Origin of the sequence: Sinorhizobium sp. BJ1 (genome assembly GCF_002531555.1) — a bacterium.
GTDB classification, from domain to species: Bacteria; Pseudomonadota; Alphaproteobacteria; order Rhizobiales; family Rhizobiaceae; genus Sinorhizobium; species Sinorhizobium fredii_B.
The window spans coordinates 56,378-114,048 of record NZ_NWTH01000017.1 but is presented as its reverse complement, the minus strand read 5'-3'; the positions used below and the strand labels follow the sequence as shown (position 1 = coordinate 114,048).

The 57,671-nt window shown below is 58.8% G+C and carries 48 protein-coding genes and 3 pseudogenes (2 of these 51 running past the window's edge); 27 read left to right on the top strand and 24 right to left on the bottom strand.

Annotated features, from left to right (window positions below):
- The 6 genes and pseudogenes from CO676_RS20865 to CO676_RS20840 all read right to left on the bottom strand — a co-directional run.
- Positions 1-2,666, bottom strand: partial view of a lipopolysaccharide-processing protein gene (locus CO676_RS20865; RefSeq protein ID WP_245424379.1) — the 5' portion only. Its footprint begins 1,411 nt before the window's first position; the window shows 2,666 of its 4,077 coding nt (coding positions 1-2,666); it begins with the start codon at positions 2,664-2,666; its stop codon lies beyond the left edge, outside the window.
- Between the two features lie 131 nt (positions 2,667-2,797).
- Positions 2,798-3,574, bottom strand: a complete 777-nt coding sequence (locus CO676_RS20860; RefSeq protein ID WP_097522462.1) for an ABC transporter permease — start codon at positions 3,572-3,574, stop codon at positions 2,798-2,800.
- A gap of 259 nt (positions 3,575-3,833) precedes the next feature.
- Positions 3,834-4,360: pseudogene (locus CO676_RS20855) on the bottom strand (transglutaminase-like cysteine peptidase); the annotation flags it as partial.
- 246 nt (positions 4,361-4,606) lie between these two features.
- A complete protein-coding gene (locus CO676_RS20850) occupies positions 4,607-7,072 on the bottom strand; it encodes an ImcF-related family protein (RefSeq protein ID WP_097522461.1) in 2,466 nt (821 codons plus the stop codon).
- A gap of 32 nt (positions 7,073-7,104) precedes the next feature.
- Entirely contained in the window at positions 7,105-7,989 is an 885-nt protein-coding gene (locus CO676_RS20845) for a M15 family metallopeptidase (RefSeq protein WP_245424378.1), read from the bottom strand.
- Positions 7,986-8,756, bottom strand: a complete 771-nt coding sequence (locus CO676_RS20840) for a protein phosphatase 2C domain-containing protein (protein ID WP_014763600.1) — start codon at positions 8,754-8,756, stop codon at positions 7,986-7,988. The genes CO676_RS20845 and CO676_RS20840 overlap by 4 nt, the downstream gene beginning before the upstream one ends.
- A 118-nt stretch (positions 8,757-8,874) precedes the next feature.
- On the opposite strand from CO676_RS20840, the gene CO676_RS20835 reads away from it, so the two are divergent.
- Positions 8,875-9,621, top strand: a complete 747-nt coding sequence (locus tag CO676_RS20835; RefSeq protein ID WP_014763599.1) for an OmpA family protein — start codon at positions 8,875-8,877, stop codon at positions 9,619-9,621.
- Between the two features lie 32 nt (positions 9,622-9,653).
- Here CO676_RS20835 and tssH read toward each other — a convergent pair whose 3' ends face one another.
- Positions 9,654-12,386 carry a type VI secretion system ATPase TssH gene (gene tssH, locus CO676_RS20830; protein WP_097522459.1) on the bottom strand — a complete coding sequence of 911 codons (2,733 nt, stop codon included), beginning with the start codon at positions 12,384-12,386 and terminating at the stop codon, positions 9,654-9,656.
- A gap of 162 nt (positions 12,387-12,548) precedes the next feature.
- On the opposite strand from tssH, the gene CO676_RS20825 reads away from it, so the two are divergent.
- From CO676_RS20825 to CO676_RS20740, 18 genes are all read left to right on the top strand, one after another.
- On the top strand, positions 12,549-14,642 hold the full coding sequence (locus CO676_RS20825) for a serine/threonine-protein kinase (protein WP_097522458.1): 2,094 nt from the start codon (positions 12,549-12,551) through the stop codon (positions 14,640-14,642).
- 102 nt (positions 14,643-14,744) lie between these two features.
- Positions 14,745-15,893 (top strand): type VI secretion system ImpA family N-terminal domain-containing protein, encoded by a 1,149-nt coding sequence (locus tag CO676_RS20820; RefSeq protein ID WP_097522457.1) that lies wholly within the window; start codon positions 14,745-14,747, stop codon positions 15,891-15,893.
- A gap of 3 nt (positions 15,894-15,896) precedes the next feature.
- A complete protein-coding gene (gene tssB, locus CO676_RS20815) occupies positions 15,897-16,433 on the top strand; it encodes a type VI secretion system contractile sheath small subunit (RefSeq protein WP_014763595.1) in 537 nt (178 codons plus the stop codon).
- 3 nt (positions 16,434-16,436) lie between these two features.
- A complete protein-coding gene (gene tssC / locus CO676_RS20810; RefSeq protein ID WP_097522456.1) occupies positions 16,437-17,945 on the top strand; it encodes a type VI secretion system contractile sheath large subunit in 1,509 nt (502 codons plus the stop codon).
- Between the two features lie 29 nt (positions 17,946-17,974).
- The gene (gene tssD / locus CO676_RS20805) at positions 17,975-18,424 is read left to right on the top strand and encodes a type VI secretion system tube protein TssD (protein WP_014763593.1); all 450 of its coding nucleotides are present in this window, start codon (positions 17,975-17,977) and stop codon (positions 18,422-18,424) included.
- The gene (gene tssE, locus CO676_RS20800) at positions 18,411-19,172 is read left to right on the top strand and encodes a type VI secretion system baseplate subunit TssE (RefSeq protein ID WP_041414209.1); all 762 of its coding nucleotides are present in this window, start codon (positions 18,411-18,413) and stop codon (positions 19,170-19,172) included. The genes tssD and tssE overlap by 14 nt, the downstream gene beginning before the upstream one ends.
- A 1-nt stretch (position 19,173) precedes the next feature.
- Positions 19,174-21,048 (top strand): type VI secretion system baseplate subunit TssF, encoded by a 1,875-nt coding sequence (tssF, locus tag CO676_RS20795; protein ID WP_097522455.1) that lies wholly within the window; start codon positions 19,174-19,176, stop codon positions 21,046-21,048.
- Positions 21,012-22,079, top strand: coding sequence for a type VI secretion system baseplate subunit TssG (tssG, locus tag CO676_RS20790; RefSeq protein WP_014763590.1), 1,068 nt, complete (start codon positions 21,012-21,014; stop codon positions 22,077-22,079). The genes tssF and tssG overlap by 37 nt, the downstream gene beginning before the upstream one ends.
- The gene (gene tagH, locus CO676_RS20785) at positions 22,073-23,320 is read left to right on the top strand and encodes a type VI secretion system-associated FHA domain protein TagH (protein ID WP_014763589.1); all 1,248 of its coding nucleotides are present in this window, start codon (positions 22,073-22,075) and stop codon (positions 23,318-23,320) included. The genes tssG and tagH overlap by 7 nt, the downstream gene beginning before the upstream one ends.
- On the top strand, positions 23,320-23,778 hold the full coding sequence (gene tssJ, locus CO676_RS20780) for a type VI secretion system lipoprotein TssJ (protein WP_097522454.1): 459 nt from the start codon (positions 23,320-23,322) through the stop codon (positions 23,776-23,778). The genes tagH and tssJ overlap by 1 nt, the downstream gene beginning before the upstream one ends.
- A 16-nt stretch (positions 23,779-23,794) precedes the next feature.
- Complete coding sequence (gene tssK, locus CO676_RS20775) at positions 23,795-25,129, top strand: type VI secretion system baseplate subunit TssK (RefSeq protein WP_014763587.1); 1,335 nt, start codon at positions 23,795-23,797, stop codon at positions 25,127-25,129.
- A 4-nt stretch (positions 25,130-25,133) separates the two neighbouring features.
- Positions 25,134-26,453 carry a type IVB secretion system protein IcmH/DotU gene (icmH, locus tag CO676_RS20770; RefSeq protein WP_097522453.1) on the top strand — a complete coding sequence of 440 codons (1,320 nt, stop codon included), beginning with the start codon at positions 25,134-25,136 and terminating at the stop codon, positions 26,451-26,453.
- A 1-nt stretch (position 26,454) separates the two neighbouring features.
- On the top strand, positions 26,455-29,985 hold the full coding sequence (gene tssM, locus CO676_RS20765; RefSeq protein WP_097522452.1) for a type VI secretion system membrane subunit TssM: 3,531 nt from the start codon (positions 26,455-26,457) through the stop codon (positions 29,983-29,985).
- A complete protein-coding gene (tagF, locus tag CO676_RS20760) occupies positions 29,967-30,512 on the top strand; it encodes a type VI secretion system-associated protein TagF (protein WP_014763584.1) in 546 nt (181 codons plus the stop codon). The genes tssM and tagF overlap by 19 nt, the downstream gene beginning before the upstream one ends.
- Positions 30,512-31,612: a DUF2169 domain-containing protein gene (locus CO676_RS20755; RefSeq protein WP_097522451.1), complete on the top strand. Its 1,101-nt coding sequence runs from the start codon at positions 30,512-30,514 to the stop codon at positions 31,610-31,612. The genes tagF and CO676_RS20755 overlap by 1 nt, the downstream gene beginning before the upstream one ends.
- A complete protein-coding gene (locus tag CO676_RS20750; protein WP_097522450.1) occupies positions 31,609-32,646 on the top strand; it encodes a 3-oxoacyl-ACP synthase in 1,038 nt (345 codons plus the stop codon). The genes CO676_RS20755 and CO676_RS20750 overlap by 4 nt, the downstream gene beginning before the upstream one ends.
- Positions 32,643-33,617, top strand: a complete 975-nt coding sequence (locus tag CO676_RS20745; RefSeq protein WP_014763581.1) for a PAAR-like domain-containing protein — start codon at positions 32,643-32,645, stop codon at positions 33,615-33,617. The genes CO676_RS20750 and CO676_RS20745 overlap by 4 nt, the downstream gene beginning before the upstream one ends.
- Before the next feature lie 15 nt (positions 33,618-33,632).
- Positions 33,633-34,688 (top strand): hypothetical protein, encoded by a 1,056-nt coding sequence (locus tag CO676_RS20740; RefSeq protein WP_097522449.1) that lies wholly within the window; start codon positions 33,633-33,635, stop codon positions 34,686-34,688.
- Positions 34,689-34,696: 8 nt separating this feature from the next.
- Here the strand turns inward: CO676_RS20740 and CO676_RS20735 are convergent, their stop codons facing one another.
- From CO676_RS20735 to tssI, 3 genes are read right to left on the bottom strand one after another with little or no spacing between them, the layout of a single operon-like run.
- A complete protein-coding gene (locus CO676_RS20735) occupies positions 34,697-35,044 on the bottom strand; it encodes a hypothetical protein (protein ID WP_097522448.1) in 348 nt (115 codons plus the stop codon).
- Positions 35,044-35,469, bottom strand: coding sequence for a DUF6484 domain-containing protein (locus CO676_RS20730; RefSeq protein ID WP_014763578.1), 426 nt, complete (start codon positions 35,467-35,469; stop codon positions 35,044-35,046). The genes CO676_RS20735 and CO676_RS20730 overlap by 1 nt, the downstream gene beginning before the upstream one ends.
- Before the next feature lie 12 nt (positions 35,470-35,481).
- Positions 35,482-37,788, bottom strand: a complete 2,307-nt coding sequence (gene tssI / locus CO676_RS20725; protein ID WP_014763577.1) for a type VI secretion system tip protein VgrG — start codon at positions 37,786-37,788, stop codon at positions 35,482-35,484.
- A 387-nt stretch (positions 37,789-38,175) separates the two neighbouring features.
- Here tssI and CO676_RS20715 point away from each other — a divergent pair, with 387 nt between their 5' ends.
- Positions 38,176-40,317, top strand: a complete 2,142-nt coding sequence (locus CO676_RS20715; protein ID WP_014763576.1) for a caspase family protein — start codon at positions 38,176-38,178, stop codon at positions 40,315-40,317.
- 33 nt (positions 40,318-40,350) lie between these two features.
- Positions 40,351-40,869, top strand: a complete 519-nt coding sequence (locus tag CO676_RS20710; protein WP_097522447.1) for a hypothetical protein — start codon at positions 40,351-40,353, stop codon at positions 40,867-40,869.
- On the opposite strand, the gene CO676_RS20705 is transcribed toward CO676_RS20710, so the two are convergent.
- From CO676_RS20705 to CO676_RS20685, 5 genes are all read right to left on the bottom strand, one after another.
- Complete coding sequence (locus tag CO676_RS20705) at positions 40,820-43,081, bottom strand: glycosyltransferase (RefSeq protein ID WP_097522446.1); 2,262 nt, start codon at positions 43,079-43,081, stop codon at positions 40,820-40,822. The two genes, CO676_RS20710 and CO676_RS20705, sit on opposite strands and share 50 nt — an antisense overlap.
- Positions 43,082-43,810: 729 nt before the next feature.
- Positions 43,811-44,374 (bottom strand): UPF0149 family protein, encoded by a 564-nt coding sequence (locus CO676_RS20700; protein WP_097522445.1) that lies wholly within the window; start codon positions 44,372-44,374, stop codon positions 43,811-43,813.
- A 274-nt stretch (positions 44,375-44,648) separates the two neighbouring features.
- Positions 44,649-45,440, bottom strand: a complete 792-nt coding sequence (locus CO676_RS20695) for a hypothetical protein (RefSeq protein ID WP_041414205.1) — start codon at positions 45,438-45,440, stop codon at positions 44,649-44,651.
- Between the two features lie 11 nt (positions 45,441-45,451).
- Positions 45,452-46,048, bottom strand: coding sequence for an adenylate/guanylate cyclase domain-containing protein (locus CO676_RS20690; RefSeq protein ID WP_097522444.1), 597 nt, complete (start codon positions 46,046-46,048; stop codon positions 45,452-45,454).
- Positions 45,957-47,285, bottom strand: coding sequence for a CHASE2 domain-containing protein (locus CO676_RS20685; protein WP_144340170.1), 1,329 nt, complete (start codon positions 47,283-47,285; stop codon positions 45,957-45,959). The genes CO676_RS20690 and CO676_RS20685 overlap by 92 nt, the downstream gene beginning before the upstream one ends.
- A gap of 245 nt (positions 47,286-47,530) precedes the next feature.
- Between CO676_RS20685 and CO676_RS20680 the strand changes: the two genes are divergently transcribed.
- Positions 47,531-49,375: a caspase family protein gene (locus CO676_RS20680; protein WP_014763570.1), complete on the top strand. Its 1,845-nt coding sequence runs from the start codon at positions 47,531-47,533 to the stop codon at positions 49,373-49,375.
- 299 nt (positions 49,376-49,674) lie between these two features.
- On the opposite strand, the gene CO676_RS20675 is transcribed toward CO676_RS20680, so the two are convergent.
- The 8 genes and pseudogenes from CO676_RS20675 to CO676_RS20640 all read right to left on the bottom strand — a co-directional run bounded on the left by CO676_RS20675 (position 49,675) and on the right by CO676_RS20640 (position 54,702).
- Positions 49,675-50,112 carry a type II toxin-antitoxin system VapC family toxin gene (locus CO676_RS20675; RefSeq protein ID WP_097522442.1) on the bottom strand — a complete coding sequence of 146 codons (438 nt, stop codon included), beginning with the start codon at positions 50,110-50,112 and terminating at the stop codon, positions 49,675-49,677.
- Complete coding sequence (locus CO676_RS20670; RefSeq protein ID WP_014763568.1) at positions 50,109-50,378, bottom strand: AbrB/MazE/SpoVT family DNA-binding domain-containing protein; 270 nt, start codon at positions 50,376-50,378, stop codon at positions 50,109-50,111. The genes CO676_RS20675 and CO676_RS20670 overlap by 4 nt, the downstream gene beginning before the upstream one ends.
- A gap of 457 nt (positions 50,379-50,835) precedes the next feature.
- Positions 50,836-51,354, bottom strand: a complete 519-nt coding sequence (locus tag CO676_RS20665) for an RES family NAD+ phosphorylase (RefSeq protein ID WP_097522441.1) — start codon at positions 51,352-51,354, stop codon at positions 50,836-50,838.
- The gene (locus CO676_RS20660) at positions 51,351-51,740 is read right to left on the bottom strand and encodes an MbcA/ParS/Xre antitoxin family protein (protein WP_097522440.1); all 390 of its coding nucleotides are present in this window, start codon (positions 51,738-51,740) and stop codon (positions 51,351-51,353) included. Before CO676_RS20660 ends, CO676_RS20665 begins: the two co-directional genes overlap by 4 nt.
- An 82-nt stretch (positions 51,741-51,822) precedes the next feature.
- Positions 51,823-52,311 (bottom strand): annotated as a pseudogene (locus CO676_RS20655) (HipA domain-containing protein); the annotation flags it as partial.
- Between the two features lie 552 nt (positions 52,312-52,863).
- Positions 52,864-53,064, bottom strand: coding sequence for a hypothetical protein (locus CO676_RS36160; RefSeq protein WP_144340169.1), 201 nt, complete (start codon positions 53,062-53,064; stop codon positions 52,864-52,866).
- A 142-nt stretch (positions 53,065-53,206) separates the two neighbouring features.
- On the bottom strand, positions 53,207-54,475 hold the full coding sequence (locus CO676_RS20645; protein ID WP_097522439.1) for a type II toxin-antitoxin system HipA family toxin: 1,269 nt from the start codon (positions 54,473-54,475) through the stop codon (positions 53,207-53,209).
- Complete coding sequence (locus tag CO676_RS20640) at positions 54,472-54,702, bottom strand: type II toxin-antitoxin system Y4mF family antitoxin (RefSeq protein WP_097522438.1); 231 nt, start codon at positions 54,700-54,702, stop codon at positions 54,472-54,474. Before CO676_RS20640 ends, CO676_RS20645 begins: the two co-directional genes overlap by 4 nt.
- A 279-nt stretch (positions 54,703-54,981) precedes the next feature.
- Here CO676_RS20640 and CO676_RS20635 point away from each other — a divergent pair, with 279 nt between their 5' ends.
- Positions 54,982-55,209 carry a CopG family transcriptional regulator gene (locus CO676_RS20635; RefSeq protein ID WP_097522490.1) on the top strand — a complete coding sequence of 76 codons (228 nt, stop codon included), beginning with the start codon at positions 54,982-54,984 and terminating at the stop codon, positions 55,207-55,209.
- A pseudogene (locus CO676_RS20630) lies at positions 55,206-55,635 on the top strand (TA system VapC family ribonuclease toxin). The gene CO676_RS20635 and the pseudogene CO676_RS20630 overlap by 4 nt, the downstream one beginning before the upstream one ends.
- 71 nt (positions 55,636-55,706) lie before the next feature.
- Here the strand turns inward: CO676_RS20630 and CO676_RS20625 are convergent.
- Positions 55,707-56,051: a hypothetical protein gene (locus CO676_RS20625; protein WP_097522437.1), complete on the bottom strand. Its 345-nt coding sequence runs from the start codon at positions 56,049-56,051 to the stop codon at positions 55,707-55,709.
- A 457-nt stretch (positions 56,052-56,508) separates the two neighbouring features.
- On the opposite strand from CO676_RS20625, the gene CO676_RS20615 reads away from it, so the two are divergent.
- The 3 genes from CO676_RS20615 to CO676_RS20600 all read left to right on the top strand — a co-directional run.
- The gene (locus CO676_RS20615) at positions 56,509-56,727 is read left to right on the top strand and encodes a hypothetical protein (protein WP_144340168.1); all 219 of its coding nucleotides are present in this window, start codon (positions 56,509-56,511) and stop codon (positions 56,725-56,727) included.
- Positions 56,728-57,181: 454 nt separating this feature from the next.
- The gene (locus CO676_RS20605; RefSeq protein ID WP_097522433.1) at positions 57,182-57,376 is read left to right on the top strand and encodes a type II toxin-antitoxin system VapB family antitoxin; all 195 of its coding nucleotides are present in this window, start codon (positions 57,182-57,184) and stop codon (positions 57,374-57,376) included.
- Positions 57,373-57,671, top strand: partial view of a type II toxin-antitoxin system VapC family toxin gene (locus CO676_RS20600; RefSeq protein ID WP_097522432.1) — the 5' portion only. 85 nt of this gene lie beyond the right edge of the window; 299 of the gene's 384 nt are visible here — the first part of the coding sequence; it begins with the start codon at positions 57,373-57,375; its stop codon lies beyond the right edge, outside the window. Before CO676_RS20605 ends, CO676_RS20600 begins: the two co-directional genes overlap by 4 nt.

Genomic DNA, 57,671 nt, shown 5'->3' with positions numbered 1-57,671 from the left:
GGAACCACCATTGATATCGTGTTCAGGCACCCGAATGACCCAAGAAATACCACTCCTCTCGGCAATTTAGGCTGAGCTACCGCATCCAAAATTTTCGATGCTTGAGACAGAAAATCCACACGAGCAAGCTCTTCCCGGATTGCCGCCAACTCTCTCTTGGCAGGACCACCCCCCGCCGCAACTGCCACTGCTGAGGCGTGGTTCAGCCAGGCTGAAGCCTTATCCAACTCCCCACTGTTCGCATAAATGGTAGCGATCTTGCGCCGGTAACTGTTCTTTTTGTATTTCTTCAGAAGAAAACAGGCAACGGTAGCAGCAGACGAGTATCGACGTTCATACGTGTAGCAGTTTGAAAGAAGATGCAGAAAGAACTCTTCCGGAATCTTGCCCTTTTGCTTGGCCAGAAAGCTTCTCGCGCCCTTATAATTGCGAGCCCTGACTAACATGTTGAAATATTCGCTCACCGTCTTCTTGTAGTGCGACATTTCTTCCTTAGCAACAGCCACAGCATCATCAAGGATCGACCTCTTATAGGCACTTATACCTCGTTTATCATCAACAGTTATAGCCATTTGGAGGAGCTGCATCCCGACAGTCTTCGGAATACTTGCACTACGACTTTGATAGAATGACGTGACCTTAGCCTCGGCGGTCCTATAGATTTCGATAGCGAGTTGCCGCTTGGGCTGAACAATCAGCTCGGGCCGTTTTGAAGCTTTGAAAAGCGATGCAACAATAATCTGAGACAACTTCGCGAGCTCAACGACATCATCAGCATCGAGGCTACCGAGGAGGTCGTATGAGAGCTGGCGCATCTCATCAAGCATTCGATGATGTGAGAGGTGGTCAAAAATCTTCAACAATACGGCGAAAAACTGCGGGTCGTGCCGCAACCAATGAAGATTGACATCAAAGAAATGCCACAAGGGTTTGCCGTCGACCGGCTTGCGGCCGAATTTACCTTGCTCAGAGCGAACCGGTTCGTAGGCTTCCAGAAGAAGCAGGAAATCACTGCTAGAGGCCGTTTCCGGCATTAACTCCGCTTTTCGGTTCAGTACCTGCTCAGCATCATCGAACTTGCCGATGAGCATGAGGCATGACGTCAGGTCAGCGGCGTCTTCCATTGCGAAATTCTGCGGAGCGATATCCTTCAACCGCTCGATCGCTTCCGAAGGTTCCCCCGATTGAGCGATGCTTCTAAGTGTCCAGAAGACGCCGCGGTTGTCGCCGCCATCAAGAGCACGTTGTACGAGGTAATCCACGACTTTCGCGCTATCAACGCCCGGTCCGGCCAGCAGGTCCAGCAAACCACTTTGGCCCTCGGAGAAGAAGGTGGTCTCGCTCTGGAGGTAGGCGTTCTTCTGGAGCGCATCGACGAGCCGGGTACACAGATCGGCGTCGATCGCATGATGCTCGAAATGACTAGCTATCTGCTCGGCAAGTGCACGAGGTGTGCCGTACTTCTCTAGCACCAACGCGAGGATTGCATGCTCGAGCTCAGCAGCCGCTCCGCGACTTCCCACGCAATAGGTTGGATAAAGGATGTAGGCGGCTGCGAACACTTCCTCCAGCGTCCGCTTCGCCGTGCGCCGCTCGCTCTTATGCCGGTCGTCGGTAAGCCCCCATCCGGCATAGAACGGCTCCCCGAAAACGCTGACCTTCTTGCCTCGCAGTGCGCTCTCAAAGCCCATCAGGGAGGTGAGCGTGTAGACATGATCGACAGCGTTCAACAGTTCTTGAAAATCATAGTCGCCAGAGATGATCGTAGCGATATCGGCAACTTCCCTGGGATCGGAGATTGCATCCCTGTGCCCCCCGAGGACATCGGGGTGGGGTTTGTAGATAATCTCCGCATCCTTATTTTCCGAATGCGCGATACGGACCAAATCATTGTTCGAATACTTTACTTTGGCCCCATATTTGATCGATGCATCGGACTCCACCTGACCAATGACCAATACCCTGCGCCTTCGGGACGGATGCAGCTCCTTCAGCTTGACGTTCCGGGTGACATTGTACTTCGTCAGGCCATATTGGAGGATCAAGCTCCTGCACTTGTCCGCGCGCTTCAGGAGGTCCCCTTGCGTCGCGGCGTCAAAGCCCTCGATTAGGCGCTCGAGGTCGGACGGACGGGATCTGTCGAAATAAATCCCAGTCTTGTCGATCGCGCAGGAAAGCGGATCGATATGCGCCGCTCCCAGCCCGACCGAGCGAAGGAACCCGTCTTCTATCCTCCAGATCGGAATGGAATGGCGCTCGGCGTAGGTGATCGCGCCCTTCTTTTTCTGCATTCCCCAGAAAGCGATAAGGCTGGGCGGATGCTTCTTGAACCCGGCGTGCTGAACGCGCCATGGGGTATTCTTGCGCGCGAAGGCGACCCGGTAATCCGACAGAAACTTCGCCGCCACTTCCCGCTTCCAGGGGGAGAAGCCAAACAATACCGCGATAGGTTTGTCAGCCCCTTCTTCGAGCCAGGCATCGCCAACTACGTCAAACGCTTCTAAGCCTGCAACTTTAATATCCGAAACGACCGTTTTTGGCTTCGTCCGCTTGCCGGCACTGCCTACATGCAAGCCCAACTTTTTCATCACATACTTGACGTGTTTAGCTCCCACGCGGCGATATGCCTGTTGGATAGCTTGTCCGAGTTTGTTGCGTTGCAGCACTTCTTCACCACTTTGGGTACAAATATGAATTTGTACAACCTATACTCGTTAAACCGCAGCCTCTGTACCGCCTCAGATCGCTCAAAAAGTCAAGACAAAATGAGTAACACTGGACCACAATACCGGGTCCCTCAAAGGCGGTCCTCCCGGATCTCCCGCGCTGAAACCATTATCAACGCTAGGCCGAGAAAGACGCAGGCGAGCGCGATATCGAGGACGTAACCCTCATCGAGCCCATCGGCTCGATATTCGGGATACATGGCGCTTCGAAACCACATAATGATGTGCGCGAGCGGATTGTAGAGAATGAAATCGCGGATCGGTCCAGGCATATTTTCTGGCAGGAAGAAGACGCCCGAGATGAGGAAGAGCGGCCGATTGATGATGCCGAAGATCTTATCATAGAGCGAAAAGCGGGCGAACATCACGATGTTGACCGTGCCTATTCCCAACCCAAGGACCGCAGCGGCACCGGCGGCCTCGACCATGCCGGCGAGATCCATCGGCTGGCTGACGCCGCCGAGTTCGATGATCAGGAAGAGAACGAGCACCGACACTAAGGCGTCCGTCATCAGCTGCAGGATGAAGCGCGAGACGATCGCGTCGAAGGGCGATACGACCGGATAGGAGAGCAGCGCCTTGTTCGCCTTCATCGTGCCGGCCATGAAAGAGGACATGCGGTGGTAGAAGATGAAGGGCAGATAGCCGCTGGCGAAGAACAGCGGGAAGCTCAATCCGAGCGCCGGCATGCGGGCGAAGACCTGGAAGATCAGCGTCATCATCGTCACATGGGCGACCGGGTCGAAAATCGCCCAGAGATAGCCGCCAGGCTTCGAGCCGTAACGCGTCGACATTTCCCGCACGATGAGCGCCGCCGTCACTCGGAGATGCTGTTCGATGAGTTTCACGTAGGGCCTCGTGTGGATTGTAATGCTGCGGGGTTGCGGCGGCGAGTTTGTCGCCGCGGATATTCCACAATCCGCTCTTGCTGGCAAATTTTTGACGAGCCGCGCGGCCTGACGGATGGGCCTATAATGCTTTTGCCGATTGGCGCACTGCGTATCGACGCACCTTCCTATTTGCTCGCGCTCGGCGCCTGACGTTTTCCACTTGCCGTGGTGTTGGGCTCGGGAGCCCTGAACAGTGCCACCCCTTGAACCTGCTCCTCCCGTTCGATTGCGACTGGCGTGCTAAATACTGGTAGGGGGTTCTCCACCAGTCTCTGACCGAATTGGTTCGATTGTCGAGCACCAGGTCTCCTTCGCTGGTCCGTACAGTGAGGACCGTGTGCCCGCCGCCGCGAAAGCGGGCGACGGTCAATAGCAATGCGGAAGCCGGCCAGCTGCGCTTCAGAAGCTCGCGCTTTTTCGCAATGGCGAAGTCCTCGCAGTCTCCGTATCTGGCTGGTACCCGCCAGTCGTCGTCCTTGCCAACATTCGCACGGTCGCTACGCTCCTTGACCCGGGCATTGACGGCGGCATTGACCTGTTTGAGTTCATTGCTTTCTGAAGCCGCAGAACAACCGTTTCTGTTGCTCCCCCGGTCCCGCACACCCACGGCTCACGTGAACAGAACGAGTAAAAAGCGGGCGGCGCGAAAGCAGTTCCGGCCAATTTCATGACCGTACCGGCATCAGCGGCTTCGGAGACGAATGTCAACGTTATAAAAGCGGCCTGCGTAAAGAACCATTTCATGAATCTCTCTCCAATGGCGGAGAAGTTACGCCCAACAACGCTCGAAGCTGGCCGGGGCTGCAGGATTGGGCAAGAAATCTACGCCGGCGCCCGTACAAAAACCGCGCCTCCAGTTCGCAAGAAAATAGGTCTGAAATTAGGATAGATGTCCGGCCGACGGCGCTTCGCTAAATTTAGCGCGTACGGGAGCAAAGGCCGGTCAGCGGCTTGGTTCGATACCCTTCGGATACAATAACAGTGCTTCCTTCAAAGCGAGGACGGGCAAATCAGGCCTCGTAGCAGTGCACGCGCTGCGACCGGATTTGCGGATCTTGCGAATGACATCTGAAGATAGACGCGCGCGCCCTTCGCACGCACATCGATCAGGAAGCGCCGACCACCGTCACGTGGCCGCAAGCGTGCCCCGTCCAGGAACCGCAAAAGTCCCCATGGTCCGGGCGTGCTCTTCTTCTCTACAACAGCGCCACCACCGAAGGATATTTCAAAACCGCGCGCCGGTGACGGTCCTGGCCAGTTCAAGGTGACAGTTTCTCCGGACGTGACGACCGGGACATGAGCACCGCCGACCGAGATCGTTGCTGCTCCTCTTTGAGCGAGCGCCTCAAGCGCGATCGGAACGTCGGGCGACGCTCCCTGTTGAAAGAAGGCGTCGCCCACGGCAAGGGCCTTTTGGAAAAAGGCTGCGCTTTCGGGTTTGTAGCCAGAAAGTCGCGCTTCCGGCTTCCAGCGCCACGGCGTTGTCGACGTGTCCATCAATTGCGCCAGCTGCGCACGAAAATAGCTCCCGACTGTGCCGTCAGGGGCGAAGATTCGAGCCACTTCGGCGATATCAGCATCAGGCCCATCAAAGAAGGGGTAACGACCGCTCACGGCGGCTTGACAGGCGGTCGCGATCTTAGAACCCCATGGTGTCTGAGGTCTCGCTGGTGCGACAGGATCCGCAGGAGCTTCAGGTGGGACAGGATCCGCAGCAGCTTCGGACACTTTCGGTACAGCCGTCTGTGCAATCACGTCCTCGACGATCTGCACGACAAGAAGGGGGGCTTGCTGCAATGCTACAATTGAGTTGGCGCGCTCCCGAGCGTCCATGAGGGATTTCTTTCCGAGCTCCGCATCTGCATCGAGAACGGAGAGGGCTACGTTCAACGACACAAAGAGATGGGAGATGTCCGACATCCGCCCTTGCTCCACGAACTGTATAGCCGGACCCAACGCCGCTGCGACGCGAAGCTGGTTGGCATGGCTTCGGTTGCGATCGGTGCCGCCGGACTGGCGCCAGGCCTCTCGAATTAGCGCCGAAAGCGGCGAGTTGCTCGCGCTCAGCGCACCGCTGATTACTACGGCGGTAGGTTGATCGGGAAACGGCCGGACGCGAAGATCACCGAGGTATTGCGACCATGCCTCGAGTGTGCGCTTTTGAAGAAGATCCAATACCGCGTCGGTGGTTGCCGTGCCGTCAGCTGCCAGGAGTGTAGCGGCCTCCGAGCTTGCCCGCCGGATCGCCTGCTCCACGCCGCCAGACCGAGCATGGTTCCATCCAGCCTCCGTAAATAAGCCCGGTACGCCACGTTCGATCGGCAAACCCGACCTGTTGATCAAAATCGCGTCGAGGCCAGGGACCGCCTTGCCAAGAGACCACGAAGGGAGTGCTGACGTTTCCTCAGCCCGGGTCAATTCGAGCAAGGCGCGCTCACTCGCCAATCCCTCAGAAGCGAACTGCCGTGCTTGGGAAATCGTTTCGGGATCCGGAGATGGAATGCCCACCGGGGCCTTGGACATAGCGGCAACATGCTGGGCAAGATGCGCCAGGTCGGGAAAGGTACCAGCCCGGTCGGCGACCCAGCCCGCCAGAAAATGGGGCTGCCAGCCAGATGTGCCCTTCAGTATCGACCAGGCACGCAGTGAATCGTAGAGCGCGCTCGGCTCCCCCTCCGTTGCGAGGGCAACACCAAGGGCCTCGGCGAGAGGCTCTGCAATAAGCGCATCCGCCACGTCGCTATAGCGGCGACGCGCAGCCGCACCCGGGTCGACGCTCTCAACATAATGAATGAGGCCGAGCGGCGAGCGAGCAGCATCCTGCTCTACGAGGCGCACTGCGGCGGCGAAGGAATCGAGCTGAGCCGCGCGCGCGGCCGGAGTTTGAGTGTTGCCAGCTTCGATAACTCGTCTCACTTCGGGCAATTGCGCCAGAAGCTGCTCGCGAAAACGCCATTCGGCCCACGCTACCCAGGCCACAAGGACCGCGAAGAAGAATGCGACCGCGACGAAAACCAGGCCGCGATCTGCTCGGGTTTTATGCTTCTCACCGACCGAATGGGCAGCTTGAACTGCCTCGTTGCAGTGCCCAAGAAAACGGGCAAGATCACGCCGCGCCGGCCCGCTTCTGGCTGCCTCGGCCGCCCGGTCGGCGAGGCGTTTCGGATCAATGCTCAAGCTAATTGGCAGCGCGGCCGCCAGCGCCCGCTCCCATCGCCGTGTTGGCAGCGCCGGGTTATTGTGCGCACGCGCATCGAGCAATGCGATAAGCGCATTGCGTGCATCGAGGAGCCAGTCCGACGGAATGTTCATGCGGCGCGCTTCGGTCTCGAATGCAGCCACGAGCGTGCGGGCAGTCGCAGCCAACTCATTTGGATCCGGTCTATTCTCACTTTCGGCCCGCTTTGCCAGGGCAAGCAGTGGCTGCGCCAGTGCAGGAAGAACGTCTGCTCGCATTCCATCGTGACCCGGAAGTCGAGCATGGTCTTTCACAGCTTGCCCTCTGCGGCCCATTTTCGAAGCAGCGCCTCGCCGACCTCGAAGTGCATGGAATCTTCGCGACCATAGCCCGCACCCCAGTACCAGCCGGCATCGTTGAAAAATTCCGCGAGCACCACGAGTCCGAACTGCGTGCTGCCATCCCCCATCCTGTCGAGGTCCCTCTTGAGCGTCAGGTCGACGGCTGCCCCCCATGCGTGGGACGATACGGACTTGGCAGAACCGCGGACATAACGCGCGCAAAGCGCACCAGCCGTCCCGATCGCGGCAAAGATGTCCGGCTCCTCTTTTTTCAGGCGCTCCAATATCTGGCCCAGGGAATCGAGCGCAGGCCTGATCATCGTCAGGCGGAAGTTTCCGAAATTGCGGGTCTCAAGAGTTCTCACCAATCTCGCATTGGTGACCGGCTGGCAGTTTGTGGAATATGCACTTCGCGGCTCGCCGAGGATTTCGCGGAGCACCCCCGGTCTGGGACGGATGACGCCGTCGTTGAAGCGCTTCTTTGCCAATTGCATTGGCTCCGTCAGGTTTTCGGTCTCCTGTGGCGGCGCCATACCGCCGAATTGATCGATGGCGAATGCGGGCTCGCTGGGAGGTTTGTCGAGTGGCGGCACGACCTGGCTCGGCGAAACAGGTTCTGGGCGAGGCGCTTCCGCCAATTCTGTAAGTTTTCTCTTGAGTGCGTTGAGTTCAGCGCGCAGGGCCTGAATCTCATCGTCCTGTTGAGCAAGCTGTAGAGCAAGGCGGTCGATCTTTGCCGCATTCGGATCCTGCTCCGTGTTTCGAAGCAGGTCTGCAACGAACGCGAAGGTCGCCGCCGCAAGAATGATGCTCATGCCAATGACGACAGCTGCAATCGGGTTGAGTGGCCTCAAGGCGTTGCAGCTCCGTCAATCCGAATTACAACCACAGAGACGTTATCCGGCGCGCCGTGATCGAGAGCGGCTGTAACCAGTCGACGACAGGCAGCGTCAGGGGCCGATTCCGCATTCATGCATGAGATGATCTCGGCCTCTGAAACGCAGTCGGTCAAACCGTCGGAACAAAGGATCAAGATATCCCCGGGCTCCAACGCGACCTCGGTCGTTCCGACATCCAGCCGATCGGCTGCTCCGATTGCCCGCGTGACAACGTGGGCTTGCGGGTGCTGCCACACTGCGCCCGGCGTCAGGTCGCCATTATCGAGAAGTTCCTGCACGACCGAATGATCGTGTGTAAGCTGCGACAGCTCCCCTCCTCGCAGGCAATAAGCCCGGCTGTCTCCCACCCATGCGATTGTCGCTGCGCGACCATCAACGAGCGCGGCCACTGCTGTTGCGCCCATCTGCTCTATATTTGCCGAGGCCGCCCATCGACGTATGGCGGAATTGGCCGCCTGGAGCGCTCCAACGAGATGAGCGCACGAAATCGGAGCGTGCGGTAGAAGAGCAAGCTGCTCGATAACCATGTCAGCAGCGACGTCGCCATGGCCGTAGCCGCCCATTCCGTCGGCGACAGCCCAAAGTGCGCCTGAGGGATCAGTGAGAATCGCGTCCTCATTGCTTTTGCGCACATGACCGGTGTGGCTCAGCCCCGCCCCCTCCGGCCTGCCCAGCCGGTTAGGAACGCGCGTCGATGAACTGTCCCGCGAATCCTGGCTCATGAACGGATGAACCCTCTAATTCGCTCCATCGCGAAGCCGCTACCTGAAAGGTTGCCCCTCAAGTTATCCTATAGTAATTTCACAGGAGGCGAAACCTCTTCGCCAATGGGAGCCCAAGATGATGCGCCTGCCGGCTGCGATTCTAACGGTGTTTCTTGCTCTATTCTTCGTCCCCCAAAGTGACTTGAAGGCACAGGAACTAACCGATTCTACGCTCAAAGAGCGCTTTCAGCGACAAATAGAGTTGTTCAAGGCTGCAGGGGATTCGAAGCTCGGAGCCACGCGCGGTCTGGTCCTTACCAATCCCGGGTCAACGGTAGAAGCCACGCCGTTGGCAATTGACGCGCCTGGCGAAGCGAAAATCGCTCCGGCTTCCCCTCCTGCTCCTGCGACCCAAGGCATCCAATCCGCTCCAGATAGCAGCGATGTGGCTCAGCCCTCGACACCCGCGCCTACGGGGGCGTCGCCGACCACAGGCGTTTCCGCTGCAACGACCGCCGATCCGCAGACATATTGGAAGCTGCCGCCTACTGATCAGATTAATGTGCGCGTCAATTTTGCCTTTGACTCCGCTGCCATCGCCCCGGACCAAAAAGCAACGTTGCGTCAGCTTTGCAGAGTCATGAAGGAGATGGACATCAAACTCGTCCGGGTCATAGGGCACACCGATGGTGTCGGAGGTGCGGCCTACAATCACAAGCTGTCGACGCTGCGAGCGAAGGAAGTAACGCGGTTCTTCGCGGACGAGTGCGAGATCGCTCTCGAACGTCTCGAGGCGGTTGGTGTAGGCGAGCAGTTTCTTCTCAACCCGCAAGACCCGAAGGCTGACGAGAACAGGCGCGTGGAGTTTCAGGCCGTAAGTTGAGAAGGCGGCCGCATCGTCAGCAAGGCTGACGGTCATTCGAACGAGTAGGTGAAGCCTTCCTCAGATGCGCCGACCGTGACCTTGGTCAGGCGTTTGCCTTCGAGCGACCAATTCAGAACGCCTTTGCTCAACGCCGGTAGAAGCGTGTTGGTCAGGATCGCGTCGATCATGCGACCTCCCGATTCGACCTCGGTACAACGCGCCTTGACCAATTCCCGAACTCCGTCCTCGATGACCAGCTCAGCATCATGGCTGGCGCGTAACCGGCGCGCGATTTTCCCGAAGTGATGTCGTGTTATTGCCTCGATCATCGCATCGGAGAGCGGATAATAGGGGATGACAATAACCCGTCCGAGAAATGCCGGCGGAAATACCTTCAGCAATTGCGGCCGCAGTACGGCTTCCAACTCCTCAGGTGGGGGCCGCATCCGGCCTCCATCGGTAAGCTTCATGATGGCGTCTGAACCAACGTTCGAGGTCAGCAGTATGAGAGTGTTGCGGAAGTCGATCCGTCGACCCTCGCTGTCGTCCATCATCCCTTTGTCAAATACCTGGAAAAAGATCTCGTGCACATCCGGATGTGCCTTCTCGACTTCATCGAGCAAAATGACACAATAGGGTCGTCGTCTGACGGCTTCGGTCAGGACGCCCCCCTTGCCATAGCCAACATAGCCCGGAGGCGCACCCTTGAGAGTGGAGACTGTATGGGCCTCCTGAAACTCGGACATGTTGATGCTGATCAGATTCTGTTCGCCGCCATAGAGCGCCTCGGCGAGAGCCAGTGCAGTTTCCGTCTTACCGACCCCGGACGGGCCGCACAGCAGAAAGACACCGACGGGCTTTTCGGGAGAGCCTAATCCGGCTCGGCTGGTCTGTACGCGCCGAGCGATCGACTCCATCGCGATGTCCTGACCGACGACACGCTCTGACAGAACGTTTGCCAGCTGCAACGCCTTTTCGGTCTGGCTGGTCAGCATCCTGCCAACCGGTATACCTGTCCAATCCTGTACCACCGAGGCCACGGCATTCCTGTCCACGGAAAGCAGTATGAGCGGGGTTTCACCCTGTGCATCGGCAAGTTCCGCCATCAGCGTCTTGAGCCGCACAAGGTCCGAATTCTGGTCGGCGATCGCTCCTTCGCTGGCTCCCGACGCGGGCTCATCCACAATTGGGGTTGCTGCCGCTTGATCGCCTGCCGCCCCGTCGGCCAACGCATGGTCGAGTTCGACTCCCTTTCCGCGCAGCCTCGCTCGCAGATCGAGAATTTCAGAGACCATGGCCTGCTCCTTTTCCCAGCGAGCCTTTGCGGCTAGCAAAGCGGATTCGGTTTCGGCAAGAGCGGCTGCAACCTTGGCCTGGCGGTCCTCAATTTCGATGCCGATCGCGCCTTCGCGCCCGATGATCGCCTCTTCGATCTCAAGAGACTGCTTGCGTCGCAGAAGGTCTTCGACTTCCGCCGGCGTGGCGTGCTGCGATACAGCCACGCGCGCGCATGCGGTATCGAGGAGGCTGACCGCCTTGTCGGGCAGTTGGCGCGCCGGGATATAGCGATGCGAAAGGCTGACGGCCGTCTCGATCGCCTCGTCGAGAATCTGCACCTGATGGTGCTTCTCCAACACGCTTGCCACACCGCGCAACATCAAGACGGCGCCCTCTTCATCGGGCTCTTCGACCTTGACCACCTGGAAACGTCGCGTCAAAGCGGGGTCTTTCTCAATGTACTGCTTGTATTCGGCCCAGGTCGTTGCAGCGACCGTGCGAAGCTCGCCGCGCGCCAATACGGGTTTAAGAAGATTTGCGGCGTCTCCTGTTCCCGCTGCACCGCCTGCCCCGATCAGAGTGTGAGCTTCGTCGATGAAAAGAATAATGGGTGTTTCCGATGCCTGAACTTCATCGATAATTGTCTTCAGCCGCCTTTCGAACTCACCTTTGACGCTCGCCCCCGCCTGCATCAAGCCGATGTCGAGCATGTGAAGCGACACCTCTTTGAGCGGCGGCGGCACATCGTCTGCAGCAAGGCGCAGAGCAAAGCCTTCGACGACCGCGGTTTTACCCACACCGGCTTCGCCCGTCAGGATCGGGTTGTTCTGTCTGCGACGCATGAGGATGTCGATGATCTGCCGTATCTCTGGGTCGCGGCCCAGAACCGGGTCAATTTTTCCGTCGCGTGCACGTCGAGTGAGGTCCACGGCATATTTCGCCAATGCGGACTCAGCCCCTGAGGGGCGTCTTTTCCGGGATGGTTCGGGAGTCTCTTCCCTGCGGGTACTTTCAAGTGATCCAGCAAGGACGTCGTCAAACCGGGCGATGACGGAGTCTGCATCGATCCGATCGAATTCAACGCTGATCTTCGATAAAAGCCCGTCCAGCACGGGCAACTTCCTTGAGGCTATGAGGACAAAGGCTCCACGCACCTCTTCGGATCCGAACTGCAGGCTGGCGAGGCTCCACGCCTCCTGGATGGCGTGAAAGATGTGGTCGGAAAACTCCTCGATCGAGGTCGCGCCATAGGGTAGTTTGTCTATCGCCCTTGCCATGTCGGCGGCGAGGCGGCCGAGATCCACGCCGGCATCTCTCAGGATCAACTGAAAATCGGCACGGTCGACAAGTGCCAGTTGTTCGATCCAGTGAACGAGTTCAACATAGGGATTGCCGCGAAGCTTGGCCGCGTCCGCCGCCGCCTTGAACGCACGCAGGCAAACGGGGTTGAGCTTGCCGACCAGTTCCTTGCGCTTGAAGCTTGGAGAAGACATGTTCGGCTGCATGTCGGTCGGGCTCCTGCCAGTGCTTTTGAAGGGGCGCAGCTAGTCTTGGATCACTAGTCACAGCGTGCCACATTATAGTATTCTTGACAAATAATCAGCCAGCACGTTCTTAATGAATATTGTGGTAGCGTGGTTTCCATAGGGTGCGTTTGGAGACTCCATATGCTCGATCCACTGCCCGGGGACATCTTTCGCAAGGGCCAGGTGCTCAACAACACCTACGAGATAGAGGGCCTCCTTGGCCGCGGCGGAACGGGCGAGGTCTACAGAGCAAGCAACCGCATCACCGGCCGTGTGGTGGCGATCAAGGCACTGAACCAAGAGTTGTCGGCAAATGCCAGTTACCTCGAGCTCATGAAGCGAGAGGAAGAGGTTCGCAGCATCTCGCATGACGCTGTCGTTCGCTACACCGACTGCAGTCAGACGGGCGACGGGCACGTATACCTGGTGATGGATTACGTCGCAGGCACCCCGCTCAGCGACTGGCTCGAGCGCAGCGCGGCTTCCCCGCGAGATCTGCTGGTGGTGGCACACAGAGTGGCCGAAGGCCTTGTCGCTACGCACGAGCGAAAGATCGTCCATCGCGACCTTTCCCCGGACAATATCATCCTGCGTGACGGCAGACCGGAGGAAGCCGTCATTATCGACTTTGGCATCGCGAAGGACAGCACCCCAGGGGCACGCACCATCGTCGGCAACGAGTTTGCGGGCAAGTACGAATATGCCGCGCCGGAGCAGATGCATGGGCAAGCCGAACCGCGCTCTGATCTTTATGCCCTGGGAGCATCGCTACTCGCAACGTTTCGCGGGAGGGTTCCAGACGTCGGAAGGAGCCCGGGCGAGATTGTGCGTCATAAGGAACGCCGGCTTGACACGTCTGGCGTTCCGGAACCGCTGAAGACCTTGATTGACGATCTCACCCAGCCCGATCCTGCCCATCGGCCGCCAAGCGCCGCCGCCGTCGTCAAGGAAATTACGCGATTGCTGCAGCCCGGTCTCGGCGGTGCGCAGCAGAGCGGGCGCTTCGAGAAGGCCAATTGGCGACCATGGCTTGCCATCCTGCCCATCGCAACGCTGGCAGCAATCGCAGGGCTTTGGCTTTTCGGGGCGTTTGAGGACTTGTCGACGACAACGGTGCCGATCGCTACCCCTTACAAGCTTGTTGCCGGGGTGGACGGACACGGACGAGCCACGCTTACCGGTTTTGCTCCCAATGCCGGCCAGCAAGAGGCAATCGTCACGAACTTTGCCCAAGCGGTCGGGGTACCTTCCCCCGGGGGCACCCTCACTCTTGCTGACGGCGCACCGTCCGAACGCTGGGCTGAGGACATGGCCGCCTTTTTTGCGCTCGCCGCCCCGTTAGAGGAGTGGAAGCTGGAAGTTGCCGATCGGACGGTTCGCCTTACCGGACTTGCGGCCGATAACAAGGGGCGCGAAGCCGCCGTGAGCCGATTTGCTGCGGCGGCCAAAGAGGCCGGCTATGAACCTGTCGTACGTGTGGCCGCCGGCCCGCGGGATCTGTCGCCGGATCACCTGAAGTCCCTCCTGGTCCCGTTGGAGACCTGCGGGCCGCTTCTCATTCCACCGCCGCAGGCGGGTACCTATCCCCTTGGAGCGGTAGTCTCGATCCGAGGAAACGTCGCCTCCAGCAAGGACATCCAGGCCGTTCAGCAGGCGCTTGCGCCGCATCTCGGGGATCGCGAACTGCGCGTCGACACCACAGTGCTCAACAGCCAGCTGTGCGTTGTTCAGGAGTTGCTGCCGGATGCAAGGCAGGGTCCGATGACAATCGTTCTCGGATACGGCGACAAGTCCGAACCGAACATGTCCGGCATCTATTCCGTAGGCGACAACCCGGTTATCGACGTGCTGGCGCCGGCCACACTTGACGAGGGATACCTGTGGGTCGCAATCGCCGACGTCACCGGTAATCTCTTCAACGTTCTTCCGAACATCAAAAGACCGGATCATGCGCTTTCCGACCTCGGGACCGTGTCTGAGGGAATGCGAACCATCCGGGTTGCCTATCCGACGGCAGAGGGTGCAGTCGATCCGGCGAAGCTCTCCTTCGCCGTTGACAGCACATTCGGCAGAAGTCTGATCATCGTCATGCAGACCAACCAACCACTTTTTCCAGAGCTTCGCCCCACAACCGAGTCCACCAAGTCTTTTGCCGAAGATTTGCGTGCGGTGATAGCCGCGGGAAATGTCTCGGTCCTCTCTATGACCACCCGACTAATCGATACCCGGAACTAAAAATTGAATCGCGAACGGCGTGACGTGGAAATAGAACAGCTTGAAAAACTGTGGTAAAACTACATTGAGAGGGCAACATTAGTTGGGAAATGGGGGGATCTGTTGTTCGACTCCGCTCTCTGGCTAAGTCCACTGAATGGCAATAACCCCTCTGGCGAAAGCTTGCGGAATGATGGGCGATTCCACGAACTGGAACGCCTTATGCAACCTCAAATCGAGATCAGCCGAGACGAACGCAACAATCCCGTAGAAAGGGCCGAAGTACCTGTCGACTGGACAAACGTTCTTCATAAATCTGAGGAGTTGCGTCAGCACGGGCGGGATTTGCGGCTCCTGGTGATCGTTACTCGAGCCCTTGCAAATGAACAGGGTTTTGCCGGATTGGCCTCGGGACTTAACCTGATCGCTCGGACTTTCGACCTGCATTGGGAGACGATGCATCCAGAACTTCGGCGGGATTCCCCGCCTCGGGATGCGGCCCTGCGCCGGACCAACGCACTTCTCCAGCTGCAAAACGACAAGGATGGGTTATTGGGCGACCTTCGGAGGATGACCTTTTTTGCGCCCCATGGTGTTGGCCCCTTCACCGGCCGGGATTTGGAGCGCGGATCGATCGACACCCGAACCGCTCTTAGCGAGGCTGCACCTGGGCTGAGCCAGGCCGAGAAGTCGTCACTCGTAAGCGAGCATGACCGCTTATTGGATCGCATGAGAATAGGCTGCGCGGCATTTGCGGAACAATCCTCGAGCGAAGCGGCCGAGCTTGTCGCCCATGCTCGTAGTGCGGCCACTGCACTGGCGGAGCTCGAAGCATCGCTCAACCGGCAGATGGGCGGTGATGTGCGCTTCACACTGTCGGATTTGGGACGGTTCCTTCAGCGCGTGATTTCGACGCTCGAGCGAGCGCAACCCGGCTCCCGGCCGGAGATCGCAAGCGAGGAAGGCGTCGTTCGCGAGAAGGTAACTCCACAAGCGATCTCCGGCGCGGATTCGAGCCAAATCGCAACTGCGGCAGTCTTTCCGTCGCGGCTTGCCTCGCGCGAGGATGTCACAAGGTGCATCGACCTCGTCATTGATTTCTACGACCGCACGGAGCCGTCAAGCCCTATCCCTCATCTGGCGCGCAGAATCAAACGCATGGTGCCGATGAATTTTCTGGAACTCATGGAGGATCTGGCGCCCTCCGGTCTAAAGGAATTCCGGCTTTTGGCCGGCATGCCAGAAAACAAGAAATCTCGGGACGAAAGGTGACCTATGAGCGAAACTAAGGCGAAGGTAATTGAACGAAACCGGGCGCCTCGCGTCCAGATCGCCTATGAAGTGGAAACATACGGCAGCCCGACGACGATCGAATTGCCGTTTGTGATGGGCGTGATGGCTGATCTGGCCGGCGCCTCCGAGACACCAGAGGCGCGCAAGTCCGTACGGGACCGCACGTTTGTCGAGACCGACGCAAACAGGTTCGGCCGTTTCATGGAAGCGCTCAGCCCCCGCGTCAAAGCTCGGGTGAAGAACACTCTGCCCCAGCCTCCGGGCGAAGAACGCGATGAAGAGCTTGCGGTAGACCTTACCTTTACGAGCATCGCCGACTTCACGCCGGATCGTGTTGCCGAACAAGTCCCGCAGCTTGCCGAGCTTTTGAGGATGCGCCGCCAGCTTGAGGAACTGCTAGGTTTCATGGATGGTCGCATCGACGCCGAAAAACGCATCGCGCAGCTTTTGAACAATGAGCCCCTCATTGCAAAGATCGCAGACCAGGCGATCGACGATAGCAGCAAATCGGAGGTCTGAGCCATGGCCGAACAGGAAAAAGCCACCGCTGCTGGTGTCGCGCAAGCGGAGGGAGTCGATCTGGGGGAATTCAGCGAGCTTCTGGAAAAGGACTTCAAGGTCAAGAAGGATGATAGCGAGAAGCTTCAAGTCCTGGTGCAAAATCTGGCGCTTGCCGCGCGATCACGCTCGGAATCCACTGTCATCTCATCGAACGCGATCAAGTCGATCAAATCCTTGATCTCCGGCATCGACAAGCTTCTGACCGAGCAGGTCAACCATATCCTTCATGCGCCGGAAGTGCTCCAGATGGAAGGAACGTGGCGCGGGCTGTGGTACCTCGTCAACAATACCGAGACGGATCAAAAGCTGAAGATCCGCGTCATGAATATTTCGAAGGAGGACCTGGCCGATACCCTCGAGGATTACGAAGGCCAGATGTGGGATCAGAGTCCCATCTTCAAGAAAGTCTATACCGACGAATACTCGATGCTCGGTGGAAACCCGTATGGTTGCCTGATAGGCGCCTACGAGTTCTCAAATCACCCGAAGGATGTTGCCCTGCTTCGCAACATGTCCGGCATCTGCGCGTCGGCACATACTCCCTTCATTGCAGCCGCTTCCCCACGTCTGTTTCGCATGGAGAGCTGGCAGGAACTGCCGAACCCGCAAGACCTGCAACAGATCGTGTCGTCAACAGCCTATGCGTCATGGCAGTCACTGCGTGAGAGTGAGGACTCGCGGTATATTGGGCTAACCATGCCCCGAGTGCTGGCGAGACTGCCCTATGGCGCAGAAACGGTCCCTGTGAAGGGTTTTGCCTTCGAGGAAGAAGTCCAGGGCGACCATCACCGATATGTCTGGATGAATGCGGCCTTCCCGATGGGAGTGAACATAAACCGCAGTCATAAGCTCTTCGGCTGGGGCACCCAAATTCGAGGTGTCGAGAACGGCGGCGCAGTCATCAATCTCCCGGTCCACACCTTTCCGACCGATGACGGCACGGTAGCGATGAAGTGCCCGACCGAGGTCGCAATCGATGACCGGCGCGAGGCCGAGCTCGCCAAGCTCGGGCTGATGCCGATCCTTCATCGCAAGAACACCGATATTGCTGCCTTCATCGGTGCCCATTCGCTGCAGGACGATGAGACGCGAGCGGGCCGGCTGGTCGATCCGGACGCTCAGGCCAATGAGAGGTTGAGCGCGAACCTGCCCTATCTATTCCCGGTTTCCCGTTTCGCCCACTATTTGAAGGCGATCGCCAGGGACAAGATCGGCTCATTCAAGGAACGCGCAGACATGCAGACCTGGCTGACGGAGTGGATCAATCGCTACGTTCTGGCCAATCCTGCCTTCGCCGATGAAAAGGCCCGCGCAAAGCGGCCTCTGGCGGCCGCCGAAGTTCAGGTTGACAGCGTGGAGGGCCGGCCGGGCTGGTACAATGCCCGGTTCTACCTGCGACCACATTACCAGTTGGAAGGCATCAATGCTTCGCTCCGGCTCGTTTCGGAGCTGCCGTCTATGAAGTCGTGAAAAAACCAGAGAGCCGATGGAGGTTATTCATGAAAATTGATGGATTTCTAAAGGTCCCCGACATTCCGGGGCCAAGCATCCGCGATGGCCACGAAGAAGAGATCGAAGTGCACGGAGTAGAGTTTGAAATGCAAGCTCCCTTCGATCCCAATTCATTATCGAGGAGGGGCCGCGTCAGCTTGGGCATGGTCAATTTCATTAAAAACTACGACAAGTCTTCGCCCTACCTGAAAAAGGCTCTCTTCGACAACACGCTCCTGGACGAAGTCACGTTTTCGGCACGAAGAACGATCGAAGGCGAGACAAGCGATTATCTGGTCGTAACCTTAAAGGATGCATCGGTAACCAGCTACGTAATGAAGCCAAGTGAGGACGAGCCAGACCTCATCGAAGAGCGCGTCGGATTCGCTTACAAGAACATCAATTTCAAGTACGACGATAAGGACGAGGTCGAGATGGATGTCTATGTCGGCAAGTGAAACCTGGCAAAAACGGTTGGGAAGGGAAGCGAGACCGCCCGGGGGGCACCTGCGGGCGACTCGCGAAGCGATCCAGCCATCCTTGTGGGATCGCCTGGTCAATGACCTGCCGGGGCTAAGCTCGGAAATCAAGCAACTTCGGCAGGCTTTACAGAACGATATAGACGGCGAACGTCTCGATGCGCTGGTTGCCGGTGGCATTCGCCAAATCGACGCCGCTACAGATACCAGCGCCGAGCAAAAGAAGAGTTTGCACCGTCTGGTCTCGTTGGAGCGGCGTCGGGCAGAACTGGAAAGCCGCGGCGTCGTCGTCTCGACCGATGTGTTGCGTGAAGCAGTTCGGCGAGACATCGAGGCGCTGTTTAATGCGCAACGCTTCGAATCCTCGCCACTCTTGACGGACTTCGAGGCGGATCAGATTCGCGACAACCCTCCCTCGCTTGAGGATTTTCCGGAGGTTCGTCGCAGCGTGGTCAATTACGGCGTGCCGCCCTTCTCCGGCCGATCATCTCGCGATTTCGACCGTGATGAACTGGCGAAGGAAATCAGAAGCGTGCTCGCGGCATTTGAACCTCGGCTAAAGGAAAGCGCGACGAAAGTGACCGTCAGTCTCGGCGACAGAGCCACTGGTCTGAGGATCGACATCGACGCCCTGCTGCTCACCTCGCCGGCACCCGAGCGGCTACGGCTTCGAACTTTTCTCGATCTCGAGAACGGTTCGGCACGCACCGAGCTCAAGGACACCTGACATGGACCGAGTCTTCCTGGAATATTACGAGGAAGAACTCACACATATCCGCGCTCTCGCCGCCGAGTTTGCGGACATGCATCCTTCGATCGCCCGCAACCTTTCCCTGGACACGGTCCCCTGTCCCGATCCTTATGTCGAACGCCTGCTCGACGGCGTCGCCTATCTCGCCGCGCGCACCCGCCAAAAAGTGGATGCGGAGAGCGCGCGTTTTGCCCGAAGCGTGCTCGAGAATTTCTATCCCGATCTTGTTTGCCCGGCGCCGGCAACCGGCATGGCATTGCTGAAGCCCGGCCAGCAGGTTCAAACAATGGCTGCGGGGCACCTCGTTAGGCGGGGGACGCGGCTCGTTTCGAGCGCCCGCCCTGGAATTTCGACGCGATGCATCTATACCACGGCACAGGATGTGATGCTCTGGCCGCTTGCGATCGCCTCGGTCACCTACATCCAGGATCGAAGCGCACTTGCAGCAGCGGGAATAGCTCCGATCGGCGGACAATCCGGCGCCGCTGCATTGAGCATCGTCTTCGGTCGAACCGGCAAAGGCAGGCTCAGCGATTTGTCGCTCGATCGCCTTGATCTTTATTTCGCTGAAAAAAGCAAGGCGCCCTTGCTCTTCGATACGCTTTTTGGCGTCTGTTCCGCCACCGGCGCTCGCCCGGAAGGCCGCGATAATCCGCTGAGCGCACTGGCCGAGCCGGAGATGGTCGGAATCTCGGATGACGAGGCGCTGCTACCGCGCACGCGCGAAACTTTTGAAGGCTATAGGCTTTTGCGCGAATACTTTGTCGCGCCAGAGAGATTCCACTACGTACGTATCAAAGGACTGCAGGCAGTGGTTCGTCGCTGTGGGGCTGGGCTCGAACTGGTGTTTCTCTTGCGACGTCCCGTCCCCGAGCTCGCCAATATCGCAGCAACTGATTTCGAACTTTTCGCAACGCCGATCATCAATTTGTTCGAACGCAGCTGCAATGTCATCGAACTCGACCAGAGGCGCACACGGCAGGTGCTCCATGCCGACCGGACCCGCCCAGGCGATTTCGAAATCCATCGCGCAATCCGTGTCGAAGACGCTGACGCCGGGGGCCCGGACGCCGAGATACCGGCGCTCTTCAGCTTGGGCCAAAATCGTGGAAATGGCTGGGTATATTTTACCGAACGCCGCCCGCGGCGACCGAACGAGGACGAGCTGCGCCAGGGACAAACGCGAACGTCCTACGTTGGTGACGATGTCTTCGTCACGCTTTCGCGTCCAGCCCACTCGAAGGCGGCACGGCCCCTGAAACGGATCGAGGTGACGGCGCTTTGCACCAATCGTGACCTGCCGATCTTGGACGACACACCGTCGCTCTCCCTCGAGAGCGGCGATCCGGTCGAGACTATTCGGCTTCTCGGAGCGGTGCGGCCGCCGGTGCCCTCAATTCCGGCCACGCTCCCGGCTGGCGCTGTGGATGCCACGCGAGCCGATGAACTTGCCTGGCGGTTTGTGGCGCAGCTCTCGCTCAATTTTCTCAGCCTGGCAGAAGAAGGCCGCGGGGTGGACCCGCTTCACGCCCTGCTTGATCTTTACGCCCAACGCGGCGATCCAAGCCTCAGCCGGCACTTACGCGCGATTGCCAGAATTGAGTCTCGGTCTGTGATCGAGCGCCTCCCCATTCCTGGGCCGATGTGCTTTGCGCGTGGCACCGAGGTTACGCTTCATATCGACCAGTCAGTGCTTGCCGGGCATAGCGCATTGCTACTCTCCGGCCTGCTTTCGAAGCTTTTTGCCCGCTATGCGTCAATCAATGCGTTCGTGCGAACGCGCGCGCGTGTGATACAGAAGCAGGAGGATGTGCCATGGCCAATGACGCCGGGCAATCGCAGCCTGATCTGAGTAAGGACGCCAGGCCACTCCCGACTGAGTTCGACTTCTTTGAGCTCCTGCGGCGCCTGGAAGAAGACGGGAAGCTTTTTGGCCAGTCGGGCCGACCAGATCGGGAGCCGGCAAGGCTTGGACAACATGTGCGGCTCGGTTTTGCAGTGCAGGACATCACCGAAGTTGAGATGGCAACCGACAAGGCGGCAGCCCGGGTTACGGTGACAAATATCGGATTGCTCGGGCCGGAAGGTCCGATGCCCCTCTATCTGACACGTTGGGTACTGGATCGCCTTTCGCAGCGCTGGTTCGCCACGGCCGACATGCGGGAGATCAGCGATACGACATTCGTCGACTTCGTGAATGTTCTTCAGCATCGAATGATTGCACTCTTTTATCGGGCATGGGCGGACGCTCATCCATCAGTGCAGGTCGGGCGTCCGGGCGGCGGGCGCATTCGCGCGTTATCGGCGGCACTGGCCGGGCTCGGCCTCAGTGGACCAGAACGCCATGAGCCCTCAGCGATCGATACCGCCAAGCTATGTCACGCGCCTGCGCTTGCTAATCAAGTAGAAGGGCCCGAAAGGCTCACTCGATTTCTTGCCGACCTCATAAAGGTCCCGGTTCGGCTTAGGGAGTTTGTCGGCACCTGGATCGCGATACCAACAGGGCTCCAATCCCGCCTTGGGAACGCCCATGTTCGACTTGCCCAAAGCGCCACAATCGGGCCTCGCTCATTCCAGCGGCAGCAAAGAATCGAGCTCACCTTGGGGCCCTTGACGCTTCAAGACTACCTGGCTTTCCTCCCCGGCAGCGAACGGCGCGAAACCTTGAAAAGGGCGATCGCCGACTTGGTTGGATTCGGACTCGACGTCGATGTCAGGCTCGTGCTCAAGCGAGACGAAATTCCTCCGGCACGACTGGGGGAAGCGAGGATTGGACACACGGCGTGGGTCGCTCCACCCAAAGATCGAGGTGACGCAGAAGACCTGTGCATGCGCACGGTCAATGGCTGGCGGCCCGAAATGCTGGAGGCTGCGACATGCTGACCCTTACTCTCGAGCAGTCACCCCGGGTGCAAGCTGTTCGCCAGATGCGACTGGTCGAGGGCGAACTTGTCATCGGTCGCAGCGCTGAGGCCGATTGGCGTATCGACGATCCCGACATGTATGTCTCGCGGGCTCATTGCACGATCGCGTGCGTTCGCGGTCAATATCTCGTGACGGACACCTCAAGCGGCGGCCTTTTCATAGACGGGTCGCGAACACCGCTCGGGCCCGGGAATTCCGCCCCGCTGCATGATGGCTCACGCCTGCAACTCGGCGGTTATGTCATCCGCGTCGACTTCCAAGCCACCCCCAGCGAGCGGCTTTCAGAACAGACGGCTTCTCCGCCCATCGGTTTCGAGCAGGACAAGTTCTTCTCTGAGCGCAGCGAGCCGCCGCCGGCTCCCCAGCGACCGGCCGGACTACCGAACCCGTTCGAACAACCGGCTGAAACCCCTGACGAAGGTGAGGCGGCAAGACAACCACCGATGTTTGACGATCCGTTCAGTCTTGATCCTCTACCGGAATCGAGCCAGCATAAGCAGTCCTTTGATTTTTCGTGGCCGAGTGCACCATCGCAGTCTCCCGCCTTTGAAACACAGGCGGCGCCACCCCGCGCCCCGGAGCAGCATGCGAAACCGGCGCCGACGATAGCGGCTCCCTCTGAAACGGAGCTTCGTGAAGCCTTCCTTCGCGGATTGGGGCTGAGCGCCGGCGAGTTTCCGACATCCGACCCGGTCGCACAGATGGAGAATTTCGGCCGGGAATACCGGATGATGCTTGAAGGAATGATGCATCTCCTGCGCAAGCGTGCCGAAGAAAAGGGCGAGGCCAGGATCGTTCAGACGGTGGTTGGAGCGTCCGATGTTAACCCCCTCAAATTCCTGCCTACAGCGGACGATGTAATTGCGACGTTCCTGGCTCAACGCAGCGTCGGCTTTCTTCCTCCGCAGGCAGCGATCAGCAGCTCCATCCGCGATCTCGCCCACCACCATGTAAGAACGTGGCGCGGCGTGCAGGCGGCGCTTGCGAGAATGATCGAGCGCTTCGACCCAGCGGCTCTGGAAGGCGAACTGAAATCCCTTTCAGCGTGGGACGCCCTGCTGGCCGGTGGCCGGCGGGCGAAACTCTGGGAGCTATATGAGAACCGCTATCGCGAAATTGCCAAGAGTGCGACGACGCGCTTCCTGGGTGAGATCGGGAGCGACTTTCGGGACGGTTATGAAGAGAGGGAGAACGACTGATGCTGCATCGACGCGACTTTCTCATGGTGATCGGCGCCACAGGCCTGATATCGGGCTGCATGAGTGGTCCGCCCAAATCCTCAACCGTGACCGTCGCGGCGGTGGGGCAAGCGGGGATGAACCTGGCTGCTGACGGCGGGGAGCGTCCGGTGACCCTGCTCATCCTCAGGCTCAAGGATGTCGGAAAGTTCAACGCTGCGGACAGTTTCGCACTTCAAGATCCTGCCGCCACACTCGGCGCGGACCTCGTGGGGTCTGATCAAATCACCATCGCTCCAGGCAAGAGCGCCTCAAAGACAGTCGCGTTTCCACCCGAAGCCACTTTCCTCGGTGTCGTCGCTCTGTTCCGGGAACCTGGCGGTCGCACCTGGCGAAGAACCGCCCAGATCAGACCGGAATCGACGGTGACGGCGAACGTGACACTAAACCGCGGCGGTATGGCGCTCGCGCTCGCCTGAATGGAGGGCGTTCAGTATGACGGACGCTAACAAGGTGCTTTGGCTCGAGGGACTGTTCCTCCGGACGCAGCATTTCCAGCAGCAGGATCGTTATAACGAAGCCTTGATGCGAGGTTCGCTGCAGGCGGGTCGGCTTCAGACCTTTGGTTTCAGGTCGCTCACGCTCGATGCCACGCAACTTGAAGCTGGACGGGTCGCCGTATCGTCAGCGCGTGGCATTTTCCCGGACGGCACCCCATTCGCGATACCAGAAACAATGGACGCCCCCACACCTTTGGCAATCACGAATGACATGGGCGCGGGGGCGGTGCAACTCGCTCTGCCACTGGAGCCCCCGGGCGAAGCCAGCTTCGATCCCGCTCACCGCGAACCGACCGGAGCGCGTTATAGAGGGCGGATCGAGTGGATACGCGACGCAGTCCATGGCGGCGCCGATCCTGAAGAGATTGAAATTGGTCGACCGCAAGCCCTGCTCTTGTCGCCGGCTCAGGCGACTGGCGGCTACACGGCAATGCCAGTGACGAGCGTTAATGGACTGCTTGCTGATGGTAGTGTCGCGGTTGCTGAATACTTTCTGCCTCCGGCGCTGACGACCGGTGCTGTGCCCTTCTACGGCAAGCTCATGCAGGAGGTAATCACTGGGCTTGACCGCATTGCCGACGCACATGGCAAGATGGTGCTCGGCGCCGCCGGCCGCAGCGTGGAAAACCTGCTGGTGCTCGATCTCGCCAATACGGCCCGACCGCGACTGGCCCATATGCTTCCACAGGAGGTCTTTCATCCGGCCGAGCTGTTTCTTGAGCTCAGCGGACTGGCTGGCCGGATGGCGACATACGGATCAGGCTCCAGGCGGCTGACCGAGCTTCCCACCTACGAGCATATGGCACCCGGGCCGGCCTTTGCTGCGCTGGCAGACACCTTGCGATCGCTTATCCTGAGCTTGCGCTATGTCGAGCCGAAGTCGCGGGCGCTACCCGTTGTGAAGCATTCGACCAATGTTTGGAAGGTGCGCATCGACAACCCCGAACTGCTGACGACGAGCCGCATCGTTGTGCGCGTCGGGTGCGACGTCTCAGAGGAAGCGCTCCGCAAGATCTTTGTCGACCAGGTGACCGTCGGTGCTGCGGACGAATTCGAGGCACTGTGGAAATCCCGACTGCCGGGCATACGCCTCAAGCCTCTTCACTCGCAGCCGCGCGAAATCCCCTATGACGGAGACCGTCTCTGTCTGGAGCTGGATCAACGCAGCGAGCATTGGGAATCGCTGCTGCGCTCGCCGGGATTCGTAATTGGCGTTTCCGGTATTTTGCCCAGCGAGCCACAAGTCGACTGCTATTCGGTAAGCAGGTAGCGCCATGGCAAGTGAGGACCCATTCGGCCTTTCGGAAGATCAAGGCCGTACGCGTATCCGCCCGCCGCCGGCCGCCAAGCGGATCGTTCCCACCGGCCCGTTAGTGAGGCGGGCGCGATGCCATCCCAACACGCTGATCAATGCGTTCGCTACGCTTTTGGAATTTGCGCCGGAACTCGAGAATGCGCTGCCGCCCGGCAATCCGGAAGCGCTGAGAACAAGGCTCATGGAGGAGCTGGTAACTGCACGAGATGCGGCCGTTGCCTCCGGGGCAATCCTTACAAGGGCAGACGCGGCCGCCTGGGCTGTCGCTTCGCTTCTCGATGATCTGGCGCTCAACACACCATGGGGCGGCTCCAGTGCGTGGCCTCGCCAGCCGCTCGTCGTCATGCTTCGAGGCGACGTGGATGCGGGTGCACAGTTCTTCGCCCGGTTGGAAGAACTTGAGCGCCATCCCGGCCGCGATCGTGAATTGCTGGAGCTGCACTATTTCTGCCTGGCGCTCGGCTTCCGGGGCAAATACCGCGTGCCGGGGCGTGCAGGTGATCGCTCCCTCAGCGCTGTGCGAGCTGCAGCTGCCCGCTTCCTGCGGGACCCCGATGGCGAGAGTGCGCCGCTCTCGCCCAGGTGGGAGGGCGTCATGGCAGCCGACGAACCTTCCCGCTTTGCCATTCCGATCTGGGTGCTCGCAGTCGTGGCGGTGGTGCTTGCGACCGCGATTTACGTGCCGCTGTCCATGCGGCTGGGGGCCAAGGCGGAAGAATTAGCAACGCTCGTTCGGGCACTGCCGCCGCCGGAGCGGGCCGAAATCTATCGCCCGAACAAGCGCACGCCGGCGCCGGATGCGCCATCGGTCCAAGCGGTCGTTTTCGAGCTTTTGCCCGAATTTCGCGCCGCCGCGCCTCCTGCCCTTCTGTCAGCCCTGAAGGGCAATGAAACCGCCTCTTCTGTGAAACTCCTGCTTCAATCGAGCAATCCGGAGCTCTTTCAGTCTGCACGGGCCGAACTGACGAAAAGCTTCGAACCGCTCGTCGTCTCTATTGCGGCTGTTCTCAGGGATAATGCTGAATTGATCGGAAGTGTCACGATCGTCGGTCACACCGATAATGTTCCACTCCAGGCCACCAATCCGCTTTCAAACAATCAACGCCTCTCCGAGGCGCGCGCTGCTACGATTGCTGCTTTGCTGGCGGCCAACGGCGTGCCAACTGAACACGTGCGATCGGAAGGACGTGCGGCAACGCAGCCCCTGGCCAGGAACGATAGTCGAGAAGGTCGAGCCGCCAATCGCAGGATCGAGCTCTTGATCGCAAAGAGGCTCTGAGATGAAGATCTTCAGGTTTGTCTGGGCTGTCCTCACCTCGCGCTGGCTCTGGACCTTCATTGGCCTGATGCTCTTATCCCTGCTCATCTGGGTATTCGGTCCGATCATCAGTGTCGGAGAGAGCACGCCATTCGCTTCGGAGATGGTGCGGCTGTTTGTGATTGGCGTCCTCCTCCTTCTGTTTGTCATCTGGTGGATTGCGGCGCAGCGCCGGGCGATCCGCGCCAATCGCATTTTCGTATCCGAAATCGCCCCTCAACCGGAGGCGCCACCATCCCCGGCAGAAGAGGGCGTTGCGTCGGTGGGCGCGAAATTTCGCGAGGTGATGAGCGAACTGAAACGTCATAAAGTCGGAGGTCGAAAGTTCCTTCGGGATATGCCGTGGTACGTGATCATAGGCCCGCCGGGAACCGGCAAGACCACGGCACTGCGCCAGTCAGGACTGAGCTTCCCCGTTGATCTTACTGACGATCTGCATGGGGTCGGTGGAACCCGCAACTGCGACTGGTTCTTCTCGGAAGAGGCGGTACTGATCGATACCGCCGGGCGCTACGTTCAACAGGAAAGCCAACCTGAGGTCGATGCAGCGGAATGGCTGGCATTCCTCGATCTTCTGAAGAAACACCGGGGCCGTCGCGCTTTGAACGGTGTTATCGTGGCGCTCTCTATCGAGACGCTCCTGGAGGGCGACGCGGTCATTCGCGCACATGGTCGGCAGATCCGCAAACGGCTGACCGAACTTCAGGAACACCTCAAGATCCGCTTGCCGGTCTACCTGATGCTGACGAAGGCGGATCTCATCAAGGGGTTCGAGACGTTCTTTGAAGGGCTCTCGACAGCCGATCGCGAGCAGGTGTGGGGAGCGACGTTTCCCCCCGGTGCACGCATTGACGGCAGCGAGGTCTCACAGGAACTCACGGCGTTGACCGCCGTGCTGGAAAAACGCCTCATTCCCCGCCTCGAAAACGAAGAGAACCTTGTCGCCCGGGCAGAGATATTCCGTTTCCCCGCTCAGGTTGAGACCGTTTCGGAACCGGTTCGCGTCTTGGTCGAGACCATCTTTGGCGAAAGTCGCTATGCCGAAAGCGCCTGGTTGCGCGGTATCTATCTTACCTCCGCAACCCAAGAAGGCACGGCGATCGATCGACTGACGGCCGCCCTGTCGTCGTCTTTCGGCCTGCCGGCACAGCCAGCCTCCCCCATGCCGCGGGCCGAGAAGCGCAGCTTTTTCCTCAGGGACTTGCTCTCGAAGGTGATCTTCAAGGAAGCGGGCCTCGGGACTTTCGATCCCGCCGCAGAGGAACGGCGTATCTGGATATGGCGCGGCGCCGTTGTGGCCGCAGCGGGATTGGTCCTAATGGCCGGTCTGGTCTTCACCATCTCCTATCGCAAGAATTACGCAACTCTTGCTGCACAAGCAGAACAGCTCGAGGCCTTGCAGCTTCCGCTCACTCCGGTTGCCGCACGCCAGGCGCCACTGGAACCCCTCGATCTGGATATGGCGCTCGAGGCCGTCACCGAGGTTTCGAATGCCCGTAGCGAACCGCCGGCTGGTATAGCGGCCTTGATCGGCCCTTCCGCCGCCACCGAGATCAGGCAGGCTCAGGCTGATGCCTATGACCGCGCACTACGCAACATATTGGAACCGCGTATGGTCGCGCTGCTTGAGGCAACGATGTGGCGCCAGATCCGCGACCCGGAATTCCAGCTCGGCGCGCTGAAGACGTATCGCATGATGACCGGGCTGTCGCCGATGGACTTCGAATTCGCCGAGCAATGGTGGACGGAGCGGCTGCCTGAATTCGCGCCCGTGCCGCCATTCCGCACCGAGATGGCCGCCGATCATCAACTCGCCGCGATCGCCAATATGGCTGCGGATCAAAGTCTGATCTCTGCCGATGAAGCGCTGGTAGGCGAAGCATTGCGCAGCATCTGCTCGATTCCACTGCCTGTGCGCGCCTATAACGCACTGCTCTCCGATCCGGAGGTCAGGGCGCTGAAGGAATGGATCCCCGCGGATCATGTCGGCCCGAACGGCCCGAAGGTTCTCGCTCGCCGCTCGCAGAAGACCTTTAGAGTAGGGATCAGCGGGGCCTTCACCTATGACGGCTTCCATAACGTGATCCTCGCCAGGCTGGAGGACGTGGCCGCGCAGGCTGCGCTCGATCGTTCCGTCTTTGCCGGCGGCTGCTCGGAAAGCGCCAGCCCGTCAGTCGCGTCGCTTGCTCAGGACATCCTCAAGCTCTACTACGACGACTACATTTCGCAGTGGGATAGCTTCCTGCGCGATGTCAGGCTCGCCCCGCTTGGGGACCTGCAGACTGCCAGCGAGAATCTCAAGGATCTCTCCAGTGCGGATTCCTCAATGAAGCGGCTGCTGGACGCAATCGTGCACGAGACGGAACTTACCCGTTCCGAATCCGATGGCGGCGGCAAAGCGGCCCCGGCCGGAGCATCCAAGCTGCTGTCGAAGCTCGGCAAGATCGGCAAGCTCGCGAAAAAAGGCGTTAAGCTGATGCCCACCCCCGGCTCGAAGTCCGAAGTGGATCTCTCGGGCGCATTGGTCGCAGAGCATTTCAAGCCCATCAAGGGCGCAATCGCCGAGGTCGACGGCCAACCTCCGGCACTCAATGACGCAGTCACGGCGCTGACCGCGCTCTCGAACATGCTGCAGACCGTACAGGCAAGTCCCGATGCCCAGGACGCAATCAAGCGACAAGGCGGCTTGGCCGAACTCACGGGGGCCGTGGCAAGGCAGGCCGCGACCCTGCCCGACCCGCTCGACGATTGGCTGGCAGGCATCGCCGGGGACACCAGCGGTCTTACAACGGGAGCCGTCACCTCAGAACTGAACGCCATCTGGCGCGCGGACGTGTTGCCCTTCTGTCAGGCTGCGCTCACGAATCGATACCCGTTCGTCCCTGAGAGCGCAATCGACGTCAACGTCGTTGACTTTGCCCGTATCTTCAGTCCCGGAGGACTGATCGACAGCTTCATAAACAATCACCTGGTCAGCTATATCGACGTAACCCGGCACCCCTGGAAGTGGCGCTCGGATATCCGGCTTGATTCATCCGCTCTGGCAGCTCTGGAGCAGAGCCGGCTGATCCGCGACAGTCTTTTCCCCGGCGGCGCCGGACCGATCTTGACCTTTACACTCGAGGCCAAGGACCTTTCGCCGACCGTCGGCCGCGTCACGCTGAACGTCGATGGACAAAGCCTCTCCTACTACAACAACCCAACCCGACCGCAGCCGATGACCTGGCCAGGCAAGGACGGAACCGGCGTGATTACCCTCGCCTTCCAGCCGATCGACGGCTCGCCGGAGGTAATGGTCAGCGAGACAGGAAGCTGGGCATTGCTGCGGATGCTGCGTGCCGGGCGGTTGACGAGGACCGAGCTTCCGGAACTCTACCGGCTGCGGCTTGCCGCCCAAGGCTACTACGCAGATTTTGAGCTACGGGCGGCGAGCGTAGCCAATCCCTACGACCTGAAAATGTTCGCGAGGTTTACGTGTCCGACGCGGCTTTGATCCTGCCGGGATTCTTCGGAAAGTTGCCGGCGACGGGGGATTTTGTCACGCGCGGCCTGCCCGCCTCCTTCGTTGGCGCATGGGATCGCTGGATCAGCCGACATCTCGTTCACCGATTTTCGCAAGGTTCGATGCAGGAAAAGCCCATTTTGCGGTTTTTGCTGGGGCACGAGGCCTTCGGGCCTATGACGGGCGTGGTGATCGCAAGCGCCGACCGCGCAGGCCGGCAGTTTCCGCTGACGATTGCTGCCGCGCCGCTGATTGCGACCATCGATATCGCGACTGCCGCTGCGGAGTGGTTCGACACGTTGGAGGCGGCTGGGACGTCAGCGCGCGAGGGTCAACTCGACGGCGAGTGCCTGGCCGCCCGCCTAATCTCCCTTCCCTTTCCCGCAGTCGCGGGCACCGGCGACCTGGTCCGGCGCATGGTATTCTGGGTTCGACGATCCGAACCGATTGAGGTTAACCCCGACGTGCCCGAATTGACGCTCCGCCAACTCCTTTGCGCAAGTCTGGGGTCCGGCTGATGCAAATTTGGAACCAGACCGGCTTCCCGACCGAATTCACGATGGGCATGGACAAAGCCGGGCACGAGTACGTCATCGTGGTGGTCAAGGGAACATTCGACTTTCCCGAGACGCCGGGCGGTCCTGTGCGCAAATCATCCGAGCAGGTGCCGCTGGTGATGGCCGATACTCATACCGGTAAACCGGGTTTTTCAGCCACGCTCTGGGAGACGGACTTCGCCTTCCGCAAGCCACGCTGCGACGTGATCGCCAATGGGTGCGCCTATGCACCGGGCGGACGTCCCGCCGAGCGTGTCCGGGTCGGCATCAAGCTTGGTGAATGGTCGAAGGCCTTTGACGTGGTGGGGGATCGCGAATGGCGCGCCCGCGGGCCGCTCTTTTCCGCGACGGCGCCGCTGCCGTTCCTGCGCCAGCCATTTTCTTACGATACAGCTTGGGGAGGCAGGGACCGCCTCGATCCAGATGACAATCTTCCCGCCAGCTATCATCTCAACCCCGTTGGCACGGGATGGGCGCGACCGAAGAACCAGCATCTTATTCCCGGTCTCAAGTTGCCCAATACTCAAGCCATTGGCGAGGAGATCCGCTCGCCTTTCGGCGACTACCGGCCAATGAGCTTCGGCCCGATGGGGCGAGGCTGGCCGGGCAGGATTGAATTCGGCGGCACCTACGACCAGAACTGGGCCGACAACATCTTCCCCTTCCTGCCATCGGATTTCGACGAGCGCTATTTCCAGATGGCGCCCCCCGATCAGCAGATCAGCTTTCCAAAGGGGGGCGAAGAGGTGGTACTGGTGAACCTGACCCCCGCGGGCCGCGAGAGCTTTCGTCTTCCCAGCACCAGCTTGCCAATGTCGCTGTTCAAGGGAACCGAAAAAGCCATTGAGAGGGCGATACTGCCCGACACTGTCTTGTTCGACCTGGAGCACCGCCGTCTTTCGCTGGTGTGGCGGGTCTCGCAGCGGATCCACCGAACAATCCTGGACTTCAGCGAATGCTGGGTTGGGCCGCCGACCGAATCCATGCTGCGGGCGCGGGCTTCGGGTCGACGCTACATCCGCGCCGATGTGGCAGAAGGATTAGAGGAAGAAGAGGTTTGAGCGTATCGATCGACATCGTTTCCATAGGCATGGTAACAGCCGTCGGCTTGGACGCGCCTTCCGCCTGCGCGGCCATGCGGGCGCGGCTGGACGGCTTTCAGGAGACGCGCTTTCTCGGATCTGGTGGCGATTGGCTGATCGGTGCTCCGGTGCCCCTGCCGCGCAACTGGATCGGCGAAAAGCGTATTGCCCATCTGGCGGCCGGCGCTATCTGCGAGGCTTTCCAAACCGTACCTGAAGCGCGCGGCCAAACCGCCCTCATTCTCTGCCTTGCCGAGGAGGGTCGACCCGGCCGCCCTGCCCCCGATGGTCCGCGCCTTTTAAGTCGGGTTGGGGAGATCGCTGAAAGTCCGCCGCATGGCCGCTCGAGAATTGTTGCCCATGGGCGTCCCTCCGGACATGTCGCACTCGAGCGGGCGCGGCGGATCCTGGCAGCGGGTGAGGCACCTTATGTGATGATCGCCGGAGTCGACAGCTATCTGACAGCAGCGGCCATGACTCACTACCTCGCAGACAATCGCCTGCTGACGCCGGAAAATCCGAATGGCTTTATTCCCGGCGAGGCCGCCGCCGCGGTCCTCTGCGCCCCGCCAGGCAACGGCCGCATTCGCCTCCTCGGTCTCGGGCTCGCCCGTGAGCCTGCCTACATCTACAATCATGCCGACCTCCCTTTTCGCGGCGATGGCATGACCAGCGCCTACCGCGCCGCGCTCGCCGAGGCAGGCATAGAAATGAACCGCATCGGCTACCGAATATCCGACGTCATCGGCGAAAGTTACTTTTTCAAGCAATCTGCACTTGCGTCACTGCGACTGGTCAGAGGCCATCATGGCTTTCAGGATTTCTGGAGCCCCACCGAAAGCGTCGGCAATGTCGGGGCCGCCGTGGTCCCGATGATGGCGGGGATGGCGATGACAGCCGCGTGCAAGGGATACAATGCGGGCGAGCCAGTTCTGATCGAAGCCTCGGGCGACGATGGCGGCTGCGGTGCGGCCGTGTTCGCCTCCGGCAAGATACGGGAATGGCGAAAATGACCGTGTTCGCGAACGGACTGGAGGTATCCTGCAAGGCGCAGGCGAACAAGGTGATCGCGGCATTTCCCTATGTAGCTTTCACGCCGCCGCAGACGCCGGCCACACCGCCCGGCGTGCCCGTGCCCTACCCAACGTTCGGAATGGATTCGGACACTGATAAGGGTACAAGCACGGTCAAGATCGGGGGAGAAACCGTCAATCAAAAGAACAAATCGTACTATTCGAAGTGCACCGGAGACGAGGCGGGCTGTGCGCCGAAAAAGAACATCATAACCTCGAAGATCACCGGTAAGGAATACGCGCACGCCTGGTCGAACGACGTGAAGATGGACGGTGAGCCCGTCAACCGGTTCTCGGACATCGCCTCGAACGACCACACTTCCCCGCAGGGTGGCGGACCGCCGATGATCCGCGCCGGCCGGCCGGGAAAGAAGCCGAACGCCGGCATAGAATGCATGGTGGGCAGCTACGACGACATCGCCGACAAGTGCAACAAGGCCGGGGGCGAGGCCCACCACATTGTGCCCGACAAGGCCTACCGGACGGGCACGCGCGACCAGGCCGACGATCCGAAGAAGCGAGTCGCCGGAGCGCCCACCCTCGGAGGAGGCGTATGCATCTGCCTGTCACCAAAGAATCACGACAAAATCCATGAGGTCGAGCGCGAGGGCATGGACGCGATCGGAAAGGCGGGTGCGGTCGATGCCAAAGGCAAGCCGCTGAAGGGCGAGGCTCTAAAGAAGAAGAAAAAGGAGCTGAAGAAATCCGGCGAGTGGGGCACGGGCACTTCGGAAGAAGTTCATGAGGTGGCTAAGTCCACGCTCGACGAGCTCGATCTCTCGCCGGAATGCATCCGGAAGGCAAAGCGGGCCGTAACCAAGCAATCCAAGATGCTCGATGACGACCAGACGCTGCGGACGTCAAACGCGTTGCCCAGCCGGGGCGCCAAAGGCCGCATGATGAACCGGTAGGAAGGAACGAGGCCGATGATCAGGTTATGGGCGGGGCACGCAGTGTCGCGACAGCAGTTCGCGATCTCGATTGGCGAACTCAGGGACGAAGACCCTCAGAGCATCGTCCTCATGTACAACGAAGGTCACGAGATCTTATGGGGTTACGCGGAGCTTCCGCGCACGATCAAGTCGATCACCTCAATCGTTGACCCCGGCGACGGCAAGCCGGTCTTCGTTCCGATGAGCAACGAGGGAGACGTATACTTCCTGATCGGCGACATCCCTGTCGAAAAGATAGAGGGCGCCGGCGTGCTAAGCGACGACGCTGAAGGCTATGGAGCAATGTCGCGGATCGCAAGGGACAATGGCAGGCTTTATGCCTGCGGGTACGGTTCGCAGCTGTATGAGCGCCGCCAGAAGGACGACTGGGTGCGCTTGTGCGATTTTGACATGCGGGGGGTCGAGGACTGCGCCTTCTTCGGAATGGCGATCCGGCCTGGCACCGGTCCGGTGGCCCTTTGCGGCCAGAAGCGGGTTCAATACAACGACCCTACGCCCGAGCAACAGGCGCAGATCGACCGCGCACGCGCAAGTGGCGATGCGGAGGGCGCAGATGATCTCCAGCATAGGTTTAGGACAATCCGCGTGCCGCCTTCGACTGCCCTGTACCTGCGCAACGGTGGGTGGACCGAAGCCCCGACGGACGCTCGCGGCGGTCTGAACGACTGTATCGTCATGCCCGGCGGTGACATCGTTGCCGTGGGTGACCACGGTGTCATCGTGCGCACAAGCGGACTGAACGCAACAGAGGACCTATCCTCCATCGGCCTGACTGACGATTTCTACACCATCAGCCCTTGGCAGAGCGAAATCGCGATCCTGGGTGCGGCGGGAGTTCATATCTTCGATACGGCGTTGGCCTACAGGCGGTCGATAGAGCTGCCAGCCGATCTTCGCACGCCGAACCGCATGGACGTGGTCGGACGGGATATCATTCTCTTTGACTATAGCGGCGTCGCTGTCTTTAAGGAGGATCGTTGGAAGCGTGTGCCGATCCCTGACGACATGTGGGGCCTGGCCGGCGACTAGCGCTGTCCTCAGCGGGCCAACGCCCCGTTCACCCTGAGATATTCCCTGACTTTCTCCAGGTCCAATTGCCTGACCGGGATAGGCCGTGCTGCCTTGAGCATTCGGATCACGAACAACTCGCCAGCCTCCGGATATTCGGCGTAGCGCTCCTTCGCAATTTCCAGCCCCGCCTCGCCCGCCACACGTAGACCGTCGAGATGCGCTTCCAATCGCTCAATCAACCGTTCGAGCCGCTCCTCGTCCATCTCCGGGTTCTCATCCGGATGCAGCAGATGCCGGTCGTAAACCGTCCACAGGAATGCGGCCATTTCGGCATGCTGACGGACAATTTCGCGAAGAACAGGCGCGGCCGGCATCAGTTGAGGTTCACCGATCCGCCACGTATGCGGTTCGCGGCGCTGGCGTGGCTGGTCACATAGGTGCCGCGGATGGTGATATGACCATCCTTTTCCATAATGATCGTCGCCTTGCCGCAGCGAAGCTCAATGCGTTCCTCGCCGGTGATCCGCACGCGCTCGCCGTCACGAACGACATTCGGCATCGAAGGCTTGCGCGCCGGTTCAACAATTCGGCCAACGATGAGCGGCCGCGTCGGATCTCCGCCTTCAAAGAGCAACGCGACCTCGGCACCGATCATCACAGACGTCAGGTCGGCCAGACTGCGCGCAGGCATCGCGGTCTCCCGGGGATTGCCTGGAAAGACCACCAGCGGCGCGCCTGCCTCGAACCCCAGCAAAACACCGATCACCACTCCTTCAATACGTTCCCGAGTGTCGGACATCCGAGTGCCCCTCTAATTTTGATTGATCTTGCTGCCCTTCCAACTGACCTCGCCCGAAGCCTTGCCGACAAACTTGCCCTTGGCGTTGACAGAAATATCTTTGCCTTCGATCGTGATCGTGCCGTCCTTTTTCATTACGATCATTGCTGAGCCAGTCTTGATGGTAATTGCTTCGCCTGCCTCGATCACCAGCTTCTTCCCGACGTTCACGCCACCGTCTTGACCAATTTCGACCAGGCTGCTCTTGGCGACCTTTATCGATCTCGCTCCGCCGATCTGCGTTGCATCGTCCTCGCCGATTTTCGCGCTGCGGCCCTTGCCGATCTCGCTCGTCTGTCCGCCGCCGATCTGAACGCTTTGGTCGGTGCCGATTTCCCAGCTGTCGGACGTACCGATGTCATGGCTTTGGCTGCTGCCCACGCTCACTGACCGGTTCGTGCCGATGGTGTTCGTCTGTGAGGCCCCTACCGTTCTGGTTTCTGAGGCCCCGACTGAGTCGATGCGTGCCGCCCCCACAGTGACTGTTTGGACGATGCCAACTGTCTGGGTGTGATTTGAGCCGATCGTCTCGGTGGAATTCGAGCCGATGCTGATCGTTTCGTCAGCGCCCACCGTAAGCGAGCGGTTGATTCCAACGGTTTCGGTATCGTTGGAGCCGATATCGACCGTTCGGTCGACGCCGACCTTCGTCGTCTTGTTGTTACCGACGTCCTCATCGAGGTTCACACCAACAGAATGCTTGGCATTGTTGTCGATACGGTCCGACTGGTCGTGCTGGACCAGCTTGCTGCGGTCGTTCTTGATCAGCAGGTTGTTGTCCTTCTGCGCCTGGAAGTAGACTTCCTCCGATCCCGCCTTGTCCTCAAAGCGCAGTTCGTTCCAGCCTCCCCCACCAGGTGAGGAATTCGTCTTCAGCCCTGACTGGGTTGCATTTCCCGGTAGCTCGTAGGGAGGCATTTCCTTGCCATTATAGACCCTGCCAGTGATAATCGGCCGGTCCGGGTCCCCCTCAAGGAAGTCGATGATCACCTCCTGGCCGATACGCGGGATCTGAATGAACCCCCAGCCCGCGCCCGCCCAGGTCTGCGAGACCCGCACGAAGCAGGAACTGTTCTGGTCTTTCTTGCCAAGACGGTCCCAGTGAAACTGCACCTTCACCCGAGCGTATTTATCCGTGAAGATTTCCTCACCCTTGGGGCCCACGACTGTCGCCGTTTGCGGACCACGCATGATCGGCCGAGGCGTGATACGCGGTGGCCGATAAGTCAGCGAAGTCGGCGCAACCTTCAAGTTCGCGCGGAAGGTCTCTTCGTCCGCATAGGCGGCGGGGCGGTAGCCTGGGTCAAAAAGGCGGTAGTCGGCGCGAAGCACTAGATATTCCGCGTTTTGGTCTTTGCGGGGGAAGTCTTCCAGTTTGAACGTGCAACCCGAAGCCAGTCCACGCACAGTGCCGGCGGCCGCGATCCTTTTGTGCGCAGCCTGAATTTCCTCTCGCCTTACGACGGCAACGGAGTCGCCGCGGCCTACAGTCAGGTGGGCACCGGGATGACGGTAATACTCTCCCCGTGATTGCGAATGCGCAAAGGGCTGCGCCGATTGCGCCATCAGGTCGGCGGCGGGCTTGGTGAAATCGTAGTCCGTGTGGGCATAGGTGGCCGGGTGGACGGAACTGGTCGCTACCCACTCTGTGATATATTCCTGGTCCCGTCGGATCGGTTCGCCTTCGGCACGGAACTTGACCGTCGCATAACCCGGGGCAGGCTTCAGCCTGTTCATAGCGTCGGCAAGGATGAGAGTGTGCTCACCGTCGCCATACTCGAAAAAATACATGATGCCTTCGTGCTCGAATAGGCGCTGCACGAAGTCCAGGTCAGTCTCGTCGTACTGAACGCAGTATTCCCGCGCCTCATAGGAACCTTGCAACCGCTTCTCGAACTTGGCGGGCTTGTATTTCGAGAAGATCTCCTCGGCGATTTCCACGACACTCATGTTCTGAAAGATGCGACAATCGGTCGTGTTGCCCAACAGCCAAAGCCACGGCCGCACCTCCGCCTCGTAATATGCAAGCCCTTCCTGTATCCGGATCAGGCGAAAATCCGAAACAAGCCCACTGAACCAGCGTTTCGGATCACCGGACTCTCCCTCGACCGAGATTGGTTTTCCGAGGAGTTTCAGCGGATCGACATTCTCGTCGGGGCTGACAAACCCGACGGTGAAGGCAAAACAGCGGCTGATTTCGTCATACCCGAGCAGATGGGTGAAGGTCAGCTTCGCGGGATCGAGCGGCGTCTGGACGAATGTCTTGCGGTCTTCGGACATGCGGAGAACAACCCTGTGTCGTGACGCCGGCAGACTTGGATCATGAACTTACCATAACGACCTGCCACCTCGAAAGACACATGTCGATTGCACCAGTTCTGTACTCCATGCCTGAAGTATCGAATTCGATTGAATTTTCCCACCGAGAACTCAAGCCGAGTTATGGATACATTTCTGCTCGACTTGGCCTGCTTGGCCCAGACCCAGAAGCGTGATGTCCGGCTATTTCACGTTGTGCCGTCGAGATCCGGCAACGCATTCAGCTTGAACAACATAGGGAATGACCCTCTTTTTTCCCGGCTGCGGAGCTGCGAAATTTGCACTACTATGGTCATGCAAATATTCGCCTAATCAATTGAACGAAGCAGCAATTAGGCTTACCGGCCAATGAGACAGAAAATTTCTTCCTTTGCGCTGAAATGGACTTTCCTGATCCCACTGGTGGCGCTGTTTTTGACGGCGTTCTCGTCGATGGCCTACGCGGAACGGCGAGCGGCTATCGTGGTCGGGAACGGCGAATACGAGTTTGCGCCTCTGGCAAATCCAAAAAACGATTCCAAGCTGATTGCCGCCACGCTAACGGAGCTTGGGTTCGATGTCCTGCTATTCTACGATGTCAAGAAAGCAGCCGTCGACGATCTCGAGAATGCGATCCGCACCCATCTTCTCGGCGCCGATATGGCGATCCTCTACTATGCCGGACATGCGTTGCAGCATGAAGGTCGAAACCTGCTGCTACCCGTCGATGTACGAACGGGATCGGCCAAAGAAGTCCTTGATGACGCCATCGCCCTCAATACCCTGCTCGACATCGTCAAGGACGATCCGGTTGGCGTCAAGCTGATCATTTTGGACGCTTGCCGCAACAATCCGCTCACAAGCCAAAAGGGATTGGGAGAGGGTTTGGCGAACATCGAGGCCGGCGCAGGCCAGGTTCTCATCGCCTTCGCCACTGGCGCCGGCGAAGTCGCTTATGACGGCACGGGCGTGAACAGCCCTTATTCTTCGGCGCTGGCCAATGCACTTCAGCAGCCGGGACTCGACGTTTATGACACATTCCGAACAGTGCGCGGAGACGTACGCCTCGCCACCAATGGATCGCAGATACCATGGATCACGGGCTCGATTGAGACCAGGTTCGTCTTTCGCGCGAGCGACAATAGTAAATCGGCGTCGGAGGTCTCGGCAGGCAATGGCGAACTGACGATTGACCGGGTGCTCTGGCACTTCATTCAGGACAGTCCCGACCCGAGGGATTTCGAACGCTTCGTAAAGGCATTTCCAAATAGCCAGCTTTCGGCGGAAGCGCTCAAGCGCAGCAAACTCCAGATTGCTGCACTGCATGAGCGTGGGCTCTTTGTCACCGGCGCACTTGCTGCCACACCGATTTCCAACGAGGCGCCTTTGAGCGCAAAGACTGCGGCCGCCGGTGAGGAGTTCGTTTTTCAGCAGGCCGGCGAGCGCGCCGTAAGCGAGACTTTTCGTATCTGGCCGCGAGAAATGCCAGCTACAGGAAGTGGAATGAAGGCTCTGGTAACGGATTGCGACCTCTACGCAGCCGACCCAAACGACCCACAACGTGTTGTACCTGGTGTTACGAACGGACTCGTGAATGTTCGCGATGGGCTGCGAGCCTGTGGCTTTGCCCTGGCTGCAAATCCTACAAACGCACGTCTGCAGTACCAGTTTGGCCGGGTTTTGGAAATAGCCCGGCGCTACGACTGGGCGGAGCATTTCTACGAGCTCGCCGGCGAGCAGCAATACAGCGCCGCACTCGTCAATCTCGGATTTATGGCGCGCGTCGGGATGGGCCGCGAGATCGATTACAAGCGTGCCTTCGATCTGTACATGAAGGCGGCGTCTCTCGGAAATCTCAGAGCAAGGACGAATGTCGGATCAGCTTACATACGCGGCCAAGGAGTGCCTAAAATCCCCGAGGAAGGGATTCTCTGGTACAAACTTGCAGCATCAAGCGGCTGGTCGAATGCAATCAATGCGTTGGGCGACAGCTTCCGCCGCGGCACGGGCGTGAAGAAGGATGATGTCGAGGCGACAAAGCTTTATTCCGCAGCGGCCGATGCCGGGCAGATCGACGCGATCAACAATCTCGGCCGTGCCTATGTCAGCGGCTTGGGCGTGCCGAAAGACATCAAACGAGGACTGGATCTGATGCTCCGCGCGACGGAGATGGGCAACCAGTATGCGCCACTCTACGCAGGGCGCCTTCTTCTGAAAGGAGCTGGCAAGGTGTCCCGCGATACGAAGCGCGCACTTTCGCTGTTTGAATTGTCGGCGCGTCGCGGCTTTGAGGACGCGTATCTTGAACTTGCCAAAGGTCACGCCCAGGGCTCTTTTGCCCGCGGAAAGCCGGACCTGCGACGCGCATATTTCAACGCAACGCTGGCGACCCGTTTCAAGGTCGAAGGGGCGGAGCAAACGAGGACATCCGTCGGCGAAAAGCTGGATGCTGCGACTCGAAAAGCGGTCGAAGGAGAGGTTGAACTATTTGTTCAGCAAAACGGGCTTTGAGATTGCTTGAGTTTGTAAAACACAGGAGTGGCAGTGCGCTGGATAATCGACAGAGCTGGCTGGTACTTTTCGCTTGGCAGGTCCAGAAGAATCACGAGTGCCATCGATTTGGCGGAGGAAGAGAAGAGCCTGAAGTATGTCTTCCACGACCCCACGCTCGAGGCTAACCCCAGAAGCCTGATCTCCGTCCTGGGCACGATGCCCGACAATCTTGTCGAGATTCTTGATACCGCAGTGCAGGCTTGCAGGGACCAGGCCGAATTTCCGATCGCTGTCCTGTCTGAACTGCGTCTGGATCTGATTGCCGCCCGTTCCGTTCCGCTGGAATTCATTCCCACGCGCCGGCACCTGCCTTCGGTGCCCGCGGAAATCTATGGCAGATATATCCGGCAGCGCTGGTCACTGATCATGGCGAAATGGGACGTCTCAAACGAAATCGCGCTGTCGTCGAGCATCGACGAATTTCTTGCCGATCAGATCGGCGCCGACGTCGTGCAGCAGCTCACGTGCGAGCAATCGAGGCATGCAAAGGACGGTCAGCGCGAATACTGAAGACAAGCTGCTCGATCGCCTTGGCGGCATCTGCTGCGCCATTGATGAAACCTAACCTCCTTGATCGCCGGCGAACCTCGGCCCGGAAGTCTTCAGACAGCGCCAAATCAAGCGTTGCCTCCACGCGGTTCAACTCGGAGTAACGCAAGCACAGGCCCAACCCCGCCGACTGTGCATAAACAGCGCGAAGATGCTGGTCGTCCATCTCCGGCGCTTCGTTGGGTACGAAGATCGAGGGGATTCCCCCAAAGATGCTTTCATGAAAGCTGTTATAACCGGCATTGGTCACCAGAAGATCGATCCCTGAGAAATATTCCGCCAAGGGATAAAGGCTTCTGCGTGGAACCCTCGACCCATCCTCTTTAAAGGGCTTGGCAAGCGGATTGAGGATCTGGACCGTTTGCACATCTCGCCTTGCTAGTCCGGCAAAAATGAGCTCAGGCAGGCCTGCAAAGTCAAAATTACGCTGTGAGCCAAGTTGAACTGCGACAGTGAAGCGGTCTGGATCGACGCCTAGCTTGGCGGCAGCTTCGCTCCGGGGCGATCCAGTGCCGGGGTCCAAAAGAAGCAATGGGGGGACGGCAACGGCACCGGGCAAATCGCGAGTCGGCCCGTGGTCCTCGTCATGGGCAAATTCGCCTGGCTCTATAACCATGTCGAATGTGTCCTGGGCGTCCGCACTGAACTCATGATCAACGCGCCACAAGGCGCGACGTATCCATATCCAGGCCAAATCACGCCGGCTTTCAGCAACGGCAACCAATCCTGGAAACGGCCTGTTCCCATCAAACACCACCGCCGAAACATCAAAGGCCTCCACTGCGCTCAGCAACTCTTGCGCATACGCTCTGTTCCAGCTTGTGTCTGTAACTCCCATCGCCAGTCCGCAAGGGATATAGTCTATGGCGTGACCTCGCGCAAAAACCAGGGCGGCTCCAGCCGATCTCGTAAAGAAAATAGGATCCACGTCATCAGACATACGCTCAGCGACAGCCATCAGACGAGTGATGTGTCCCAGTCCTATTCCATTTGTGGCTACGAAAAGTATCCGTCGCCTTTCGCCCATATGCCGAGGCGGTGATCGGACCGATTTGTCTTCGACATTGCGCCCATTTGAATAACTACTGATCGTCGTTCGACTGTTATTCAGGCCCGAAATCATAGGTAGTTCCAGATCATCGTAGAGGCGTGCCATTCTTTGCGGATACTGATCGATCGCAAATTTCCTCCGGACGAGTTCTCGTGCGGCATTTGATTGTTGGACATAAGCTGAAGGCGAAGCGATGAACCGCTCGATGACGTTCCGTGTTTCAGCGATATCGCAATAGGCAGCGCCATCTTCGAAGAGGCTCTCAAATGAACGATCAAGCACTGTCACCAAACCGCTGGCCATTGCTTCCGCGACACAGATGCCAAACGCCTCTACCCAATGTCTGCTGTGGAAATAGACGTAAAAATCCAGGCGACTGAGAAAGTCAGGTACGTCGTTTTCCGAGAAAGCACAGATCTCCCAGTTCGAGCCTATCCAATTCTTGATAGCGTCGGGGACACCGCCCAGGATTTTGATGTTGAAATCAGCCCGGTCAGGGTAGGCTGCTCGCAGATCATCCCCAGAATCAGGCCATTTCATGGGGTCCCCTCTCGTGTGCCGCCCCAAATTAACGCGGTCTTTTGGAGCCTTTCTCTGATGCTGGGGCCATTCGGCGAGGTCGACCATGTTCCATAGATCGTGCTGAACAAGTGTAGGCCCTTGCGTACCGCGAGCTTCGAACTGAGATCTGACTTTCGGACCGACAGGAGCAAACACGACCGGGACTCCGAAGAGGCGATCCAAAACGCGCTCGACGACTGCGGGATCGTATTGCTGAATGCGTTGACCGTCGAAGAGCGGATGATGAACCACACAAACGACACGGCGAGGCCGCAAGCGCACCGGCGAAAGCGGCATCCGCTCAAAGACGGCAGGGTGGTGCGCCAGAAGAATGTCGCAGGTCGCCTTTTCCGATCCGGTCAGCCAAGCGATATTCGATTGCTCGATCACCGCTGCCGTACGGCTGTCGAAGAGGCCTATTGGAGACTGTTGATATCCAAGAAACGGCAGCAGTCCGCAGTTCAACTCCCAACGTCCCGCCGCCTTTAGTTCGGCTCTTAGTGCGCTCGATGTGCCGCCCTGAAATCGTGGGTCGGCCGCATGAACAACATCAAAGTGCATCAGCCAACTCGGAGCATGATTTCAACCTTGAGATTTGCAAAGTCCTGCGCTCCCGATATCCAAACGCCGCAAAGCATTCCCCTCGCAACAATCGCAATCCCATGAACGGCACTGAGATCCTTAGGAGCGCTAGTAGGTTGTTCGTCCGGACCAAGCCCGTCGATGTTGGAGTGGCACGTTGCGTACGGCGACAGGTTGCTTTTGAACCGTTGTCTTCATCCTGCTTACAGCCAAAGCCGAGTAGCAACTGCGAGGATGCCTAGCGAGGAAATCCCTGTAGGATTCGCGCGTATTCAGCCTTTGGGCACGGCGCCAGTCCGCAGACTCGGCGGCACTGGGCGGCGTGTTTTGACAGGTGGCTTCGGATGGCGCAGGTGGCGAAGGCCGCCAGGACGGCACGCACGCCGTCAGAAAGACCGAGAGGAGTACGGAAACACGTTTCAACATCACGAGAACGTCTCCTTTCAGATATTAATAAATAATACAGACCGGAAAAATTCAGCCCTGATAATAGGATAAAGGCTTTTGCATAACAAGCATCCGCCTATACGTAACGGGGACTGAACGATTTTGGCGTCGGCAGAGCAATGCAGAGCAACCCATCTCGCCCCGGACACGAGACCTCGCCTGTTCCAAGCAACTTCGTCCACCCCAAGGTAGTCAAAGTACCACAGTTTTACACTGGCAAAACCACCGCTTTCGGCATTGACGGAATGGCGATAGCGCTTTTTAGAACTTCTGCTTTGCCCGCTTCCGCATGAAGTAGCTGCGGATCTTGACGAGTGCTTCAGCGACCGCTGCGGCATCCGATTGGGTGGCCGGCCCAGTAGCTTCACTGAGCTTGCGGATCGGCGCGATGATATCGCCAGTGACGGCATGGCCTCGGATGACCGGCCGCCACTGCTTCTGCGAGAAGCCTGTCCCCATCAGAAAGCTGACGTGCCAATCCATGGTATCGAAGGTTCGATCGTCGATCCTGCTGAACCTCGGCCGGTGATCCTCAGGTTTTTCGGCAAGGCTCGCCGAGATCCGGTTATATTCCGCAACAATGGTCTGCACGGCCTGGTGCGCTGTGGTTTCCATCGGCATATCCAAGGCCTCTGAACCGGTGAGCTCCGGGACCCATTCGCGTGGGTCGATGAACTTCGGACCGATGATAAGCGCCGTCAGATAGCCGTCGAGGCCGCTCATCGTCCAGATCGGAGATACTGGACGGCGCGCCCTCATAAAGGCTTCGAACGCCTCGTCGTCGAGCTTCGGTCGTGCTGCGGTACCCTGACTCTTATCTGTCATGCTGCACGCCGCCCTTGATCTGCCATGCCCTGCCCTCTCGTTCGGCCTTCCAGCTCCCCAAGGGAAGAGCGTCTCCATCACGGCAAATGGCCCGTGTCAACCGCTGGAGTGCGTTGGGACTTAACGCGGGGACGTTCCAGAACGGGCGGCGGTGAACAAATGGCCAGGTGATAGACCACGCCCGCGGCCAACCGCGCAGACCGACATCTCGCCGCCATCGCTTTCGACGCCGATCCGCTCCCCGGAAAAATGCGTGTTCGGCTCACTACAGTCGCTATTTTATTCCCCTCAATTGAAGTGCAAAGGCTATCGCCTGACGTCGGCAGCCATTGTTGAACATCCATAGGAGGACCTCGATGGGGTTCGCAAGATCAGCGCCCGCGGACGCTATTTTCACATCAATCTGCCCCCACTTCTCGTGGGTTTCGACAACAATCACATGTGTCCCAGGCGGAATGGGATCTCGTACGGCGTAGAGGAATTCACCTGCTTTCCACAACAGCCCGTCAATTCTCTTCTTATTACCAAACACCACGGAGAAGCTCATTTCCTTGGTAGCCTCGGACCGCGACAAGACAAGATGGTCATCTCGAACACACGCCGGTCCGGGTTCTTCGATCGACACCGCCCACGGGTTTTCGATAATCTTCCGTTCGGTCGCGATTGTTGAAGCCCGCGAACTTCCTAAGGCTTCGGTCCGCTTGCGTTCGTTCGTCAACAGACCTGCAATTGCGCCAAGTTTGGTTCTGCCCTCGCGGATGTCGGGCGCTTTGACGGATCCTTCGGCTTCCAAGTTCTCCTCAGTTACCATGTAAGCGGCGGGGCCGGATATGGAAGTAACGCTTCCATCTTCACCGAGCAAGGTCAGGGTTGTGCCCGCCGGAATTCTGATAGTATCTCCGGGCACAAAAAGCCTGCCCAGCAACAATTCTTTAGACTCTGGGTTCGCCGACACGATGACGTATTGGCTGCCTGCCGATGCGTTGTGCGCCAACCCAGAAAGGAAGGCGACCCCCAGCCAAAGAAAACTGCTTAGCAGCCGTCTGCGCGTGCTTATCTGCCACATTCCCAACAGCTCTAGTTACCAGTCAGGTGAATTTCCATTCCTTGGTTTCCACCAGCCAGCCGACCTTGATGAAAAAGGATCAGCCCGTCCTGCGGGTAAGTCTGGGCGAGCATTTCGAATGCGTGCGATGCGGTGCTATCTCCGGCCGCAGCGAGCGCATAGGCTTTCGTGTACGCTGTAAATCGCGTGCGATTCTCCTGAGTATCTACCAAGGCCTCGCAAGCACTCACACCCTCTGTTTTGCCCTTGAGGTATAGAACACCAATCGGCCGAAGTAAAAATCCGGTCGTTCGTTTGGACACCGCGAGACTTATACAGTTTTTCGTGCCGACGAGTTTATTGGCACGCTCAAGTCTGGCCGCAATGTTCACGGTATCACCCACGGCCGTATAGTTGAAGAATCTGACGCCCCCGAAATTTCCAACAATGGCCGGCCCCGCATGCACGCCGATCCGTGTGCCGCCGAGCGCAAGGCCGCGCTTGGCCGTGTCGTCGTGGAGCTTCTGCCCGAGGCCTTCAATTGCAAGCGTGAGGGCAACCGCCCGATCCGCCTGGTCGTGCTGCTCCGTGCTCGATGAATTGATCGCAGATCCGATCGAGGTATTCATTCAAGAGCGAGGCCACCTCTTCGGGCCCGACACTCTCGCTAAGCCCGGTGAAGCCCTCTAGATCCGTGAAGATGGAAGTGATCACGCGTCTTTCACCACCAAGCCGGAGTTCCCCGTGTTCGCGGACTATTTTCGTCACAACAGCTGGATTGACGTACTTTGCGAAGGCTCCTTCTACGAATTGACGTTCCTTCGAGTCGCGCCGCCATGCAAGAAACGAGACGAGACTGGAGAGGCCTACGACAATAAAGCTAGGTGCAACCAGCGGAATCAAGATCGCGAACCATGCGAACGCAAACCCGGCGCATACCCATACAACGGCAAGAGCGGCAGCAATCGCGATGGGCTTTTGGATTACCGCGATGGATCGCCATGAGATCCAAAGCGAAAAGGCGCCAGCTGCTACGAAGGGTGCAAATCCAATGATCTGCCCGGGTGTGTTGATCCTGTCGCCGGAAAGAATGCTTGCCAGCAAATGTGCGTGGATGATCACACCGGGCAAATCACCTTTGTCGGCGCCATTGAGCAAGGTGAACGGAGTGGGGTGACGATCCACTTGTGGGAGATCAAGTCCGAGCAGAACGAGCTTATTCTCAAACCAACTCGACGGAGCAAATTGGACCGCCTGCGCCGGATAAACGAGAAATCTAAACGGGGCGAAATTGCGGTCCCGGTAGTAAACCATCTCTCGGGAGCCCTGCCCGCTGTCGACACCTACGGCCTCGGCAATGGCAACCGGGAAGCTCGGGGCCCATTCACCGTCAATCGTCCTTCCCAAATGAGCCCCTCGAACAACCCGATCCAAGTTGTCGTGCAGCAGTGTTCCAAGGCCTTGAGTGGCCCGCGGAGAAAACGCTTTGAGATAATCGAGTTGCTCGGAACTGAGCCCGTCAAGTTTCGTACCCGATGCAAGAACGACAGGCGCCGGAAAGCTCTCCAAGACTGAGCGCAATCGCAGGTCCTTATCAGCTTCGGTCGGCTGATCGAACAGCAAGTCAATTCCAATCGCCCGCGGATTTCCAGATTGGATCCGGTTGAGAATATCGGTTAGCAGTCCCCTATTAATCGGTGAGCGGTACGGAAGGCGCGCCAACGTCTCCTCATTGATGGCCACTACTACAATACCTGGTTTGGGATTGGTGAAGGGTGATATCGAAATCATCATCATGTCGCGTAACAGGTTTTGCAATGGAGGCGAGAAGATTGCGGTCGCGACGGCCAGAAGTACAAGGTACATCAAGCACACTGCGCCCACGCCTAGCCCTTTATTCGCGATCAATCTTATTGCTCGCACGTGTAAACGGACCTCAAGATGGCGCAGCGCTTTTGCAACTGAAGGATACCGGCTCAATCTCACACAAACAATAACGTCACGGTGCCACTATCGGAGGAGAAGTGCTGCTTTTGACTGGTCCCGTCTAACCGGATCGTTCCTTTTCTCGACTATCAGGGTTTGATAAAATACCCGAGGGGGCTTCTGTCATGCGGTGGATCTGGATCTTCCTTGTCGTGCTGCTCGCGGGCATTTCCAGCGATGCGGTCGCGGAGAAGCGAGTCGCACTGATCATCGGAAACTCCGCTTATCAACACGCACCACAGCTAACCAATCCTGACAATGACGCCAGCGACATGGCATCGAAATTGACCGGTCTTGGCTTCGAGGTCTTCACTGGCCGCGATCTCGACCTGACCGAAATGCGTCGGTCAATCCGTGACTTTGTGGGAAAACTCGAAGGTGCGGACATGGCACTCTTCTTCTACGCCGGTCACGGAGTGCAGGTAAGCGGCGACAATTATTTGATCCCCATCGACGCGCGACTTACGTCGTATAACGACTTGGACTTTGAGGCGCTACCGATCGAGCTCGTGCTCTCGGCGATGGAGCGTAACGCGAGTGTCAATCTGGTGTTTCTGGATGCCTGCCGCGACAACCCGCTTGCCGAGACCCTGGCCCGTTCCATGGGAACACGATCTGCGGCCGTCGGCCGCGGATTAGCCAAGCTCGGTACCGGCCTTGGCTCGCTGATTGCTTTTGCTACGCAACCGGGAAATGTTGCACTCGATGGTATTGGTCGGAATTCTCCGTTTACGACAGCGTTGCTGAAACACCTCGGCACGCCTGGGCAGAGCATAACCGATGACCTAATCGCGGTGCGTCGCGCTGTCCTGGAGGCGACGGACGGCAAACAGGTGCCATGGGATAGTTCGTCGCTAACCGGTCCCGTCATCCTCAATCCTGACGCGCAGGAGAGTGGCAACTCTGGCCTTCTGGACACGGTGCCACCGTCGGATCGTTCGGTCGAACTCGCCTATTGGGACTCAATCAAAGACGCAAAGTCCAAGTCGTACTTCGAGACCTATATCAAGCGCTTCCCTGATGGGCTGTTCACGGACATTGCAAAGCTCAAGATCGAAGAAGTCGACGCCGCTACGCAGGCAGCGAAAGCTACTCGGCCGCAAGCGTCATCGGATTCCGCAGGAGGTGAGCTGCAAACTTTCCTCCAGCCTCCGGACCTTGGTTTGAAGCCTCTTGGAGACCCAGCGCCAACTCAGCCGCCCAAGAGTAGATCACGCGGTAAAGCTTCGAGAATCGCTGCCGCCCATGTCGGGCCTGATGCCGATCCACGGTTGGTGAAAGCTCTTCTCGCACTGAACGGTTATGAAATGACTTACGACTTCTTCGGAGGTCATCTCTACGTGGCTGTCCTCGCCCACACCAGCTGGACTAGATCCAAAGCTTTGGCCGAAGCTGCTGGCGGTCATCTGGTGACGCTTTCCACGAGAGAGGAGAACGCATTTGTCTACAAGCTCTTTTCGGAAGACAGCCGATTTGTTCGGATCGGTGAGCAAAAGGAAGGACCGTGGATAGGACTTTACCAGCCGCCGGGTTCAACGGAACCTGCCGGTGGATGGCAATGGGTAACCGGCGAGCCATTCCGTTACAAGAACTGGACCCGTGGGCAACCGAACAATTACGACCCCGATCATGATTCAGCGCTATTCCACAGCTACGGAAAGCTGGAACCAAAAGACGAACAGCGCCCACTGCGATGGGACGACAAGCCTGGCCGTCACGGCACTACCGGCTTTATCGTCGAGATTGAAGGTGATGCTCCAACGCTTAGCGCCGGCCTTGCCGTGGAAGCTCAAAGAGAACTGGCGCGCCTCGGGTGCCTTCTCGGAAAAGTCGACGGCAAGTGGGGTCTCGTCAGCCAAAACGCGTTGCGGGACTACGCCCGTCAGCAGGGCGTGCAGCTTTCGTCGCTCATTCCAACGGTAGAAATTCTTGCCCGCCTAAAGAGCACCCCCGACGCCGTATGCCGCTAGTCTTAGCCTGACCGTAGAGAAGCGCACGAAAGAAGATGGCAAGAGTGGAGTGGACGCCCTCCCCTCGCCTCACGGCCGCGCGCAAGGTCCACGGCTAGTTGCAATGCTGACCGCAGACGCCGATTTTTCCGATTGGTTGGAATGCAGTATCCCAAGGCATCCACATAAGAGATCCGCCCGAGTGCGATTAAGCCACCCGAAGGATGCTTGCCTGCAGCATACGCCGTCGATCATTCTGCCTTATTGGAATGCTCTAGTTGAACTGCGGTGTCGTGATTGTTCCGTGATAATTGCCTGCCTTAATAGGAGGCGCCCTTTGTTTGCCTGGATGTTAAATCTAGCCAGGTTTCAATACGGAGATCACGAATGCGCGCAAACTCCCCGATATTCGCCGTCACGAGTACCGCTCCGACTGCACAAGCATGAGCAGCGATGAACAGGTCATTTGGGCCAATTGGTTTGCCAGCGGCTTCCAGTTCAGTCCGGATGCCGCCGTACTCGGCATCAGCAGGCACGTCGAGCGCGAGCACTTGCAAGCTTCCAAGAATGGCCTCGATCTGTGCCAGCAGCCTCGGGGATCCCTTCTTGGCGCATCCATAACGCAACTCTGCTGCTGTAATAATGCTGACGCAGATCGCATCCGGCCCAACCTCAGCGATACGTTCAGTGACAGCGCCCCTCGGGTTCCGTGCAAGCTCCGACACGATATTGGTGTCCAGCATATAGAGCCTGCTCAAAGATCGATTTCCTTCACCGGCAGCAGTGTGTCGTCAACATCGGGGAACTCATCTTCAGGTCCGAGCGGTTCTAAACCGGCCAGAACTTCCAGCAGGTTCTTGCGCTGCATCGGCTCGATGATAAGCCGATCTCCGTCGCGGTGGATGATCACCCGATCGCCCGGAAACTCAAAGTCAGCCGGGATGCGTACAGCCTGACTCTTGTTATTTCGGAAGAGTTTAGCTTCCCTGGGAGGTTTAGGTTGGTTGTGGTGGAGTTGGGGCATGCCGGGCTCCTGTGCATATACACAGGCATATACATTCTAAGGAGGGTGATTTCAAGCTTTCCTTCTCGAAACTGCTTATTTCTGAACGTGTTTCCTACGATCCGCGCTGTCGTAAAATTATCTGGCCAACGCAGGCTAGGCTTCCGTCAAAACATGAAACGCTCGGAGTTACGCGGGGGCAAAGCCGGATCTCTGGCGGTTGGCGTTATCAGCTTCAGCGACTGAAAATGGGTGCGATATTGGCCAGCATTACAAGTCAGCAACAGCGGCATTGACGAACGTCAGCCGCTCGCAAACATCAAGCAGAGCCCGGCAACCCTTGCGCGGGCTCTGCTCCAAATGGCTGCTGAAACAACCCATCCTCCTCAATGCACGATCAACTTGCCAGGGTGCCATGACGAACCATTAGAATTTTGGGGCTGTTTGTGACGGGCCGTGAAAGCCGCGCACAAGGAAGTCAGCGCCAGGATAGTTGATCCTGGGGTAGCCGGCCGCTCGGGTCGTTCACGTTCACCTGGCGCGGAAGATCCGGTCCCCATTTCCACAGAACGAGGTTCCGGTCATCCGCCTCAGCACGCGGCGCGAAACTTGGCACCAAGATACCGGCCGTCCCGCGCGCATCGAGGCGATCATAGATCGCCCACGAGGCGGGACGCCTCCCCTCCGCAAGCGCTGTGGCCCAGCTACAAGCCATTTCCTCCATGGAGACGGAATGCGCGGCCCTCCCCTCCTCCGTTGTCAGGTCAAAGACGTTTTCACAATCGATATTGTAGGAGCACAGCACGCAGGGATCGATACGGTGCGCGAAGCCTTGGTTGGCCTCCTTGACAGCTGTCATGATGCTGAGCGCAAGGTAAAGCGCGGGCACGCCCTTCGGATTGAACCGCGCGCCTCTGATGGCGGCGCCATCGCCTGATGTCGGTTTGAAAGCCCAGCGTGGATCATGCGCTCGGTAGCACGTTCCCACAAACCTCAAGCAAAGCCACCGACGGCCATATGGTCGAGATAATCGCGAACGGCTGCGGCCTTGCCGTCCTTGACGAGCGCCTCGGCGGTGCGTCCGCCAAATGCCGGCAGAGGTTGGGCCCGGTACCAGGCCATTGCCTGTTCCTTGCCCCCGGCCCACTCGGCAATCCGACTGATGATCTCGAGCATCTCCCGAAGGCGGCTCTGCGTCTTTGCACCACGGCTGCGCTCGGTTCGGTAAAGTGTTTCGCGTGCAAGCCCCGCGGTCGCGGCGAGCTGGCTCTTGGACATGCCAAAACCGTCTGCCACCTGCTCAACAGCGATCTTTCCACTCCGATCCATATAGGAGAGAATCAATGGTCCGTTGTCGCTACGAACTTTCTGCGCCTGAACCATTCTTCCTTACCTGCCATACCCGAAAACGCATTCTATGTGCAAAATGTATGGCACTGTTTGCTGTTTTGCAAGGCGCGCACGACGACATCGTCTTCAATATCGGCGTCATTGCCTGCACGTGCTCATCGATCCCCTCAAGGACCTTGGTGGGAACAATTTCACGCTCACGAAATAGCCACCAGTGCTGGTTGACCACCTCTACAGTTTCCACTCCGGCCTTCAGGATCGCCGGGAGCCTCGCGCGGTTGGCGAACGCTTTGAATGACCGCTCTCCGCCGAGCAAAAGCGCCATAGCGTCTGCGGGAAGATATGGCACCGTCGACAGCACGTCGCAAATTGGCACAAGGGCCGGCATGTTACAGCTCCATGATAGATTACCGACCAGTTCTTCAGGTGCATGTCGCCATTGCGGTAACAACGCTCAGTGCCAGCCGACGGACGAATTCGAGAGCCGCCGTAGGGGAAACGGCTACGCTAATGGCCGAGGCGATATCGCGCTACGCGACGCCCTCATATTTGCGCGAGGGATAGATGCCGAAGACTGAGCGAAATCCTCGATGGAAATTCGTTCATCTTTGCCTGCGCAATCGAAACGTTTGCTGTTGGCGCCATTGACGCTGCACCGGTGGCCGGTCGGGCGGACTGGCGCTTGCGGCCAAGCCCCGGGGGCGCAAATCGCGCTTGGCCACGATGGAGGTGCGCTTCCTATGCCTTCGAGCCTAAGTCTATTGTGCCCTGCTCGAGGGCAAGACCGAACGGCAGAAGACCCACGGGCTCGCTCGCCCACGCCGCCCGGGCCTGTGCCTGCGTCCCAGGATAGTGATGCGCGGCGGATGGCTCGAGTTCGCGGCCACGAAGCGAGGCATTAGCCTCCTCGCCGAATGAAGCGCAAAATCGACCTGCGCCTGCTCGCCCGGCGGTGACCCGAAGCGAACTTCAGATCCGGCGGCCGAATGTCGCGCAAGAAGTCGGTCAGCGCCGTGTAGCCGCCGGAACAGCCGAGATCCTTGACCTCGCGGAAAAGCCGCCGCCCTGTCAGGCCGGGATAGGCCTCACCCGTTCGCGAAGATAGGCCGAAGCTACCTGATCCGCATCCATCAGCCAGCGGAAATTCTCCTTCTGCTCAATCCACGCGTGCCGCCATCCGGAAGTCGGCCCGCCGCGCTCCAGGAAAGTCGTATCGATCAAGCCCCAGAACCGCATCGTCCTCGCCATCCACCGCCACAACCGCATGCAGATGGGAACTGCCGTTGCCTGTCGAGCGCAGCACCGTCGGGTCCTGGATCGCCACAACATGCCGACCGAGGCAGAGCTGCGGCGTCACGGCATCAATCGCGCAGGAACCGCGTCAGCCGCATCTTTCCCGCACGGCTGCCACCAAGCGCCGCACCGGCAGCTTACGCCCGCCGGAAAATTCTTTCGTCCTGGCGTTCGAGTGAGTTGTTGGGGATTGATCCTCACTTCCCTCAGCCTTTCGCAGTCAATTTCGCTATCTTTGCCCGGTCTGATATCACGGCGGCGATCTCATTGATTGGCTTTCGATCAGGCGATGCACATACGAGATCGTCAACTACCTCGCCGATTAGCGTGTTTACATTGTCGCAAAGCTCGCTCAAGCGGCGGCGTAACAGCGGAAAGCCAATCCCCGCTTCTTTTGCGAAAACCTGCCACCCCCCTGCATCCATTTCGGCGAGCGTGGCGCGTTTCCCGATCCTCATCGCCATTTTCGCCGAAAGTTCTGAATAGACCACCGTCGAAAGCAAGTCGTAAAGCGGAGCGAGCCTCGGGCCCTGCCCGTCGTACAGGATGGAAAAGTTCTTTCCATGTGCATCGGCATTCCCAACGATCAAATTGAATATTGCCGCGTCCAACATTTTCAGCACATCGACGGCCGGCCTTGTTGAGACCCGCCGCAATAGTTCGAAGCAGTCCTTGAAGGTCGGTCCGCCTTCATTCGCATACTTCGTTTCAGGTGGCACGCCGAGCGCCTGGCAGAAATCCTCCTGGTGGATGCGTTGCACTGTGCCGCTGGCATCGCGCATGCGGTCATACCTTTCGACCAAAAGAAACGAGCGCCCCTGCACGTATCTCGGTTCGACAGGTGCGACATCGAGCCCGATGGCGGCCGCAAGTCTCATCACCAAGGCTTCGTTCTCGGTTGTGGCGTTGAAGCGGGCGATTGGCGGTTTCAGGATATGCGTGGTAGCCTGACCAGGCAGCGGAAGTGCAATCTGACCACGAACCGAGACAACCGGCACTTTGGATTGCGCGCCGGCCAGCGACAGTCTGAGGCCCTCTTCACCGGCCAAAAGCGGCCGTGTCGGGAGCGCGCCCAGCACGCGAAGAATTCCCGTCTCGTCAAGAGGCGTCGGCTGCTGATTGCCAGTCGGCCCGATCTCTGCGGGCTCTTGGCCCTCAGGAAGTAGCTGCAATGCGCCGGCGACATCCCCGCCCAAACGATTAAGAAGAGCGTAGTCGTTGGCGGGCGAAACGCCCAATGCTTGCGCGGCTGCTGCCCGCTGGCTTTCCTCGGGAAGCAGGCCGCCGAAAAACGGCCGGCACTCTCGACGCGAGAAGTGCTCCGATCGTTTAGGGAGAGATACGGACAACGGGAGCGTTCTGTCATCCTCAAGCCACGCCTGAACATAGGCAAAACCGATATCCCCATGCTTATCCTGGGTGAATTGACCGACGACGCGGCCGTTCCACCAGACATTGAGGACTTTGGTCGTCATCGTGTGCGCTCACCCGGGGCCAGGATTTCGATGGAGCAACCGAGCGTTTGGAGAACCCGCAGGACTTTTCCAAGTTGGGCTGTGGGCTTGCCTGCTTCGAGATCGACAATGAACCGAAGCCCTACGCCAGCAACGCCCGCGAGCTCGTCCTGGCGCAAGTTTTGCTCCCTCCTTGCACCTCGAACCACGGCGCCAATATCGGCTGGACTTCGGACTTGTTTTGCCATGAAAATTTCCCGATCGGGAAAGTAGCAGCGAACTTGGCCTCTTGTCCAGAGAGATTTTCCCGATCGGGAAAATAAAGACCATTACGGCGCATAAACATGACCGAATTTCCCGCTCGGTAAATTAGGGGAAGTCTAATGACGATTTCGATGGGATGCGGCCTTCTGGTGCAGCGCTGAACCGAGTGGATTCATTCGTGACACGTTGGACAATGACTGCGTCCTGAAACCGGACTTCTTGCTTTATATCATTCGTGATGACTGATGCGCGATGAGGCAGATATGAGAACGACACTGGCAATCGATGACGATGTCCTAATCGCCGCCAAAGCGATGGCTGCCCAGCAGCACCGTAGCGTCGGCGAGATCATTTCCGAGCTCGCGAGGCGTTCTCTGCGCCGACCGCGCAGCGGCGGCGAGCGCAATGGAATTCCTCTTCTGTCGTCTCGACCGGATGCGCCGCCAGTGACGCTCGAAATCGTCAACGCATTGCGTGACGAACTGCCGTGACCTTCCTGCTCGACATCAATGTGCTGATTGCCCTGATCGATCCGGCCCATGTAGCCCATGATGATGCGCACGATTGGTTCGCATCGGTCGGTCAGACCGCGTGGGCTACCTGCCCTATTACGGAAAATGATGTCATTCGGATTGTCGGCAACCCCAAATATCCCAATTCTCCCGGCTCACCGTCACTCGTGATGACGATCGTTGACAATCGCGGTCGCTCCCCGGCCATAGTTTTTGGCCGGACGATATGAGCCTCGTGGGGTCAGAGTGATATCGCTTCGACGAAAATCATGACTTCGAGGCAGGTAACAGATCCCTATCTGCTTGCGCTCGCGAAGGCGCATGGCGGCCACCTGGCGACATTCAGCAGCCGCGGTCATAAGGGGCAATTCTGCCTTGCACTTGCACCTGATCACCAGCAAATAGGCTCGCGCATTCCTGTTTTCCGGCCGCTGTGTTTCAAGCACAGCTATGCCGGAAGGGAGTCAAACTGGCAGCTAGCTGTTGTGAAGCCGCATCGCACCGTCGTGCTCATTTGACCCGTGGATATTGCTCTGGTCACGAATGTGCGTGGCGGCGGCGAGTGCAAGATCAAGATCCTTCGTACGGCGGTCCAGCGCGTCAAGGAAGTCATCGACCCTTGTGCGGAGGTCACGGATCTCCTTCTTCATCTCCAGCTGGATACGCTCGTCCTGCCGCCGCCGGAAGCCGTTGATCGCCACGATAGTTGCCATGCCAAAAAGAAGCAGCACGAAAACTGAGTCCCCCTGGCCTGCAGCAAACACGACCAGCAGACCGAGGACGATTGCCTCGACCAGGCTGGCAGCATTACCTGAATACACGGCTCTCAGCGGCGGCAACGACGATCGAACTGTAGGGTTCCGCGTAGGCGTCCAGCAGGCCTGCCCTCTCTGTCGCTGCTGTGAAATATATCGTCATTTCCACGGCGCCACCATTTTGTCGCTGCATCGTTCCGAACAGCACCCGCCTGCAGCAGAAAAATTGCTGCAACCATTTCGCGACGGGCACACACTCTCCCGCATGGATCGGATTTCCCTGGCAAGCCAAGCAGAGACTCCACTATGCCATCAGGGCCGAACTGCGCGTGGAGCATGCATGCGGCTTTTATCCGCCCCCTGCGGGTGCTTGCACGTTCCGCGGGTCAGGATTGCGCCAGATGGCTGGAGCCCGTGGCCTAATCAGCAAGGATGGAAGCCGGCGGACCGTTACAGCGCCTGGAAGGCGGCATTTACCAATCGCTGAAAGTCCGGGACCGGGGATTTAGTGCAGGCCCGCGACTTGATCGTGGTCCTCCAGGGCACCCAGGCGGCCGCGGCGAACGAACTGCTTCTGCAGCAGTCGAGAACCCTTATGGCAACCCGGCTTCGTTTGCTTGCGGAACCGGCGGGCAACGATGCGGTCCTCTTCCCCAACGAAATGCTTGCCGAGGACGATCCTGGGCTGCGCGAGGTCGTTCAGGGGCAAATCTCGATCTATCCGATGACCGCTCCGAGTTAAACGCAACAAACGCTCGGAGCCAGCCCTGGCGGGCGTTGGGCAGCAAATCAACTCCGGCGCCCGTCCCAGAACCCGTGCCTCCAGTTCGCAGAAAAGAAGCCTGAAATCCGGACAGATGCCCAATCGGCGGCGGCTATGTCCCCGTTGAGATCGAACCGGCGTCGGCATATCGAGGCAGTATAAAGGTCCATTGCGGGCGGCGCCCGTTTCCTAATATGCTCAAGCTGCGCTCTGACCATCGCGTCGGATAGGAGCATTCCTGTAGCCACGTAAGAGAGATTTTCGTCTCACGGGACTCGCGGAAAGTAGCTTGGCGCCAATCTTGCCTCTGATCTAGGCGTGATGTTCACTTCCGCATGGGCCAGACATCAATGAAGAATGAAGCTATCGCCGAGCAGGCGTTGAGAACGGCACCAGTTGGTGTTATTTCTGATGCAAGCGAAGGAGGCAACACATGCGCTCAACCATCAACATAGACGACAGCCTCATGGAGAAGGCTAAGGCGCTGACCGGCACGAAAGAAACCGCCGCGGTCGTCCGTCAGGCGCTGGAAACGCTGGTTCGCATGGAAGCAGGCAAGCGTCTGATTGCCTTGGGCGGAACGATGCCCAACGCGGAGGCTGGTCCGCGGAGGCGGACCGAAAAGTGAGACTGGCCGATACCGGAATTTGGATTGACCACTTCCGCCAAGCTGACCCGCAGCTCATCCAAACGATCGAAAACGATTTGTTGCTTTGCCATCCCGCCATCGTTGGCGAACTTGCCTTGGGCAGTTTAAAGAACCGTATGGTCACGCTCGGGTTCTTGGCCGTACAGCGGGAGGTCATCGTCGCCACGCACGATGAAGTCATGTCGATGATCAACGAGTACGAACTTTACAGCATGGGCATAGGCTACACGGACGCCCACCTGCTCGCGTCAACCTTAATAGACAGCCGAGCCGA

Coding starts and splice junctions, on each gene's coding strand:
- CO676_RS20850 (WP_097522461.1), bottom strand. CDS start 7,072: ATGCGAGCAGACGTTCTTCCTGCACTGGCGCAGCCACTGCTTGCCCTG.
- CO676_RS20840 (WP_014763600.1), bottom strand. CDS start 8,756: ATGAGCCAGGATTCGCGGGACAGTTCATCGACGCGCGTTCCTAACCGG.
- CO676_RS20835 (WP_014763599.1), top strand. CDS start 8,875: ATGATGCGCCTGCCGGCTGCGATTCTAACGGTGTTTCTTGCTCTATTC.
- tssH (WP_097522459.1), bottom strand. CDS start 12,386: ATGCAGCCGAACATGTCTTCTCCAAGCTTCAAGCGCAAGGAACTGGTC.
- CO676_RS20825 (WP_097522458.1), top strand. CDS start 12,549: ATGCTCGATCCACTGCCCGGGGACATCTTTCGCAAGGGCCAGGTGCTC.
- tssB (WP_014763595.1), top strand. CDS start 15,897: ATGAGCGAAACTAAGGCGAAGGTAATTGAACGAAACCGGGCGCCTCGC.
- tssC (WP_097522456.1), top strand. CDS start 16,437: ATGGCCGAACAGGAAAAAGCCACCGCTGCTGGTGTCGCGCAAGCGGAG.
- tssD (WP_014763593.1), top strand. CDS start 17,975: ATGAAAATTGATGGATTTCTAAAGGTCCCCGACATTCCGGGGCCAAGC.
- tssE (WP_041414209.1), top strand. CDS start 18,411: ATGTCGGCAAGTGAAACCTGGCAAAAACGGTTGGGAAGGGAAGCGAGA.
- tssF (WP_097522455.1), top strand. CDS start 19,174: ATGGACCGAGTCTTCCTGGAATATTACGAGGAAGAACTCACACATATC.
- tssG (WP_014763590.1), top strand. CDS start 21,012: ATGGCCAATGACGCCGGGCAATCGCAGCCTGATCTGAGTAAGGACGCC.
- tagH (WP_014763589.1), top strand. CDS start 22,073: ATGCTGACCCTTACTCTCGAGCAGTCACCCCGGGTGCAAGCTGTTCGC.
- tssJ (WP_097522454.1), top strand. CDS start 23,320: ATGCTGCATCGACGCGACTTTCTCATGGTGATCGGCGCCACAGGCCTG.
- tssK (WP_014763587.1), top strand. CDS start 23,795: ATGACGGACGCTAACAAGGTGCTTTGGCTCGAGGGACTGTTCCTCCGG.
- icmH (WP_097522453.1), top strand. CDS start 25,134: ATGGCAAGTGAGGACCCATTCGGCCTTTCGGAAGATCAAGGCCGTACG.
- tssM (WP_097522452.1), top strand. CDS start 26,455: ATGAAGATCTTCAGGTTTGTCTGGGCTGTCCTCACCTCGCGCTGGCTC.
- CO676_RS20755 (WP_097522451.1), top strand. CDS start 30,512: ATGCAAATTTGGAACCAGACCGGCTTCCCGACCGAATTCACGATGGGC.
- CO676_RS20745 (WP_014763581.1), top strand. CDS start 32,643: ATGACCGTGTTCGCGAACGGACTGGAGGTATCCTGCAAGGCGCAGGCG.
- CO676_RS20740 (WP_097522449.1), top strand. CDS start 33,633: ATGATCAGGTTATGGGCGGGGCACGCAGTGTCGCGACAGCAGTTCGCG.
- CO676_RS20735 (WP_097522448.1), bottom strand. CDS start 35,044: ATGCCGGCCGCGCCTGTTCTTCGCGAAATTGTCCGTCAGCATGCCGAA.
- CO676_RS20730 (WP_014763578.1), bottom strand. CDS start 35,469: ATGTCCGACACTCGGGAACGTATTGAAGGAGTGGTGATCGGTGTTTTG.
- tssI (WP_014763577.1), bottom strand. CDS start 37,788: ATGTCCGAAGACCGCAAGACATTCGTCCAGACGCCGCTCGATCCCGCG.
- CO676_RS20715 (WP_014763576.1), top strand. CDS start 38,176: ATGAGACAGAAAATTTCTTCCTTTGCGCTGAAATGGACTTTCCTGATC.
- CO676_RS20705 (WP_097522446.1), bottom strand. CDS start 43,081: ATGCACTTTGATGTTGTTCATGCGGCCGACCCACGATTTCAGGGCGGC.
- CO676_RS20700 (WP_097522445.1), bottom strand. CDS start 44,374: ATGACAGATAAGAGTCAGGGTACCGCAGCACGACCGAAGCTCGACGAC.
- CO676_RS20695 (WP_041414205.1), bottom strand. CDS start 45,440: ATGTGGCAGATAAGCACGCGCAGACGGCTGCTAAGCAGTTTTCTTTGG.
- CO676_RS20690 (WP_097522444.1), bottom strand. CDS start 46,048: ATGAATACCTCGATCGGATCTGCGATCAATTCATCGAGCACGGAGCAG.
- CO676_RS20685 (WP_144340170.1), bottom strand. CDS start 47,285: ATGTACCTTGTACTTCTGGCCGTCGCGACCGCAATCTTCTCGCCTCCA.
- CO676_RS20680 (WP_014763570.1), top strand. CDS start 47,531: ATGCGGTGGATCTGGATCTTCCTTGTCGTGCTGCTCGCGGGCATTTCC.
- CO676_RS20670 (WP_014763568.1), bottom strand. CDS start 50,378: ATGCCCCAACTCCACCACAACCAACCTAAACCTCCCAGGGAAGCTAAA.
- CO676_RS20660 (WP_097522440.1), bottom strand. CDS start 51,740: ATGGTTCAGGCGCAGAAAGTTCGTAGCGACAACGGACCATTGATTCTC.
- CO676_RS20645 (WP_097522439.1), bottom strand. CDS start 54,475: ATGACGACCAAAGTCCTCAATGTCTGGTGGAACGGCCGCGTCGTCGGT.
- CO676_RS20640 (WP_097522438.1), bottom strand. CDS start 54,702: ATGGCAAAACAAGTCCGAAGTCCAGCCGATATTGGCGCCGTGGTTCGA.
- CO676_RS20635 (WP_097522490.1), top strand. CDS start 54,982: ATGAGAACGACACTGGCAATCGATGACGATGTCCTAATCGCCGCCAAA.
- CO676_RS20605 (WP_097522433.1), top strand. CDS start 57,182: ATGCGCTCAACCATCAACATAGACGACAGCCTCATGGAGAAGGCTAAG.